55 protein-coding genes (2 of these 55 running past the window's edge) are annotated in these 57,671 nt (G+C 50.8%); 20 read left to right on the top strand and 35 right to left on the bottom strand.

The genetic code is table 11. The features are described 5' to 3' along the window. On the bottom strand, positions 1-614 hold the 5' portion of the coding sequence (locus H8L47_RS15265; RefSeq protein ID WP_186954448.1) for a murein L,D-transpeptidase. It extends 223 nt beyond the left edge of the window; only the first 614 of its 837 coding nucleotides appear in the window; the start codon lies at positions 612-614; its stop codon lies off the left edge, out of view. Positions 615-813: 199 nt separating this feature from the next. Between H8L47_RS15265 and H8L47_RS15260 the strand changes: the two genes are divergently transcribed. Further along, complete coding sequence (locus tag H8L47_RS15260) at positions 814-1,281, top strand: hypothetical protein (RefSeq protein WP_186954447.1); 468 nt, start codon at positions 814-816, stop codon at positions 1,279-1,281. A 15-nt stretch (positions 1,282-1,296) separates the two neighbouring features. Here H8L47_RS15260 and H8L47_RS15255 read toward each other — a convergent pair whose 3' ends face one another. The 6 genes from H8L47_RS15255 to H8L47_RS15230 form a co-directional block, all read right to left on the bottom strand. After that, positions 1,297-1,737, bottom strand: a complete 441-nt coding sequence (locus H8L47_RS15255; protein WP_186954446.1) for a GNAT family N-acetyltransferase — start codon at positions 1,735-1,737, stop codon at positions 1,297-1,299. An 88-nt stretch (positions 1,738-1,825) separates the two neighbouring features. Then, positions 1,826-2,368: a gamma carbonic anhydrase family protein gene (locus H8L47_RS15250; RefSeq protein WP_186954445.1), complete on the bottom strand. Its 543-nt coding sequence runs from the start codon at positions 2,366-2,368 to the stop codon at positions 1,826-1,828. A gap of 79 nt (positions 2,369-2,447) precedes the next feature. Continuing rightward, a complete protein-coding gene (locus H8L47_RS15245; protein ID WP_186954444.1) occupies positions 2,448-4,484 on the bottom strand; it encodes a primosomal protein N' in 2,037 nt (678 codons plus the stop codon). Positions 4,485-4,986: 502 nt separating this feature from the next. Further along, on the bottom strand, positions 4,987-6,075 hold the full coding sequence (gene hemE, locus H8L47_RS15240) for a uroporphyrinogen decarboxylase (protein WP_186954516.1): 1,089 nt from the start codon (positions 6,073-6,075) through the stop codon (positions 4,987-4,989). 342 nt (positions 6,076-6,417) lie between these two features. Continuing rightward, positions 6,418-7,167, bottom strand: a complete 750-nt coding sequence (locus tag H8L47_RS15235) for an SGNH/GDSL hydrolase family protein (RefSeq protein ID WP_186954443.1) — start codon at positions 7,165-7,167, stop codon at positions 6,418-6,420. Then, on the bottom strand, positions 7,164-7,988 hold the full coding sequence (locus H8L47_RS15230) for a PPK2 family polyphosphate kinase (RefSeq protein ID WP_186954442.1): 825 nt from the start codon (positions 7,986-7,988) through the stop codon (positions 7,164-7,166). The genes H8L47_RS15235 and H8L47_RS15230 overlap by 4 nt, the downstream gene beginning before the upstream one ends. A gap of 208 nt (positions 7,989-8,196) precedes the next feature. On the opposite strand from H8L47_RS15230, the gene H8L47_RS15225 reads away from it, so the two are divergent. Next, on the top strand, positions 8,197-8,595 hold the full coding sequence (locus H8L47_RS15225) for a hypothetical protein (protein WP_186954441.1): 399 nt from the start codon (positions 8,197-8,199) through the stop codon (positions 8,593-8,595). Positions 8,596-8,687: 92 nt separating this feature from the next. On the opposite strand, the gene H8L47_RS15220 is transcribed toward H8L47_RS15225, so the two are convergent. From H8L47_RS15220 to H8L47_RS15145, 16 genes are all read right to left on the bottom strand, one after another. Beyond that, a complete protein-coding gene (locus H8L47_RS15220) occupies positions 8,688-9,104 on the bottom strand; it encodes a CoA-binding protein (protein WP_230413755.1) in 417 nt (138 codons plus the stop codon). Positions 9,105-9,200: 96 nt separating this feature from the next. After that, positions 9,201-9,623, bottom strand: coding sequence for a F0F1 ATP synthase subunit epsilon (locus H8L47_RS15215; protein WP_186954440.1), 423 nt, complete (start codon positions 9,621-9,623; stop codon positions 9,201-9,203). Positions 9,624-9,699: 76 nt separating this feature from the next. Then, on the bottom strand, positions 9,700-11,106 hold the full coding sequence (gene atpD, locus H8L47_RS15210; RefSeq protein WP_186954439.1) for a F0F1 ATP synthase subunit beta: 1,407 nt from the start codon (positions 11,104-11,106) through the stop codon (positions 9,700-9,702). A gap of 30 nt (positions 11,107-11,136) precedes the next feature. Continuing rightward, the gene (gene atpG, locus H8L47_RS15205; RefSeq protein WP_186954438.1) at positions 11,137-12,006 is read right to left on the bottom strand and encodes a F0F1 ATP synthase subunit gamma; all 870 of its coding nucleotides are present in this window, start codon (positions 12,004-12,006) and stop codon (positions 11,137-11,139) included. Between the two features lie 29 nt (positions 12,007-12,035). Further along, positions 12,036-13,577 (bottom strand): F0F1 ATP synthase subunit alpha, encoded by a 1,542-nt coding sequence (gene atpA, locus H8L47_RS15200; RefSeq protein WP_162061384.1) that lies wholly within the window; start codon positions 13,575-13,577, stop codon positions 12,036-12,038. Between the two features lie 26 nt (positions 13,578-13,603). Next, positions 13,604-14,137, bottom strand: coding sequence for a F0F1 ATP synthase subunit delta (locus H8L47_RS15195; protein ID WP_186954437.1), 534 nt, complete (start codon positions 14,135-14,137; stop codon positions 13,604-13,606). A gap of 2 nt (positions 14,138-14,139) precedes the next feature. Next, positions 14,140-14,610, bottom strand: a complete 471-nt coding sequence (locus H8L47_RS15190) for a F0F1 ATP synthase subunit B (RefSeq protein ID WP_186954436.1) — start codon at positions 14,608-14,610, stop codon at positions 14,140-14,142. A 66-nt stretch (positions 14,611-14,676) separates the two neighbouring features. After that, a complete protein-coding gene (atpE, locus tag H8L47_RS15185) occupies positions 14,677-14,916 on the bottom strand; it encodes a F0F1 ATP synthase subunit C (protein ID WP_162019491.1) in 240 nt (79 codons plus the stop codon). Positions 14,917-15,006: 90 nt separating this feature from the next. Further along, a complete protein-coding gene (atpB, locus tag H8L47_RS15180) occupies positions 15,007-15,828 on the bottom strand; it encodes a F0F1 ATP synthase subunit A (protein WP_162061387.1) in 822 nt (273 codons plus the stop codon). Further along, entirely contained in the window at positions 15,825-16,169 is a 345-nt protein-coding gene (locus tag H8L47_RS15175; RefSeq protein ID WP_162061388.1) for an ATP synthase subunit I, read from the bottom strand. Before H8L47_RS15175 ends, atpB begins: the two co-directional genes overlap by 4 nt. A gap of 283 nt (positions 16,170-16,452) precedes the next feature. Next, positions 16,453-17,010: an RBBP9/YdeN family alpha/beta hydrolase gene (locus tag H8L47_RS15170; RefSeq protein ID WP_186954435.1), complete on the bottom strand. Its 558-nt coding sequence runs from the start codon at positions 17,008-17,010 to the stop codon at positions 16,453-16,455. 13 nt (positions 17,011-17,023) lie between these two features. Further along, positions 17,024-17,917, bottom strand: coding sequence for a ParB/RepB/Spo0J family partition protein (locus tag H8L47_RS15165; protein ID WP_186954434.1), 894 nt, complete (start codon positions 17,915-17,917; stop codon positions 17,024-17,026). Between the two features lie 2 nt (positions 17,918-17,919). Continuing rightward, positions 17,920-18,696: a ParA family protein gene (locus H8L47_RS15160; RefSeq protein WP_186954433.1), complete on the bottom strand. Its 777-nt coding sequence runs from the start codon at positions 18,694-18,696 to the stop codon at positions 17,920-17,922. Between the two features lie 16 nt (positions 18,697-18,712). Beyond that, positions 18,713-19,363: a 16S rRNA (guanine(527)-N(7))-methyltransferase RsmG gene (gene rsmG, locus H8L47_RS15155; protein WP_186954432.1), complete on the bottom strand. Its 651-nt coding sequence runs from the start codon at positions 19,361-19,363 to the stop codon at positions 18,713-18,715. A gap of 129 nt (positions 19,364-19,492) precedes the next feature. Next, complete coding sequence (gene mnmG / locus H8L47_RS15150; protein ID WP_186954431.1) at positions 19,493-21,436, bottom strand: tRNA uridine-5-carboxymethylaminomethyl(34) synthesis enzyme MnmG; 1,944 nt, start codon at positions 21,434-21,436, stop codon at positions 19,493-19,495. 185 nt (positions 21,437-21,621) lie between these two features. Further along, a complete protein-coding gene (locus H8L47_RS15145; RefSeq protein WP_186954430.1) occupies positions 21,622-22,380 on the bottom strand; it encodes a TSUP family transporter in 759 nt (252 codons plus the stop codon). Positions 22,381-22,578: 198 nt separating this feature from the next. On the opposite strand from H8L47_RS15145, the gene H8L47_RS15140 reads away from it, so the two are divergent. The 4 genes from H8L47_RS15140 to H8L47_RS15125 all read left to right on the top strand — a co-directional run bounded on the left by H8L47_RS15140 (position 22,579) and on the right by H8L47_RS15125 (position 26,576). Beyond that, entirely contained in the window at positions 22,579-23,736 is a 1,158-nt protein-coding gene (locus H8L47_RS15140; RefSeq protein ID WP_186954429.1) for an iron-containing alcohol dehydrogenase, read from the top strand. Positions 23,737-23,765: 29 nt separating this feature from the next. After that, positions 23,766-24,635: a response regulator transcription factor gene (locus H8L47_RS15135; protein WP_186954428.1), complete on the top strand. Its 870-nt coding sequence runs from the start codon at positions 23,766-23,768 to the stop codon at positions 24,633-24,635. Between the two features lie 121 nt (positions 24,636-24,756). Then, positions 24,757-25,458, top strand: coding sequence for an alpha/beta fold hydrolase (locus H8L47_RS15130; protein ID WP_186954427.1), 702 nt, complete (start codon positions 24,757-24,759; stop codon positions 25,456-25,458). A gap of 122 nt (positions 25,459-25,580) precedes the next feature. Next, the gene (locus H8L47_RS15125) at positions 25,581-26,576 is read left to right on the top strand and encodes a HEAT repeat domain-containing protein (RefSeq protein WP_186954426.1); all 996 of its coding nucleotides are present in this window, start codon (positions 25,581-25,583) and stop codon (positions 26,574-26,576) included. A 71-nt stretch (positions 26,577-26,647) separates the two neighbouring features. Here the strand turns inward: H8L47_RS15125 and H8L47_RS15120 are convergent, their stop codons facing one another. The 8 genes from H8L47_RS15120 to H8L47_RS15085 form a co-directional block, all read right to left on the bottom strand. Beyond that, positions 26,648-27,628, bottom strand: a complete 981-nt coding sequence (locus tag H8L47_RS15120) for a branched-chain amino acid ABC transporter permease (protein WP_186954425.1) — start codon at positions 27,626-27,628, stop codon at positions 26,648-26,650. 11 nt (positions 27,629-27,639) lie between these two features. After that, on the bottom strand, positions 27,640-28,524 hold the full coding sequence (locus H8L47_RS15115; RefSeq protein WP_186954424.1) for a branched-chain amino acid ABC transporter permease: 885 nt from the start codon (positions 28,522-28,524) through the stop codon (positions 27,640-27,642). 311 nt (positions 28,525-28,835) lie between these two features. Next, positions 28,836-30,056 carry an ABC transporter substrate-binding protein gene (locus H8L47_RS15110; protein ID WP_186954423.1) on the bottom strand — a complete coding sequence of 407 codons (1,221 nt, stop codon included), beginning with the start codon at positions 30,054-30,056 and terminating at the stop codon, positions 28,836-28,838. A 76-nt stretch (positions 30,057-30,132) separates the two neighbouring features. After that, positions 30,133-30,840, bottom strand: coding sequence for an ABC transporter ATP-binding protein (locus tag H8L47_RS15105; protein ID WP_186954514.1), 708 nt, complete (start codon positions 30,838-30,840; stop codon positions 30,133-30,135). An 8-nt stretch (positions 30,841-30,848) separates the two neighbouring features. Then, complete coding sequence (locus tag H8L47_RS15100) at positions 30,849-31,622, bottom strand: ABC transporter ATP-binding protein (RefSeq protein WP_186954422.1); 774 nt, start codon at positions 31,620-31,622, stop codon at positions 30,849-30,851. Between the two features lie 189 nt (positions 31,623-31,811). Then, a complete protein-coding gene (locus H8L47_RS15095; protein ID WP_186954421.1) occupies positions 31,812-33,431 on the bottom strand; it encodes a GMC family oxidoreductase in 1,620 nt (539 codons plus the stop codon). Positions 33,432-33,458: 27 nt separating this feature from the next. Next, positions 33,459-34,490: an NAD(P)H-dependent flavin oxidoreductase gene (locus H8L47_RS15090; protein WP_186954420.1), complete on the bottom strand. Its 1,032-nt coding sequence runs from the start codon at positions 34,488-34,490 to the stop codon at positions 33,459-33,461. 748 nt (positions 34,491-35,238) lie between these two features. After that, positions 35,239-36,735, bottom strand: a complete 1,497-nt coding sequence (locus H8L47_RS15085; RefSeq protein WP_186954419.1) for a CoA-acylating methylmalonate-semialdehyde dehydrogenase — start codon at positions 36,733-36,735, stop codon at positions 35,239-35,241. 113 nt (positions 36,736-36,848) lie between these two features. Between H8L47_RS15085 and H8L47_RS15080 the strand changes: the two genes are divergently transcribed. The 4 genes from H8L47_RS15080 (at position 36,849) to H8L47_RS15065 (ending at position 39,302) form a co-directional block, all read left to right on the top strand. Further along, positions 36,849-37,733 carry a LysR family transcriptional regulator gene (locus H8L47_RS15080; RefSeq protein ID WP_186954418.1) on the top strand — a complete coding sequence of 295 codons (885 nt, stop codon included), beginning with the start codon at positions 36,849-36,851 and terminating at the stop codon, positions 37,731-37,733. 95 nt (positions 37,734-37,828) lie between these two features. Then, positions 37,829-38,557: a substrate-binding periplasmic protein gene (locus H8L47_RS15075; RefSeq protein WP_186954417.1), complete on the top strand. Its 729-nt coding sequence runs from the start codon at positions 37,829-37,831 to the stop codon at positions 38,555-38,557. Beyond that, complete coding sequence (locus H8L47_RS15070; protein WP_186954416.1) at positions 38,557-38,829, top strand: hypothetical protein; 273 nt, start codon at positions 38,557-38,559, stop codon at positions 38,827-38,829. The genes H8L47_RS15075 and H8L47_RS15070 overlap by 1 nt, the downstream gene beginning before the upstream one ends. A 26-nt stretch (positions 38,830-38,855) precedes the next feature. Further along, positions 38,856-39,302 carry an FKBP-type peptidyl-prolyl cis-trans isomerase gene (locus H8L47_RS15065; RefSeq protein WP_186954415.1) on the top strand — a complete coding sequence of 149 codons (447 nt, stop codon included), beginning with the start codon at positions 38,856-38,858 and terminating at the stop codon, positions 39,300-39,302. A 283-nt stretch (positions 39,303-39,585) separates the two neighbouring features. Here the strand turns inward: H8L47_RS15065 and H8L47_RS15060 are convergent, their stop codons facing one another. Further along, positions 39,586-39,870, bottom strand: coding sequence for a hypothetical protein (locus H8L47_RS15060; RefSeq protein WP_186954414.1), 285 nt, complete (start codon positions 39,868-39,870; stop codon positions 39,586-39,588). A gap of 162 nt (positions 39,871-40,032) precedes the next feature. Between H8L47_RS15060 and glpK the strand changes: the two genes are divergently transcribed. From glpK to H8L47_RS15020, 8 genes are all read left to right on the top strand, one after another. Then, a complete protein-coding gene (gene glpK / locus H8L47_RS15055) occupies positions 40,033-41,502 on the top strand; it encodes a glycerol kinase GlpK (RefSeq protein ID WP_186954413.1) in 1,470 nt (489 codons plus the stop codon). A 79-nt stretch (positions 41,503-41,581) separates the two neighbouring features. Beyond that, positions 41,582-42,112 (top strand): SRPBCC family protein, encoded by a 531-nt coding sequence (locus tag H8L47_RS15050; protein ID WP_186954412.1) that lies wholly within the window; start codon positions 41,582-41,584, stop codon positions 42,110-42,112. A 68-nt stretch (positions 42,113-42,180) separates the two neighbouring features. Further along, positions 42,181-42,564 (top strand): hypothetical protein, encoded by a 384-nt coding sequence (locus H8L47_RS15045; protein ID WP_186954411.1) that lies wholly within the window; start codon positions 42,181-42,183, stop codon positions 42,562-42,564. Between the two features lie 173 nt (positions 42,565-42,737). Continuing rightward, positions 42,738-43,952: a DUF3419 family protein gene (locus tag H8L47_RS15040; RefSeq protein WP_186954410.1), complete on the top strand. Its 1,215-nt coding sequence runs from the start codon at positions 42,738-42,740 to the stop codon at positions 43,950-43,952. Between the two features lie 8 nt (positions 43,953-43,960). Further along, the gene (locus tag H8L47_RS15035) at positions 43,961-45,085 is read left to right on the top strand and encodes a hypothetical protein (protein ID WP_186954409.1); all 1,125 of its coding nucleotides are present in this window, start codon (positions 43,961-43,963) and stop codon (positions 45,083-45,085) included. Positions 45,086-46,134: 1,049 nt separating this feature from the next. After that, on the top strand, positions 46,135-46,395 hold the full coding sequence (locus tag H8L47_RS15030; protein WP_186954408.1) for a DUF2059 domain-containing protein: 261 nt from the start codon (positions 46,135-46,137) through the stop codon (positions 46,393-46,395). Positions 46,396-46,516: 121 nt separating this feature from the next. Next, on the top strand, positions 46,517-47,791 hold the full coding sequence (locus H8L47_RS15025; RefSeq protein ID WP_186954407.1) for a glycosyltransferase: 1,275 nt from the start codon (positions 46,517-46,519) through the stop codon (positions 47,789-47,791). Positions 47,792-48,073: 282 nt separating this feature from the next. Then, positions 48,074-49,300, top strand: a complete 1,227-nt coding sequence (locus H8L47_RS15020; protein WP_408057700.1) for an arabinose transporter — start codon at positions 48,074-48,076, stop codon at positions 49,298-49,300. A gap of 20 nt (positions 49,301-49,320) precedes the next feature. Here the strand turns inward: H8L47_RS15020 and H8L47_RS15015 are convergent, their stop codons facing one another. The 3 genes from H8L47_RS15015 to putA all read right to left on the bottom strand — a co-directional run bounded on the left by H8L47_RS15015 (position 49,321) and on the right by putA (position 55,344). Then, entirely contained in the window at positions 49,321-49,965 is a 645-nt protein-coding gene (locus H8L47_RS15015; RefSeq protein WP_186954406.1) for a TetR family transcriptional regulator, read from the bottom strand. 95 nt (positions 49,966-50,060) lie between these two features. Next, a complete protein-coding gene (locus tag H8L47_RS15010; RefSeq protein WP_186954405.1) occupies positions 50,061-51,470 on the bottom strand; it encodes an alpha/beta hydrolase in 1,410 nt (469 codons plus the stop codon). Positions 51,471-51,684: 214 nt separating this feature from the next. Next, on the bottom strand, positions 51,685-55,344 hold the full coding sequence (putA, locus tag H8L47_RS15005) for a trifunctional transcriptional regulator/proline dehydrogenase/L-glutamate gamma-semialdehyde dehydrogenase (RefSeq protein ID WP_186954404.1): 3,660 nt from the start codon (positions 55,342-55,344) through the stop codon (positions 51,685-51,687). A 150-nt stretch (positions 55,345-55,494) separates the two neighbouring features. Here putA and H8L47_RS15000 point away from each other — a divergent pair, with 150 nt between their 5' ends. Both H8L47_RS15000 and H8L47_RS14995 read left to right on the top strand, forming a co-directional pair. Then, on the top strand, positions 55,495-55,953 hold the full coding sequence (locus tag H8L47_RS15000) for an Lrp/AsnC ligand binding domain-containing protein (protein WP_110254407.1): 459 nt from the start codon (positions 55,495-55,497) through the stop codon (positions 55,951-55,953). A gap of 33 nt (positions 55,954-55,986) precedes the next feature. After that, positions 55,987-57,671, top strand: partial view of a GAF domain-containing sensor histidine kinase gene (locus H8L47_RS14995; RefSeq protein WP_186954403.1) — the 5' portion only. It continues 286 nt past the right edge of the window; 1,685 of the gene's 1,971 nt are visible here — the first part of the coding sequence; it begins with the start codon at positions 55,987-55,989; its stop codon lies off the right edge, out of view.

Here is a 57,671-nt window from a genome sequence, read left to right as displayed (position 1 = left end):
TTCAAGGTGCCAGGTATGCGTACACACCCCTTGGATTGCACAGTACCTAGGCGCGATTCGAGTAAGCCGGGGTCAGTGGCATGCATTTGCAGACGCATGTCGGCAATGATTTTATCGCCCCAGCCTTTCTTGGCTTTTTGCCAGCCAAAATCGAAGACACGCCTCCCCTTGATGCCATATCCGCGGACACCCTTGCTGTTTTTACTGCCTTCGGCGCGGTAATCCAGGTTGGCCAGGCTATGGGCATACACACCAACTGGAGTCTCAAAATGTTCAAAGCCCAGAGAACGCCCAGTTGACACGGGAGACGCACCAATAAATTGATACTGCCCTTCCTGGTCGAGCCAGAAAAGGATGGAGATCTGAACCTTGGGATTGCGATCAACCAGCAAAATATATTGTGTAGGCAACTTACTGATGTTGTTACTGTTCAAGGTCACGACCATCTGGTCTATATAATTTTGCAAGTCCTCTGGCGGTGGCTGAACTTGCTGTTCAACGGTCCTGGTATAGATATCTTTCAGGCTGAGGGCCGACTCCAGCGCCTGAGCTGGCGCAACAATGGCAACTGCCACCCATATGGCTATCGTCAGTTTTAGTGGAAATGAAAGCATGTTGGATAGAAGGAAGTCTGGTCGAAGCTGAATGTTTTGCGCGTGTGGATAAGTCTACGCTTTCAATATGCCGCAGTTTGCTAGTGACAGACAAGCATAAACAGCATGCTGGTATGCAAGATGTTGCAACTTTGACTCATCTCAAACACTCTACAGTGACAAACACTATGCTGAACACTTTACGCTGGAGGACTATGTCATGAAACATATCAAATTAGCCATATTATTACCCTTATCACTATCCCTTAGCCTGGGCATGCCAGTGCTGGCAGCGGGCAGCAATTGCTCGAACAAGGACATCGCCTGCGTATCAGGTGGCGTAGGCAGTACAGAAAGGGAGGAATTACAACAGCAAGCGGGGCAATACACCTTATGGCTGCGTACTGCCGCGAGTAAGTCAGGCGCTTATCTGGCAGATATCAAAGTCGTCGTGCGCGATGAAAAAACCAAGGCCGTGTTACTGACCACCACCCTGGATGGTCCCTGGCTTTTCCTGGCCCTGCCTGATGGTCGTTATGAAATTGAAGCCCACTATCATGACAAGGCGACACGCTCGGATCAGATCGTCAAGAAAATAAGCGACATCAAAAAAGCCGGGCAGCGTCAGATGATGATGTATTTTGATGCCAGCAATGTTGGTGAGCTAATTTACAAACCGGCTTCATGACAACGCGCAAAATGCTTATTCCAGGTAAATCCTGGGCCTGTACACTTCCATGAAAGACTCTGGCTTGCCAAGAGGGGTAAAACCAAATTTTTCATACAGGCCAGCAGCGGTAGTGGTAGAGAGCGTGAAGCGACGCAACTTTTTGATGACTGGATGTCTCATGACTTCTTCCATGAGTAATCTGGAGATACCCTTGCCGCGCATGTCAGTCACGACAAAGACATCAACTAGGTTACCAAAGGTCGCCATATCGGTGATAACCCGGCAAAACCCCACCATACGCTCTTGCTGGTAGACGCTGAAACAGAGGGAGTTGCGCAGGGATTCTTCGACCACGGCGCGTGAAATACCGGTGGCCCAGCCACTCTCAGCACTCAAAAATTGATGGACGACATTGATGTCTATCTTGTCCTTGTCTGTGGTGATCCAGTACTCGTCATCCTGTGCTGCGTTCATGCTGTCTTGCCTTTCTAAGGTAGGTGGGTCTAAACCTCTCAAAAAATGGTTTTGCCGGATTCTGACTCATAAGCAGCTCGCAAATTCACTATCTACCTGCAGTGTTGGCCAGATAATTATTCTTGATGCGCACATAGTGCTCGGCAGAGTATTTGAAATAGCTGATTTCTTCTGCCGTAAGAGCGCGTACTTTGACTGCCGGGCGGCCTACATAGAGATAGCCGCTTTCCAGTACCTTGCCAGGTGGCACCAGGCTGCCAGCACCAAGCATGACATGCTTGTGGATAACTACATCGTCCATGACAATGCTGCCCATGCCTATCAGGCATTCATCGCCTATGCTGCAGCCATGCAGGATAACGGAATGGGCGATCGTCACATAGTCACCGATTATGAGAGGCGAACCGGCAGGCTTGCTGGCATTCTTGTGTGAGACATGGCCCATGGCCAGATCCTGGATATTGCTGCTATGACCTATGCGTATGTGATTGACATCGCCACGCAAGACGGCATTGCACCAGACCGAACTGTCCGGCCCCAGTTGCACGTCACCAATGAGCTGGGCACTGGGGTGTATATAACAATCTGGGGATATTTCAGGAAAAGTGGTCAGGTAGCGGCTGAGTGGCATGGGCAATCTTTGTGTTCATTGGCAGGTTTGAACAGCAATTTTAACTGATCACCAATCTCAGGCGCATGTGGGTAAGTAATTAGATATCCACAGGATCAATTTCCACCGACCACCTGACCCGGCTTTTCATGGCGCGCAGATCAGCAATCCAGGCTTTGACGAAGGCTTGCAATGCAGGGCGCGAGACTGACTCGACCAGCAACTGTGCCCTGTCCACATTGGCGACCCGTGTCATGGTCATGGGGATGGGGTCATTGATCATGATGCCCTGATGTTCGGTACAGATCGCTGCTTCTTTCAAAAAGCTGATGGCGGTTTCCAGTTCTTTGGCTTCTGCCCGCAATAAAGCCTGGTACATAAAGGGCGGCATATGCGCTTGCTGGCGTTCGTCCAGCAAGTCTTTGGCAAAGTCAGGGTAATTGTGTGCCATCAGCGCATGGTAGAGCGGATGGTCAGGGTAGCGGGTTTGTACCAGCACCTCGGAGGCGTTACCGCCTTCTTTTTGCGCGGCCCGCCCTGCCCGGCCCGCCACCTGCATGAGCTGGGCGAACAGGCGCTCGCTGGCGCGGTAGTCTTGCGAGAACAGGGCAGCATCGGGATTCAAGGCCGCCACCAGAGTCAGGCGTTTGAAATCATGTCCCTTGGCAACCATTTGCGTACCTATCAGGATATCGACTTCACCTGCATGCACGCGCTCAAAGGCGGCAGCCGCACTGCCCTTGAGGCGCGTAGAGTCGGCATCGATACGGAATACCCTGGCCTCCGGGAAAAGCAGGGCCAGGCTTTCTTCCATGCGCTGGGTGCCACGACCCAATGGCTGCAAGTCAATATTGCCGCAAGTTGGGCATGAGCGCGGTATGCGCTGTTCCAGACCGCAGTGATGGCAGCGTAGTCTATGGTCGCCTTTATGCAAAACCAGATGGGCAGTGCAACGGGTGCAATTGCTGATCCAGCCGCAGGCATCGCAAGCCAGCACAGGTGCATAACCGCGCCGGTTCAAGAACAATAGTGATTGCTCACCCTTTTCAAGACGTAGCTTGATCGCACCTATCAGTCTTTGGGTCAGGCCTTCGCTGGGCTTTTCTCTTTCCAGGTTGATGATGCGTATGATGGGCAGGACTGCATGCTGGACAGCGCGTTCGTGCAATTCCAGCAAGCGGTAGCGACCAGTCTGCGCGCCCTGCCAGCTTTCCAGCGAGGGTGTGGCAGAACCCAGCAAGATGGGTATGGACAGCTGGCGCGCCCGCCACACGGCGAGGTCACGGGCAGAATAACGCAGGCCTTCCTGTTGTTTGTAGGAAGGGTCATGCTCTTCATCAATAATCAGCAGTTTCAGCCTGGGCAAGGATGCCAGCATCGCCAGGCGCGTACCGAGCACGATGCGAGCACGCCCGGTATGTGCGGCCAGCCAGTGTAGCAAGCGCTCACCTTCGGCCATACCGCTATGCAGAGTGGACAGCATCAGGCCGGGAAAACGGGCGCGGATATGGGATTCAAGCTGTGGTGTCAGGTTAATCTCTGGCACCAGGATCAGGATCTGGGCATCCGGGGTTTTGGCCAGCACTTTGGCGGCGGTCTGCAAATACACTTCTGTCTTGCCGCTGCCTGTCACTCCGAATAGGAGATGCGGGGCGTAGCCCTCAGCATTGGCAACTGCGTCCACAGCAGCTTGTTGCTCGGGATTTAATTGCGGCTCGCCCAGCGGGCTGACATCAGCCTGCTCAGGCAATTTGGCCAGCTTCTTGATGGCACGCTGCAGGGATACTGTCTTGATGGCCTTCAGGTTTTTGGGCAAGGCGGGTATCGCCACCTCGCCCAAGGGGCGCTGGTAATATTCGGCGGCAAACTGGCAGAGCGCCAGCCATTCCCTGTTCATGGAGGGCAACTCGTGCCGCACGGCAATGACGTCACGCAGCTTGTCAACCGGAACATCCGTCTCGGTGACCACATCCATGATCAGGCCGACGACTTCCTGGCGACCAAAAGGCAGAGCCACCAGTTGCCCAATCTGGGGCAAGTTGACAGCCATCCCGCCCTCTTCTTGTGCTGTCCACCGATAATCGAAGGTTCTGTCAAGAGGGGTATCAAGGGCAACGCGCAGATAAACTTGTTTCACAATCTAGCGCAAACCACAAAAAGCACCGCTAACTATTGATTTCATAAGGCTTTTTTACATATCCACAGTTTCTGTGGATAACTTTGTGGAGAAAGGTCTATTGACATCGGTTTTCGCTAGCGTTTACGTGGGTTTCCACAAAATGCCCTATCTCAGAGCCTAGAATTTAATCGTTTAAAATCAATAACTTGTAAAAAATGCTGGGGAACAAAAAAATAATTTTGAAAATATTTTTTGTCGCCCCGATTTTGTGCATAAGTAACAGAAAGTGTGCATAGAAATGCAAAATTTTTCTGCCGCTAATCCATTGGTTTTCCACAGCCTTCTGGCTGGAAAAGCACGCCAGTGCTATGTTTTGCAGAGCAACATAACGCAATGACAAGCATTTCCAGCAATTGTTGTTTTGCCAGTGGCTAAATATACAGACTTTGCCAGTGAGCTAAACAGCAATGCTGGCTGAAGAGGTCGCTGGCTTCAATAAAATGGCAATAAAAATGCCCCTTTATGCAGAGTGACGTTGCTTGCGGCTGTATTCATGCACCGTTTCGACCAGCACGCTAACTGACTCAACTGGTGTAAATTGCGAAATGCCGTGGCCCAGGTTAAATACATGGCCGTGGCCAGCCGCAGGCTTGCCATAACTATCCAGCGCGGCAATCACTTGCTGGCGGATTTGCTCTGGCTCAGCAAACAATACCGCCGGATCCAGATTACCTTGCAAGGCGACCTTGTTGCCAACTTTGGCGCGCGCCTGGCCCAGGTTCACGGTCCAATCCAGTCCCAGGGCATCGGCACCGATGTCGGCCAACTGTTCCAGCCACAAGCCACCACCTTTGGTAAAGACGATGGCAGGAATACGCTTGCCATCTTTTTCTTTTTGCAGCTGACTGACGATATCGCGCATATAAGACAGCGAGAACTCTTGATAAGCGCCATCTGCCAGCGCCCCACCCCAGCTATCAAATATCATCACGGCCTGAGCACCGGCATCGATTTGCGCATTGAGGTAAGTAGCTACAGCGTCGGCATTGGTGCGCAGGATGTGGTGCATCAGGTCAGGGCGCTTGTACATCATGCCCTTGACGGTATGGAAGTCGCGCGAACCCTGGCCCTCTACCATATAACAGGCCAGTGTCCATGGGCTACCGGAGAAACCGATCAACGGCACACGGCCATCCAGTGCAGTGCGAATTTGCGTTACGGCATCAAATACATATTGCAGGCTGCCTGCTTCTGGCACTTTGAGTGCCATGACATCTTTTTCATCTTTCAACGGGCGCTCAAACTTGGGGCCTTCGCCTTCTTCAAAGTACAGGCCCAGGCCCATCGCATCTGGTACAGTCAAAATATCTGAGAACAGGATGGCAGCATCCAGCCCATAACGGTCGATTGGTTGCAAAGTCACTTCAGTGGCGAAACCGGGATTCTTGGCCAGGCTGAGGAAAGAGCCGGCACCTTTGCGGGTGGCACGGTATTCTGGCAAATAACGACCAGCCTGGCGCATCAGCCATAGCGGTGTGTAATCAGTTTCCTGGCGCAACAGTGCTCTCAGGAAGGTATCATTTTTGAGCGGGGCAAAATTCATGGACATAAGGGCTTTCGGTGACGCTGCGCGCATCTGCTTATCTACTGACATGGTCAAACTACGCAGGCTATTGCTGTATAAGCGACATTATCGCCTATGCGCGCAGTCTCGGCATCTGATCTGCAACAAGTGGTGCAATTTTCAGCAAAATTTCCGGTAATAAACTGTGGATAACTTTGTGGATAGAAATGACAGAATGCCAGTTTACTGATTAGTTTTAAATTCGGTTAACAGGATTATTACGTAAGTCATTGATTCTATTGATAGTGATTACTGATTTCTAATAATTATCGATTTTTGTGCATAAATAGCATGCAAGCTAAATTGTGCATAAGTAGCAGATCTCGATTATTTTTCTTGACGATTTTGCAGAAATGTTTTCGCTAATTCTTCGGCCCAAATACTGACGCCAAGTGCTGACGGATGGTAGCCATCTTCGGCCATCTGGCGCACATCTTGAAGATTTGCGGCAAACGGCAAATGCAAAACTTGCTGCCGGGATGCTGCCATTTCGCTATTTATTTGATCCAGAACCCGCGCCTTCATGTCTAAAACCTGGCGCAAAGGAGAAGGCAAGGCAGGAAAAACCTGCATGGGTGGAACCCCAGCCAGAATGACGATACTTGTTGGTTCCATCATTGTCTGCAATTCATCCAGCAAGCAATGCAATTCTGCCCGGTAGCTATTGACCGAACAAAAGCTGGTTGTATCGTTCACACCAAAAGCGACCAGGATCACATCCCAGGCTGGCATCGAACGTAAATCAGGCAGGGCTGTTCTGGCCCAGGCTAAACGTGCGCCGTTTTGCCCCAGGGCATGCCATTCCACCGTGACATCCAATTTATTTGCCAGGGCCAAAGCCAGTTGAGCAGTAATGGCTTCTTTGTAATTTGCCACGCCAACGCCAGCAACCGGTGATTCACCTATACCCAAGACCCGCAAGTTATCCACAGGATGATTGCTGTGAGTCAACCTCCCATATGCCTGGTCACTGGCTTCAGGCAAGCGTGGCGTCCCCGCGCGGGTACGCTGCCCCTGCCAGGCCAGCAATGGATACAGCGGTGCTGCGACCAGCTCAGGTAAAAAATTGAACTTCATTCCACCTTGAGCTTGCTGAATTCAGAGTTTCCCGGAGGATATTTGAGTTTCAGGTCCAGCATTTTTTCTTGCACTATGCTGGCGATCACCAGATTGCGCTGGGTCTTCGAATCTGATGGCACGGCATACCAAGGCGCGTGATCAGCGTCAGTTGCCAGCAATGCATCTTCATACGCTTCTTGATAAGCGTCCCAGTACTTGCGCTCTTCCAGGTCCTGGGGATCGAATTTCCAGTGCTTGTCAGGATCGGCCAGACGCTCTTCCAGTCTGGCTTTTTGCTCTGCCTTGGAAATATGCAGGAAGAATTTCAGGATCACCGTGCCAGTCTCGGCCAGCATGCGCTCAAAATCACGGATTTGTGCATAGCGGCGTTTGCATTCGGCCTGGTCTATCCACTCATGTACGCGAGTGATCAACACATCTTCATAGTGGCTGCGGTTGAAGATGGTGACCTCACCCTTGCCCGGCACTTCTTTATGGATGCGCCACAGATAGTCGTGATTCTTTTCATCCGTACTGGGAGCCTTGAAAGCCACGGTTCGTGCGCCAAGGGGATTGATTTGTCCGAACACACCTTTGACCGTACCATCTTTGCCGGAGGTATCCATGCCTTGCAGGATGATCAGCAGCTTGCGCTCATGGCCTGCATACAAGACATTTTGCAGGGTAGAAATTTCTTCGGCCAGCTTTAGTGTCGTCAGCTTGTCGGCAGCCTTGTCTGCATTCTTATCAGTGGCTGCCAATCCCAGCAGTTTTTTATTGGCATCCGCATCATTGACCTGAAAACCTTTACCTACCCGAAACAAGTCCGCAACTGTCATTCAAGTCCCCAATCAATATTGTTAGCTTACAAAGGAAGTATCTCAGAATCAGAGATAATGTTTTGATGATAGTATGAAAAGTGCTGCATACCCTAACAACAATACAAATGCATTCAGCAGTAATACACTTTTTGTGTGACATACATTGCAAACTCATTGCACATGATACGGAAGAAAACCTCACCTGGCCGCATTGTTATTGCCCATAGTGCTGAGTTTGCTCAGCCTCGCATGCGCACAATTTGGGGTGCTGCGCGACCTATCGCGCTTTCTGGTTGGCTCTCTGTTTATTGGTGGCATACCGTATTTGTTGGTGCTGCTGATGTTCGGCTTTGCTTTTATTCGCCTGGACGACGACAAGTTTGTTTTCTACTGCCATTTTGCTCCGTTCGTCATGGCGCTGGCTTTTGGTGTTAGTGCTGCGGTCATTATGATGATCAACGACAAGCGCATCGATATCGCTGACCTGTTCAATCTGTTTATGATCGGCGGTTTATATAGCCTGCTTGTAAGTTATTTCTATGTATTGCTGGCAGCTATCATTTACAAACTGCTCAAGTCGATAAAATTGATCTACGTGGAGCCGCACCGGGCTTTTTATGAATGATCATTCATGCTTGAGTACATGACTGAATCGAGCCTGAATACTGCTTAATGCTACTTAAGCGGAAGAATCCGCTGCCACCATAGTCAGCGGTATCATTGATGGTAAAGATGTTCGATCTTGATGCATTTGTCCATGACGACTTTGATACCTGCAGCCTCTGCCCTGGCGGCAGCTTCAGCATTGACGATGCCTGATTGCATCCACAGATAAGGTGCGGCTATTTGTATGGCTTCTACCACGATGGGTGGAATATCAGCCGCATTGCGGAAGCAATCGACGATATCAATACGATGCTCAGCCGCTGCGGTGATCAGGTCTGGATAACAGTATTCGCCCAGTATGATATTCCCTGCTTCGCGCGGATTGACCGGGATGATGCGATAGCCATGCGCCTGCATGTAAGCGGCCACACCATGGCTGGGTCTTGAAGTCTTTGATGACAGACCAACGACGGCAATGGTTTTGCTTTTGCTCAGTATCTCAGCAATCAGGGCTAGTTCCATAGGCATGGGCAGTTCCAGTATCGGATTTTGGAAAAACAAAAAGGCAGCCTGAGCTGCCTTTCCATTGTACTGCTTTCGTCGCGAAAAATTTTCGCAGCGAAATTAACGCTTTTGACGCAATCTTTGTATCGCTGCCAATTGGGCGATCGCGGAAGCCAATTCTGCCTGTGCTTGCGCATAGTCAATTTTGGAATCACGATTAACCAAAGCTTGTTCAGCCAGTTTCTTGGCTTCGCTGGCTTTGGCTTCGTCCAGGTCGTGACCGCGAATCGCTGTATCAGCCAAAACTGTCACTGCATCTGGTTGCACTTCAAGCAGGCCACCGGCGACGAATACGAATTCGTCTTCGGCTTTGCCCGGAATCTTGATGCGCACCGCGCCCGGCTTGATGCGGGTAATCAGTGGTGTATGTTTCGGATAGATACCCAATTCACCAGCCTCACCCGGCAACGCGACGAATTCGGCTTCACCAGAGAAGATCAGCTCCTCTGCGGAAACCACGTCAACGTGAATAGTGTGTGCCATGTTGGACCCTTATTATTCGCTCAAAAAAGCTATGGTGCGACCAGTTCAGCCGCACCGCCAGTGCGCTTAATTATTATTAAGCAGCAGCCAGTTTTTTCGCTTTTTCGATTGCTTCGTCGATAGTACCTACCATGTAGAACGCTTGTTCTGGCAGGTGATCGAGCTCGCCGGAAGCGATCATTTTGAAACCACGGATCGTTTCTTTCAAGGAAACGTATTTACCTGGAGCACCGGTAAACACTTCAGCAACGTGGAAAGGCTGAGACAGGAAACGCTGCATCTTACGTGCACGTGCGACCAGCAGTTTGTCTTCAGGAGCCAATTCATCCATACCCAGAATCGCGATAATGTCACGCAATTCTTTGTAGCGCTGCAAAGTACCTTGAACAGCGCGGGCTGTTTCATAGTGCTCTACACCAACCACTTGTGGGTCCAGCTGACGGGATGTTGAATCCAGTGGATCAACCGCTGGGTAGATACCCAGGGAAGCGATGTCACGGGACAAAACAACGGTGGAATCCAAGTGAGCAAACGTCGTTGCAGGAGATGGATCGGTCAAATCATCCGCTGGAACATACACGGCCTGGATCGATGTGATCGAACCAGTTTTAGTGGATGTAATACGCTCTTGCAGACGGCCCATTTCTTCAGCCAGAGTAGGTTGATAACCCACGGCAGAAGGCATACGACCCAGCAAAGCAGATACTTCAGTACCAGCCAGTGTGTAACGGTAGATGTTATCCACGAAGAACAAAACGTCTTTGCCTTCGTCACGGAAACCTTCAGCGATCGTCAAACCAGTCAGAGCAACACGCAGACGGTTACCTGGTGGTTCATTCATCTGACCGTACACCATCGCAACTTTGGAGTTTTCTGGATTTTCCAGATCAACCACTTTTGCGTCAGCCATTTCGTGGTAGAAGTCATTACCCTCACGAGTACGCTCACCCACACCGGCAAACACGGACAAACCGCTGTGTGCCTTGGCGATGTTGTTAATCAGTTCCATCATGTTAACGGTCTTACCTACACCCGCACCACCGAACAGACCGACCTTACCACCTTTAGCGAATGGGCAAACCAGATCAATAACCTTGATACCGGTTTCCAGCAATTCCTGGGATGGGGACAGTTCGTCGTAGGCAGGGGCTTTACGGTGAATCGAAGCTGTCTGCTCGTGGCTGACAGGACCGCATTCATCGATAGGATTACCCAGTACGTCCATGATACGACCCAGCGTTGCTTTGCCGGTGGGTACCATGATAGGTTTGCCAGTGTTGGTAATAGTCATGCCACGACGCAGACCATCAGAAGTACCCAGAGCAATGGTACGGACAATGCCGTCACCCAATTGCTGCTGAACTTCCAATGTCAGCTCGGAGCCTTCCATTTTCAAGGCGTCATAAATCTTAGGCATCGCGTCGCGTGGAAATTCAACGTCCACAACAGCGCCGATACACTGAACGATTTTGCCATTAGCCATGTTCGTTCCTTCTTAATATTTAAATTCAGTTTAGACCGCTGCCGCGCCGGCGACGATCTCGGAGAGCTCTTTGGTAATGGCGGCTTGACGGGTTTTGTTATAAACCAGTTTCAGTTCGCCAATCACGTTACCTGCGTTATCAGTTGCTGATTTCATCGCCACCATACGGGCCGATTGTTCAGATGCCATGTTTTCCGCTACGGCCTGGAAAATCAGTGCTTCTACATAACGTATCAACAATTCATCAATCACCGTCGCAGCATCTGGCTCATACAGATAATCCCAGGTATGGGCATTCTTCTCTGTCGCGAGTTTGTCCGCTGTCAGGGGCAGCAACTGCTCCATCACCGGCTCTTGCTTCATGGTGTTGATAAACTTTGTATAACTCAGATAAACCGCGTCCAGCTTGCCTTCCTGATACGCATCCAGCAAAACCTTGACTGGACCTATCAGCTTGTCGAGGTGAGGAGTGTCGCCCAATTGTGTGACATGGGAAACCACTTGCGCACCTACGCGATTCAGGAAGCCGAGACCTTTATTACCAATTGCGACCGCTTCTATCTTTGAACCCTTACCTTCGAGTTCACGCATTTTGCTCGTGACCAGACGCAACACGTTCGTGTTGAGACCGCCACACAAACCTTTATCTGTCGTTACAACAATCACGCCAACTTTCTTGGACAGATCTTGTTGCACCATAAAAGGATGCGTGTACTCTGGGTTGGCCTGTGACAAGTTAGCAGTGATCGTACGAATTTTTTCACTGTACGGACGAGCCGCACGCATCCGGTCTTGCGCCTTGCGCATTTTGGATGCGGCGACCATTTCCATCGCCTTAGTGATCTTCTTCGTATTTTCTACGCTTTTGATCTTGCCACGTATCTCTTTGCCTGCAGCCATGAGTATTGACTCCTTCTAGCTACAGTAAATTAATAGGAACCGGTTTTTTTGAAATCAGCAATTGCGGCAGCCATGGCAGCTTCACCATCTTTGTCGAGTTGCTTGGTTTCTTCGATTTTCTGCAGCAATGCTGCATGGTTCGTTTTCATGTAGCCATGTACGCCTGCTTCGAATGCCAGCACTTGCTTGACCGCTACATCATCCAGGAAGCCTTTGTTCACGGAGAACAGAGTAACGGCCATCAGGGAGATAGACAGTGGAGCATATTGAGCTTGCTTCAACAATTCAGTGACGCGGGCACCACGATCAAGCTGCTTGCGTGTTACTTCATCGAGGTCAGAAGCGAACTGGGCAAACGCTGCCAATTCACGGTACTGTGCCAAATCATTACGGATACCGCCGGACAAGTTTTTGATAACTTTAGTCTGCGCAGCACCACCAACGCGGGAAACCGAGATACCAGCGTTAATCGCTGGACGGATACCTGCATTGAACAAGGATGTTTCCAGGAAGATCTGACCGTCAGTAATCGAAATTACGTTGGTAGGAACGAAAGCGGAAACGTCACCAGCCTGAGTTTCAATGATAGGCAATGCTGTCAAAGAACCTGTTTTACCTTTAACTTCACCTTTGGTGAAAGCTTCAACGTAGTCTGGGTTAACGCGCGCTGCACGTTCCAGCAAACGGCTATGCAAATAGAATACGTCACCTGGGTAAGCTTCACGGCCTGGTGGGCGGCGCAGCAACAGGGAAACCTGACGGTAAGCGACAGCTTGTTTGGACAGATCATCATAAATGATCAGTGCATCTTGACCGCGGTCACGGAAGTATTCACCCATCGCGCAACCGGAGTATGCGGATACGTATTGCATCGCTGCAGATTCAGCAGCAGTAGCAGCAACAACGATGGTGTATTCCATGGCGCCGTGGGCTTCGAGAGCGCGCACAACGTTTTTAACGGAAGAAGCTTTTTGACCAATCGCTACATAGATACATGTAACGTTTTGACCTTTTTGATTGATCACGGCATCGATCGCAACAGCTGTTTTACCAGTTTGACGATCGCCAATGATCAATTCGCGCTGACCACGGCCAACCGGTACCATGGAGTCGATAGACTTCAGGCCAGTTTGCATAGGTTCAGAAACGGATTGACGTGCAATAACGCCAGGCGCAATCTTTTCGATAGGCGCGGACAGTTTTGCATTGATAGGACCTTTGCCGTCGATAGGCTGACCCAGCGCGTTAACTACACGACCACGCAGTTCAGGACCGATAGGCACTTCCAGAATACGGCCGGTACATTTAACTGTATCGCCTTCGGAGATGTGTTCGTAGTCACCCAAGATAACGGCACCAACGGAATCACGTTCCAGGTTCAGCGCCAGACCAAATGTGTTGCCTGGGAATTCCAGCATCTCGCCTTGCATCGCGTCAGACAGACCGTGAATGCGGCAGATACCGTCGGTAACGGAGATAACCGTACCTTGATTGCGAATCTCAGCTGTGTCACCAAGGCCTTGAATCCGGCTCTTGATCAGCTCGCTGATTTCAGATGGGTTGAGTTGCATACTAACTCCTAATATTTATTACGTTCTTACGCGGTCAGGGCGACGTGCATTTTCTGCAGCTTCGCGCGAACCGACGTGTCGAGCACCTGATCACCAACCACGATGCGTACACCACCGATCAAAGAGGAATCCACTTTGACTGTAGGGTGCAACTTGCGGCCAAATTTCTTTTCCAATGTCACTGCCAGTTCGCTCAACTGAGCTGCCGACAATTCAAATGCGCTAGTCACTTCTGCATCTGCTGCGCCTTCGAAGGCGTTTTTCAGAGCATGAAACTGGAAAGCGATTTCCGGCAACAGAGTCAGGCGGTCATAGTCAGCAAGTGTGTTGATGAAGTTTTTCGCTTCAGCAGTCACTGGAGATTTGATCGCAGACAAGAAAATCTCAGCTTTTTGATCAGCCGAGACTTTGGGGTTGTGTGCAAGAGCTTGTACATCGGGATGCGCACCTACCTGTGCCATTTCGGTAACCAGTTCCGACCAGGCGGACAGGTTACCGGTTTGGGCAACACGAAACAGCGCTTCTGCGTAAGGACGAGCGATCGTTGCGATTTCGGCCATGATTACAGCTCGGTTTTCAGTTGGTTCAACAGATCAGCGTGAGCAGATGCGTTGACTTCACGTTTCAGAATTTGTTCTGCACCTTTGACTGCCAGCGTAGCAACCTGGTCGCGCAATTCTTCGCGTGCTTTGGTCACTTGATTTTCAGCATCGGCGTTTGCAGCAGCAAGAATGCGTGCAGCTTCAGCAGCGGCTGTGTTTTTGGCTTCGTCAACAATCTTGGCAGCGCGTTGTTCTGCGTTGAGGATCTGTTTTTGGCCTTCTTCACGAGCAGCATTCAATGCGTCTTGAGCCGCTTTGGCACCGTCTTGCAATGTTTTTTGCGCTTTATCGGAGGCAGCCAGTCCGTCTGCGATTTTCTTCGCACGCTCGTCGAGCGCGTTCATCAGTGGCGGCCACACAAATTTCATTGTGAACATTGCCAAGATGAAGAAAACCCCAAACTGAACGAACAATGTTGCGTTTAAGTTCACGGTAATTCCTTATCTAAATGGATCAAGCCGGAAGCAAATGCTCCCGGCAGTAGAAGGAAGAACTGATTATTTAAATGGGTTAGCGAATGCAAACAGCATAGCGATACCAACACCGATCAGGAACGCAGCATCGATCAGACCAGCCAGCAAGAACATCTTAGTTTGCAATGTGTTCATCAATTCTGGTTGACGAGCAGATGCTTCCAGGTATTTACCACCCATGATAGCGATACCGATACAAGCACCGATAGCGCCCAAGCCGATGATCAAACCGCAAGCCAAAGCAACAAAAGATAAATCAGTCATGACATTTCCTTAAAAGTTAAAAATAATAAAAAGCTAAAACCAAAAAACCAAAAAACCAAAACTGTTACTACTACAAAAACTTCGCAAAACTTAGTGAGACTCGTGCGCCTGGCCGATATATACCAGTGTCAGCATCATGAAAATGAAGGCTTGCAAGAATACGATCAAAATGTGGAAGATTGCCCAAATGGAACCTGCAACCAAATGACCAAACACACCAAATACTGTTGCCATCGAACCCAGCAAAGCGATCAACAGGAACAACAATTCACCCGCAAACATGTTACCGAACAGTCGCATACCCAGGGATACAGTTTTTGCAGCAAATTCAATCAATTGCAAGATCAGGTTGAATGGTGCCATCTTGATGCCGAAAGGCGCAGAAACCAATTCATGCAGGAAGCCACCCAGGCCTTTGATCTTGATACTGTAATACAGCATCAGTGCCAGCACGCCCAGAGATATGCCCAGGGTGCCATTCAAATCAGCAGTCGGCACTACGCGATGGTGGGTGAATATATGCTCAACACCCAACAATGCAAACAAACCGGAAAACAGATCCACTGGCAGGAAATCCAGTGAGTTCATCAGGGCAACCCAGACAAATACAGTCAAGGCCAACGGAGCGATAAAGCTACGGTCACCGTGGACAATGCCCTTGGATTGTTCTTCCACCATTTCTACCAGGATTTCTACAGCTGCCTGGAAGCGGCCTGGAACTCCAGAAGTGGCTTTACGTGCAGCCAGGAACAAAATCAGGCTGCCAAGTACACCTGCAAAAATGGACCAAAAAATGGTATCCATATTGAAGATGGAAAAATCAACGATCTTGTCTTGATGTTTGGTCGAAAAATGTCCAAGGTGATGAACAATATATTCTGACGCGGTTGGGGCGTGCTCGGTTGCGCTCATGGTCGTTGTCTAAATAGTAAAATAAAATAACTTTTCAGCACTACGATGAAGGCGATCAGAAAAGCCGGCCAGTTGACATCGCGGTACCAGAAGACAACTGCAGCCATCAGCGCAATTGTCAATGCAATCTTGATAAATTCACCGATGAAAAAACTCACCGGGTTGGCTCCTCCAGGCTTCCGGGCGCTGATACTCAAGCGCAACGCAAAAAAAGCATTTGGAATCGCACAACACAATCCACCTACCAGGGCAGAAAGTGCGAGGGAAAAACCACCTATGATACCGGCCAGCACGGTCACGACCACGGCTGCCAGCATTTGCAGCAGTACGATACGTGCCATGCTTCCCTCACTATTTAGGACTTACGCAAAATTGCCTCTGGGACATTGCGGCTTGTAATGTATAGCAGCGCTATACGTTGCCGGATAATTTTGCGTAAAGCCTATTTTTACGGTCAGGCATTGAATTTGTTTGTCTTGCCACGATATAACCGGGCAGCGCAAATCCTCGCCTATCAAAACCACGGAATTATACGTGGTTGTGCGTAATAACGTCAAACGTTTGATGTATATCGTCAAACGTTTGGTGCATAGCACCAAAATGCAACATTTTGGTGCTTTTTTATTATTGTACTGGCTTTGCCGTTTTTGTGATTAATGTGTTGAGCCAGTCTTGGCCTTGTTTCCAGCTACCCAGTCCAGAGTCGCCATTGATATGGCCTTTCGCACCGATCAGGTGCAGCACCGCCCCCCAGCTTTTTGCCCAGGCTTGTGCAATTGGCAGGTCACACCAGGGGTCGTCGCTGGATGCTACCACGACAACCGGAAACGGAAACCGGATCTGCGGCATGGGATTAAATGTGGGTGCGGGGAAATTTTCCCTGCCCACATTTGGTGGAGCCACCAGGAATGCCGCCCTGACTTTGCTTTTATCCACAACGCCGGGCTTATCTGACGCCAGCCACCAGGCCGTCAGCGCACAACCCATGCTATGCGCAACCAGCACCACTTCGTCAGGCACTGCATTGACAGCAGCTGATAAAGTGGCGACCCACACATCCTTGACTGGATTATCCCAGTCTTGTTGCTCTACTCTTTTTACATTCGGTAATTCGGCTTCCCAGCGTGTTTGCCAGTGGCCGGGACCAGAGCTATAAAGGCCGGGCAAAGTCAGTATCTGCATGGATCAAGTCTTTTTACTGTCCGCGAATTTTCAGGATGATGCCGTCCAGGCTATCAAGGTCGGCAAAGTCTATCAGCATTTGTCCCCTGCCCTTGCTGCCCAGTTTCAAGGCAACCTGGGTTGCCAGCAAATCGGATAGTTCTTCTTCAAGACGGGTGATGTCGCGGGATTTTTCTGCCTTGTCACGCGGCTTGCCGCTGGCATTCATCTCAGCCGTGGTCTTGGCGACCAGCTTTTCTGCTTCACGGACAGACATGCGCTTGGCGACGATCTGGTTAGCCAGTTGTATCTGTGTGGCAGCATCTGTGACCAGTAGGGAACGGGCATGACCCATGTCGATGTCACCAGCCATCAGCATCGTTTGCACGGGTTTGGCCAAGTTCAGCAGACGCAACAGGTTCGATACAGCGCTGCGGGAGCGCCCTACTGCATTGGCCGCCTGCTCATGGGTGAAAGAAAAGTCGGTGATCAACCTATGTATACCCTGGGCTTCTTCCAAGGGATTCAAGTCTTCACGCTGCATGTTCTCGATGAGGGCCATGGCGGCGGCGGCCTGGTCATCCACATCCTTGACCAATACCGGAACTTCATCCATGCCAGCCATTTGCGATGCGCGGAAACGACGTTCACCAGCAATGATTTCGTAGCGGGTCACGCCATTGTTTTGTCCTATGGGGCGAACCAGGATAGGTTGCATCAGACCCTGGGCCTTGATGGAGGCAGCCAGCTCGGCCAGTGCGCCTTCGTCCATGCGGGTACGGGGTTGATACTTGCCAGCCTGCATTTGTGCCACGTTGAGGCTGGTAGGGGCACCAGTGACGGTAGGCACGGCTTCGGCAAAGTCGGCGGCACCGCCGAGCAAGGCGTCCAGGCCACGGCCCAGACCTTTTTGTTTTTTGATCGACATACTTATTTTTCCAGTTGTTTAATTCTTTCCACCATCTCTGCACCAAAGGCAATATAGGCTTGCGCCCCTTTGGATGCAGGATCAAACACCACGCCGGGGATGCCGTAAGATGGTGCTTCTGCCAGACGCACATTGCGCGGGATCAGGGTCTTGAAGACCTTGTCGCCGAAATGCTGTTCCAGCTGGTCGGAGACTTGTTGCGACAGTGTCATCCGTGGGTCAAACATCACACGCAGCAGGCCGACTATCTTCAAGTCTGGGTTGAGATTGGCAGAGACTTTCTTGATGGTATTGGCCAGATCGGACAAACCCTCAAGCGCATAGTATTCACACTGCATGGGGATAATCACTCCATGCGCGGCGCATAGGCCATTCAGGGTCAGCAGCGACAAGGCTGGCGGACAATCGATGAGGATGAAGTCATAGTCAGCATCGACCTTGGCCAGGGCTTCACGCAGGCGCTTGTCACGGTTATCCAGCGAGACCATTTCTACTTCAGCACCTGCCAACTCTCGGTTAGCGGGGAGAACATCAAAGCGGCCAGATTCAGAACGCAGTTTGGCCGTTGTCACATCCGACATACCCAGCAAGACTTCATAGATGGAAGCGGTCAGCTTTGCCTTATTGATACCTGCTCCCATGGTGGCATTACCCTGGGGGTCGAGATCAACCAGTAAGACGCGTTGATCGAGTTTCGCCAGGCCTGCGGCGAGATTGACGGTAGTGGTGGTTTTACCCACACCACCTTTTTGGTTTGCGACACAAAAGATTTTTGCCATAGAGGTTTCCGTGAGATCAGGCCTGGGTTTTCTTGATAAAGACGAGGTGACGTTCTGCCTGCAAACCAGGCACCGTCAAAGCTTGCAACTTGTCCACATGCCAGCCAGCGGGAAGGCTGTCTATTTCCTGCTTAGGTTGTACGCCCTTCATTGCAATGAACTGGCCGCCATCTGCCAGCAGATGACCAGACCAATTGACAAAATTAGCCAGCTCAGAAAATGCGCGTGAAGTGATGACGTCAAATGGCTCTTTGACCTGCAAGGCTTCTACCCTGCCGGTATGGACAGTAACATTCCTCAAACCCAGCTCAGTCTTTGCCTGGGTCAGAAAGGCGGTCTTTTTACTGACCGTATCTATCATGGACACTTTTGCCTGTGGATAAGTAATCGCCAGCATCATACCGGGCAAACCGCCACCTGCCCCTACATCCAGTATATTTTTTGCATCCTTGAATGCCGGCGCTGCAGAGAGCGAATCCAGCAAATGTTGTTTTACCATTTCTTTGGGGTCACGGATAGCCGTCAGGTTATAAACAGAGTTCCATTTTGATAACAATGTCAAATACACAATCATATTGTCAATTTGATCATTATTTAAATCCAGCGATAACTCCTCAACACCGCTCTGTAACATCGATCGTAACTGTGCTTGTTCCACGTGAATCATACGGCCTGGTCCTCGATTAATTTCTTGTTTTTCATTTCAATTTTTGTTTTCGTTTTTTTTCATCGCCTGAATACGTGCAGATGCCAAAGCACTTGCAAGACACGGGCGTAGTTTGATGTTCCACGTGAATCACTCAGCCTGGCCCTCGACGACAACATCTGCATTTGCCATGAACTCTTTAAAACCGCGCTTCTTCAAATGGACTAATAGCAAGGAAATTGCCGCAGGCGTCACGCCGGAAATACGACCACATTGACCCAGGCTCTCAGGCTGGTGCTTATTCAGCTTTTGCCGGACTTCGATGGAAAGCCCGTTCACTTCCATGTAATCAAAATTGGCCGGCATTTTGAGGTTTTCAAAATGCGCATGGCGCTCAACCTCTTTGGCCTGCCTGTCTATGTAACCGGCGTATTTGACCTGTATCTCAACCTGCTCGCGCACATGTGGATCGAGCACACCTGGCCCGGCCAGCTCCTGCCCTTCCACACCTTGCAAACTCATCAGGCTGTCATAAGTCACTTGCGGGCGACGCAGTAAATCAGCCAGGGAATACTCACGCTCCAAAGCCTTGCCAACAACGCGCTCGGCTTCGACGTCGGCCAGGATGCGCGGATTGACCCAGGTAGAGCGCAGTCTTTCCATTTCACGCGAAACACTTTCACGCTTTTCTTCAAACTGCTGCCATTGGGCATCGCTGACACAACCCAGTTGGCGGCCTATCTCAGTCAGGCGCATATCGGCATTATCTTCACGCAAACTCAGGCGGAATTCAGCACGGCTGGTAAACATGCGGTAGGGTTCTTGCACACCCTTGGTAATCAGATCATCTACCAGCACACCCAGATAAGCTTCATCACGACGTGGCACCCAGGCTTCTTTACCCTGAGTTTTCAGGGCAGCATTCAGGCCAGCCAACATGCCCTGGGCTGCTGCTTCTTCGTAACCGGTCGTGCCATTGATCTGTCCGGCAAAGAACAGACCTTCAATCTGGCGGGTTTCCAGCGATGATTTCAAACCACGCGGATCAAAATAATCATATTCAATCGCATAGCCAGGGCGCAGGATGTAAGCGCTTTCCATACCGCGCATGGAACGTACGAGATCCAGCTGCACATCAAAAGGCAGGCTGGTAGAGATCCCGTTAGGGTAAAACTCATTCGTGGTCAGGCCTTCAGGCTCCAGGAAAATCTGGTGCGATTCCTTGCTGGCGAAGCGATGTATTTTGTCTTCTATCGATGGACAATAGCGTGGACCTACCCCTTCAATAACACCCGTGTACATCGGGCTGCGATCCAGACCAGCACGGATAATGTCATGGGTTTTTTCATTAGTATGAGTAATCCAGCATGGCAACTGCCTTGGATGCATGCTGGCATTACCCATGTACGAGAACACCGGCACAGGATCAAGATCACCTGGCTGCTCTTGCATGAGCGAAAAATCGATGCTGCGACCGTCTATGCGTGGCGGCGTACCAGTCTTCAAACGGCCTTGTGGTAGCGCCAGCTCTTTCAAACGAGCAGACAAAGAGATCGCTGGTGGGTCACCCGCTCGGCCTGCGGAGTAGTTATTCAAGCCCACGTGTATCTTCCCATCAAGGAAAGTACCTGCTGTTAGCACGACTGCACGGGCGCGGAAACGGATGCCAACCTGGGTCACGGCACCGACAACGCGATTTCCTTCGACCAGCAAATCATCTACTGCCTGCTGGAATAACCACAAATTAGGCTGATTTTCCAGGCGACTACGGATGGCTTGCTTGTACAAGATACGGTCAGCCTGAGCACGGGTAGCACGCACAGCAGGGCCTTTGGATGAATTCAGGATACGGAATTGTATGCCTGCCTCATCAGTGGCTATCGCCATGACACCCCCCATGGCATCGACCTCTTTAACCAGATGCCCCTTACCTATCCCACCTATGGATGGGTTGCAGGACATCTGACCCAGGGTCTCGATATTATGGGTCAACAACAGTGTGGACTGCCCCATACGGGCAGCAGCGAGTGCAGCTTCAGTACCGGCGTGACCGCCGCCGACGACGATGACATCGAATTCTTTAGGATAAAACATGGTGGATTTCTGAGAATCTAGGAGATGAGGCTCGATTATAGTTTGTTTTGCAGTGCAAACTTTGACGAGCTAAAGATTCTCTTTTTATTTAGATCTATGTTTCACGTGAAACATGAGTATCAAGACATAAAAAATGGGGCCGAAGCCCCGTTTTTCACCTTCCGACTGTTTCACGTGAAACACAGCTATTTGAGAAAACCATCATAGCTAGTCTTACATATCAATGCCATCACCACGCCGAGGAACATCCTGCGAACAAATGATGTGCCGTGTTTTATTGCCAAATGACTACCTAAAATTGATCCACCAACACCACATACGGCCATTGTTAAACCCAGCATCCAGAGCACATGACCACTGTAACCAAACCAGATGAGCGCTGCGGTATTGCATGCGACATTTAATACTTTGGCAGCCGCAGAGGCTCGGAGAAAGTCATAGCCGAAGATACGAACGAACAAAAACATGAAGAAACTGCCCGTACCTGGCCCAAAGAAGCCATCGTAAAACCCGATGCCTGCTCCTATCAGCATAGCCATATAAGTCTCCTTGCTCCCCACAAACACTGGCTTATTGTCAGCCCCGAACTCTTTTTTCTTGAAGGTATAGATAGCTACGGCCAACAAAATGAAAGGTAATGCCTTACGCAAATAGGTAGGCGGGATGTGTGTTACCAGGAAAGCGCCAGCAAAAGAAAATACAAAAGCCATCATGGCGGCTGGTACCACCATGCTCCAGCGCAAACTCACTGTCCTCATATAGCGAGCAGCCGCTACTGTCGTACCCCAGATACCAGCCATCTTGTTGGTACCCAAGAGCGTTGCGGGGGCCGTTCCCGGCAAGAAAGAAAACAAGGCCGGCACCTGAACTAGCCCACCACCGCCAACGATGGAATCAACAAATCCGGCAAAGAAAGCCGCAAACCCAAGCAAAACTATATCCATAGGTAACCAGAAATCATCGTAAATTAAAGATACAAACAAAGGACACAAGTGAGGAACAAGCAAGATGCAAGCAACTGCTTACCGGATATAGTACGATGAAGACCAGGTATTAAATCGGAACAGAAACGCACTAACAGATTGGAATCACACCTTGCTTCACTACCTTTAAACATCTAGCCACAATCGGAAAATGTAAATATGAATGACTTTGAATTTAGAACCGTCCCCAGCTTGATCAGCCAAACCGGTGCAGCAACGCGCCTGGGTAAAATCATACGCCAGGAATTTCCAGCGATTAGCCATGTACTGCTGGTGACCGATGCCGGTTTCCTGCGTACTGGCCTGGTACAGCCAGTGATAGCCAGCCTGGAAACGGAACAACTCAAAGTCAGTATTTTCTCCGACGTGATTGCCGACCCGCCAGAAGCGGTGGTCTTGCAGGCAGTAGCCAATGCACGCAGCCTGCAAGTTGAAATGGTCGTCGGCCTGGGCGGTGGCAGTTCCATGGACGTGGCAAAACTCATCGCCATCCTGGCTGGCAGCGATCAAAGCCTGTCCACCATGTATGGCATAGGCAATGTCAAAGGCAAGCGCCTGCCGTTGATACAAATCCCGACCACGGCTGGAACAGGTTCTGAAGTTACCCCTATCTCCATCGTCACCACGGGTGCCACCACCAAGATGGGCGTGGTCGCGCCACAGCTATATGCTGACATCGCCATCCTCGATGCGCACCTGACAACAGGCTTGCCACCCAAGGTCACCGCCGCCACCGGCATTGATGCCATGGTGCATGCGATAGAAGCCTATACCACCAAGCATAAAAAGAACCCGCTGTCCGACATGCTGGCGGTACAGGCTTTAAAATTACTCTGGAACAATATTGACGAAGCCTGTACCAATGGCAACAACCTGGCGGCAAGGCAGGCCATGCTGCTCGGTGCCATGCTGGCCGGGCAGTCTTTTGCCAATGCGCCCTGCGCGGCAGTGCATGCGCTGGCCTACCCGGTAGGTGGCATCTTCCATGTGCCACATGGTTTGTCGAATTCCCTGGTCTTGCCCCATGTACTGCGCTTCAATGCCAGCCATGCAGCTGAACTGTACGCTGAGCTGGCCACCATCATCGCACCAGAAGCCACAGGAACGGCTGAGCAGCGTTGCCACGCCATGATCAAGGCCATGGAAGACCTGGCAACCCGAGTAGGCATAGAAACCCGCCTGAGCCAGGTTGGTGTCACTGAGCAAGATCTCGATCAACTCGCCAGCGACGCCATGCTGCAAACGCGCCTGCTCGGAAATAATCCACGTGAAGTGACGAAGGAAGATGCCAGGGCGATCTACGCAGCAGCCTTGTAAGTACGAAGGTGGCGCATGAGCAAGCATCCATGCGCCATCCACCCTATATCAGCGCCAGCATTCGTAGCATCTCCCACCCATCACGCAAATTTAAAGTAGCCAGAAGGACGAATACAGACATGGTGAACTTTGCAGAGCAACTCTCCAGGACATCCATACTGCCCATCATCATGGCTTGTGCAGAAACCCGCAATGCAAATGACTTCAGCATGATCGCACAAGGCATATTGCGCGAAATCTTGCCGCATGAAATGATGGTCTGCGGCGTAGGTGGCGTCAGCCCGCAGGGCAACTATGTACATAAATTATTGCAGTTCAATTGCCCGGCAGAGAGCTACCACTATTATCAATCCCTGCTCGACAGCAAAGGCCGGGCAAATAGTCCCTTGATGCAAAAATGGCGGGAAACACAGGAACCGGTTTTCTTCCAGACGGGGCGTGATGATCATGCAGTCCCCGCTGAATGGCTGGCTTCATTCAAGAAGCAGAAAATGCATAACACCGTTGCCCATGGCATGCTGGACCTGAGCGGGCATTTTTCCAGCTATTTCATCTTCACAAATCTGCCCTTTGAAGTCAGTCATCAGCACGCTTATCTGCTGGCCTTGTTGACACCTCATCTGCACCTGGCACTTGCACACGCCCTAACTAAGGTAGAAGAATTTCCCGTCAGACCCGGTATCAATAATAAAACCCTCAGTGAGCGGCAAAGAGAAATCCTGCACTGGATGCATGAAGGAAAAACCAACTGGGAAATAGCCACCATCCTTGAACTCACCGAAGTCAACGTCAAATATCACATCGACCAGATCTTCGCCAAACTGGATGTACGCAGCCGCGTGCATGCCGTGTCCAAAGCCTATGAACTGGGCTTGCTGTTAGCAACGCATAAAAACTGAACAGCACACCCCTGCCACTATCTGAATAGATAGTGGTGATCATACCGACTTGCTCCTACCCTGTTTTTTCCAGCGCACCCATGCGCGGGATTACATAAAAAACACCACAGGAGACATCATCATGCAACACCATACACTCACCCGGGTGCTCATTGCCATGGGCCTCGGTTTTATCGCCTGCGCCAGCAACGCAGCCTGCCTCGACAATGTGGTACTGGTACACGGCAATGCCGGTTCACCTTCAGACTGGAATGCCACCGTCACCACCTTGAAAAACCAGGGTTATGCCGATGCCCAGCTATATCGCCCCAACTGGGGATCGAAAACCAATCCCGCCATCAATGACCATGGTGCCGCCAATACCAATCCAGTGAAAGCATCCTTGCAGGCTGCCAAGGCAGCATCCTGCACTGGCAGGATAGATGTCATCGGCCATTCCATGGGTGTGACCCTGGCGATGAAAGCCATCAATGAACTGGCGTATGCAACATCAGTCAATTCCTTCATCGGCATCGCCGGTGCCCAGCACGGCCTGGGATCATGCGGAGTCTACCCTTTCAATGTCATGACGCCGACTTGCGGCAGCAATGGCCTGGCGATCGACAGCCCCCTGATCCTGTCAGTCAAGAACAAACGCTATGGCAGCAAAATGTATTCCATCAAAAGCTATATCGATGAAGTCGTATGTTTTGGCAGTTGCTATGTCTATGGCTCGCATACCAGCAATATCGATGGGCAGAATGCGACCTACGATTTCTGGCTGGGGCATTTTGGTTTGAAGGACTACACCACCAATACCCAGGCCAGCCTGGTGCTTCAATAATCACTCTCACCACAATAATCAAAATGGAAAAAGTCCCCATGTACAATAAAACGGTGTTGTCCATATCATCCATGCAAAATGCTATTGCAAGGGCTTTTTCCAAATTAGGACAGCTTCAAACCATGAAAAAAATCCTGCTCTTGCTGAGCCTGCTTGCCCTGGCCAGCCTGATATCAATGAACTGGATGACGCTGCCTTCAGACACAGCCAGCCCAGCACCAGTAGTCGCCAAGCATGGGCGCAGTAACAAAGCACCGGCAGAAAGTCAGGCAGCACATACACTGGGTCAATTCACCGGGCTGTGGGGAAATACAAACAGCACTTCAGCACCCGCAGATAAAGCAGATCCATTTGACTTGCTGTGGGCACGAACCTTGTCACCTGCCGACCAGCTTGAAGGAAAAGAAGATGCCCAGGATCAGTTACGAAAACTCGCGCAAGAAAATCCGCACTACGTGAAAAAACTGGTGGCGCTGTATGACAGTGAGACATACGCCGCCAGCAGGGAGCTCATCATCAACCTGCTCGCCAGCATACCCAGTGCTGAGACTTTGGCTTTATCAAGACGGCTTGCCAGCAGCCCGGATTCCGGACAACGCAAAGCAGCTTTATCCATGCTGGGCAACCTGAATATCAATCTGCAGGAAGAGCGTGAACTCATACTGCTATCGCTGAATAATCAACAAGTACCGGCCGTCGCCCTGCAGGCATTGGCAGCACTGAAAGCACCTGCACCAGCAGGAATTGACGGGCCACCCAAGCCCGCTAACAATATGCTGGACAGCGCCGATACCAAAACAACTGCAGCCGTGATCAGGCAACTACAAAGCCTGACTGAAAATCCAGATGCCACAGTCAGAAGCCGCAGCATTTCACAGCTCGCGCAATGGGATAAAAACGACAGCAGCCTCAATTACTTTTCTACTGCCCTGAATGATCAAATACCAGAAGTACGCCAGGCAGCCATCTTTGCCATTGCGCAGTCGGGCACGAATGCTGAAACCGTGAAACAGCTGCTGACCAGCCTCGTCAACAATGCCAGCGAAACTACGATAATCAAAACAAGTGCACGACAAGTCTTGGAAAGGCTGGCAGATAACAAGCACGTCGCCAACTAAGTCTTCAAGAAAAGAAAAAGCCCCGGGAATTTTCTTCACGGGGCTTTTTTGCTACTGGCAATTCAAAGCATTCAACCGGCCTTGGCCTTGCCATTGCGTTCAACATAGGCCATCAATTCACCCACAATACCACGCCTGAAAGCCAGTACGCAGACGATGAAAATCAGGCCAGTAACGATGGTGACTGAGTCACCTATGGTGCGGAACCATTCTATCGTCGTGACGTTTGCCAGCATGTTACCAAGATCACCGAGTTTGTTTTCCAGTGCGATGATGATAATGGCACCCACTATCGGGCCCACCAGCGTGCCCAGACCACCCACCAGCGTCATCAATACTACCAGGCCAGACATGGACCAGTGTACGTCCGTCAGCGTCTCAAAACCGAGTACCAGGGTTTTGGTGGCACCTGCCAGGCCTGCCAGTGCTGCCGACAGCACGAAAGCCATGAGTTTATAGCGGTCTACGTCATAACCTAGCGAGATCGCACGTGGTTCGTTTTCCTTGACGGCTTTCAAGACCTGACCAAAAGGTGAATGCACGGTACGCATGACGATGGCAAAGCCGGCAATGGCAATTGCCAGCACAAAGTAATACAGCGTCAGATCAGAACTCAAATCCACTGCGCCCAGCAGTTTGCCGCGCGGCACACCTTGCAGACCATCTTCACCACCAGTGAACTTGGCTTGCAGGAAAACGAAGTACAACATCTGCGCCAGCGCTAGCGTGATCATAGTGAAGTAAATACCCTGGCGGCGTATCGCCAGTGCGCCCATCAACAGGCCTATCAGGGCTGCAGCCCCTACTCCAAGCAAGATACCCAGCTCGGTCGGCAAGCCTGCATCCCGCAAGGCCCAGCCAGCTATATAACCGGCAGCACCAAAGAAGGCAGCGTGACCAAAAGACAGCAAGCCAGTGAAACCAATCAGCAAATTAAAAGCACAGGCAAACAGGGCGAAGCACAAGAGCTTCATCAGGAACACCGGATAGACTATAAACGGTGCCGCCAGTAACAGGGCAAAAGCAATGCCGTAACTGATTTTCTTATTCATGGTGGCTCCGTTCATTTTTCTTTACCGAACAAACCGGCAGGGCGGATCATCAGGACGATAGCCATGACGATGAACACGACAGTTGCCGACAGCTCAGGATAAAACACCCGCGTCAGACCTTCGATGATACCCAGGCCCAGACCTGTCAAAATCGAACCCAGGATAGAGCCCATGCCACCAATCACCACCACCGCAAATACCGTGATAATCAGATTGGAACCCATCAAAGGCGATACTTGTATGACTGGCGCTGCCAGCACACCGGCAAATGCAGCAAGAGCCACACCGAAGCCGTAAGTGAGGGTGACCATCAGCGGGACATTGACACCAAAGGCTTCCACCAGTTTGGGGTTCTCGGTACCGGCACGCAGGTAGGCACCGAGCTTGGTCTTTTCAATGACGAACCAGGTCGCAAAGCACACCACCAGCGAGGCCACCACGACCCAGGCACGGTAGTTAGGCAGGATCATGAAACCCAGGTTGGTCGCCCCAGTCAGCGCATCCGGCACCTGATAGGGCTGGCCAGATACGCCATACACCGAGCGGAACACACCTTCCAACATCAGGGTGATACCAAAGGTCAGCAACAAGCCATAAAGATGATCGAGCTTGTACAGCCAGCGCAGCATGGTCTTTTCTATGATGATGCCAAACAGCCCCACCAGCAAAGGCGCAGCAATCAGCATGACCCAGTAATTGATACCAAAATAATTCATGCCCATCCATGCGAGGAAGGCACCCATCATATACAGGGCGCCATGGGCAAAGTTAATCACATTGAGCAAGCCAAAAATCACAGCCAGCCCCAGAGACAGCATCGCGTAAAACGAGCCGTTGACCAAGCCCAGCAAAAGCTGGCTTAGCATCGCTTGCAGCGGAATACCAAATATTTCCATGGCACGCTAAATAAAAATGGATGGAAAGGCGAAGACCTCTCAACACAGAGGCACGGAGACACAGAGAAAATCAGGAGAAAAGCCGCATCTTTCTGGCTGATCAGTAAACAATTTTTCTGTGAAAGACTCTGAGAGAAACGGTTTCGTTTTTTAACATTGGAAGCATCGCGACGAAGTCCGCGACGCCTCCATTTCAAATTACAAACACAGCATAAAATTCAATTACCGGGATGCAGAGCAAGGCGCAAAACACAGCAATACTTTAGTATTGCGAGGCTTTGCAACGCCGCTATGCGCCCGGAAATTGGATTTTATTTCCAGAGGGCACACTTGGATTCGGATTTGGTGGTAAATGCTTGTTCACCCGGAATAGTCTGCGCCACTTTGTAGTAATCCCAAGGCTCTTTTGATTCAGCGCTGGTTTTCACTTGCATGAGGTACATGTCATGGATCATGCTGCCATCGCCACGGATGTAACCGTTTTTGGCATACATGTCATTGACCTTGGCGCTCTTCAGTTTTTCCATGACTTTTGCAGTGTCATCGGTACCGGCAGCCTTGACGGCATTCAGGTAAGTCATCGTTGCAGAGTAATCAGCCGCTTGCAGGCTGGACGGCATTTTTTTCATTTTTTCGAAATAGCGACGTGACCATTTACGCGCTTCATCGTTTTGATTCCAGTACCAGCTGTCGGTCAGGTACATGCCGTTAGTGGCATTCAGACCCAGGGAATGGATGTCATTGATAAACATCAGCAGGCCTGCCAGTTTCATGGTCTTGGTGACGCCAAATTCGTTGGCCGCTTTAATCGCATTGATGGTGTCGCCGCCAGCATTTGCCAGACCCAGGATTTGTGCCTTGGAAGCTTGTGCCTGCAACAGGAAAGAAGAAAAGTCAGATGCTGACAAAGGATGTTTGACTGAACCTGCGACTGTGCCGCCATTGGCTTTGACCACATTGGCGGTATCACCTTCCAGCGAGGCACCAAAGGCATAATCAGCCGTCAGGAAATACCAGCTTTTGCCACCTTGTTTGACAACGGCAGAACCCGTGCCTTTTGCCAGGGCTACTGTGTCGTAAGCATAGTGAATTGTGTTTGCTGTGCATTCTTCATTGGTCAGGCGGGCAGTACCAGCACCGATAGAGATGAAGATGCGTTTCTTTTCAGCAGACACTTTGGACATGGACAAGGCTGTACCTGAATTGGTACCACCGATCAACATATCGACGCCATCGCGGTCAAACCATTCACGTGCGCGGCTGGCTGCGATATCGGCCTTGTTTTGATGATCGGCTGTGACCAGTTCAATTTTCTTGCCCAGAACCGTGCCGCCAAAATCGGCAATCGCCATCTTGATGGCTTCTGCGCCACCCTGGCCATCGATATCAGAGTACAGGCCAGAAATATCGGTGATGAAACCGATCTTGACCGTATCACCCGACACTTGCGCATTTGCATTCAGCGCAAAACCAGCGAGTGCGGCGGAAACAGCGAGACTTGCTACTTTTAATTTCGTGAATGTTGCTTTCATGCGTCTTCTCCAATCATATTTTTATTCAAACCTGCTTCACCAAGACAGCGAGGCAGTTACCTTACAGATGTACATCCTAAACACCCAACAACTCATTCAAGACCGGCATTTTTTCTTGCAATTGTGCAGACGCAAAGCTCTCAACAATCTGCCCATGCTCCATGACATAAAACCTGTCCGCCAGCGGAGCAGCAAAGCGGAAATTCTGTTCCACCATGACGATGGTATAACCCTTGGATTTCAGCATCGTGATCATGCGCGCCAGAGCCTGCACGATGACCGGCGCCAGACCTTCGGAAATTTCATCAAGCAATAGCAGGCGAGCGCCTGTCCGCAAGATACGTGCGACTGCCAGCATCTGTTGTTCACCGCCGGACAGGCGTGTTCCCTGGCTGTTTTTACGTTCTGCCAGATTCGGGAACATGTCGTAAATCTCTGCCACCGACATACCCTGGTTATCTTTCGATACTGAGGGCGGCAACATCAGGTTTTCTTCTGTGGACAAGGATGAAAATATCCCTCGCTCTTCCGGGCAATAACCTACGCCCAGATGAGCCACCTTATAGGTCGGCAGGTGGATGGCTTCTTGTCCATTGATTTTGATTGACCCTTTGCGTGCACCTGTCAGGCCCATGATGGCGCGCATGGTGGTAGTACGCCCGGCACCATTGCGGCCAAGTATGGTGACTACTTCACCCTGGTTCACTTTCAGGTTCACATCGTGCAGGATGTGCGATTCACCATACCAGGCTTGCAGGCCGGTAATTTCCAATGCGGGACTCATATTGTTACTCATGCATGCGCCCCTTCCAGCTCACCACTGGTACTGCCCATATACGCTTCCATGACTTTGGGATTGGTGGACACTTCCTGATAAGTGCCCTCGGCCAGCATTGCACCGCGTTGCAAGACCGAAATCTTGTCGCAAATGCCTGACACCACACTCATATTGTGTTCCACCATGAGGATGGTACGGCCAGCCGATACCTTCTTGATCAACTCGGTCACGCGATGCACATCTTCATGACCCATGCCTTGCGTGGGCTCATCGAGCAGCATCATTTCAGGTTCCATGGCCAGTGTCGTAGCGATTTCGAGGGCCCGCTTGCGGCCATAGGGCAAATCAACCGTCACCGTGTCGGCAAATGAAGTCAGGTCAACTTCGGCCAGCAATTCCATGGCACGGGCATTGAGCTGGTTCAGCGATTGCTCGCTTTTCCAGAAATGAAAGGATGTGCCCAGTTTTCTTTGCAAACCTATGCGCACATTTTCCATGACAGTCAGGTGCGGGAAAACCGCCGAGATCTGGAAAGAACGTATGATGCCCTGACGCGCAATCTGGGCCGGTTTGGCCGAGGTGATATCGCTGCCATTGAACAGAATTTGCCCCGAAGTCGGGACAAGAAATTTGGTCAGCAAATTGAAACAGGTGGTCTTGCCAGCACCGTTAGGGCCGATCAGGGCATGGATATGCCCACGTTGCACCTGCAAATTTACCTCACTTACAGCTGTGAAGCCCTTGAACTCTTTGGTCAAGCGCTTAGTCTCCAGGATGACGTCGGTCATCTCTTCTCCTTATTGTCTGGCTTATGGTTACTACTCCAACGCGACAACACTTCCTTTATTTTTTGGAAGTTTTTTATATTAGCTTTTTATAGTACCCAGCAAATGGATTTCTAAACAATACGGTATAACTACTGTAAGTAATTCCACGCAGAAAAATTACTTCCTCTTTTTGATTCAATTTCCGTCCGCTCAGCTTGCCAATATACTCGTGGCTGCCTTCTCTGCAATCATCACAGTAGGTGAGTTGGTATTACCTGAGGTTATAGTCGGCATAATAGAAGCATCAGCCACACGCAGGCCGTTTATGCCTATGACGCGCAGGTTGCTATCAACCACCGCCGCAGTATCGTCCACCCGTCCCATCTTGCAAGTGCCTACCGGGTGGAAAATCGTCGTACCTATATCCCCCGCCGCCCTCGCCAGTTCTTCTTCTGTCTGGAACTGTACGCCAGGCTTCATTTCTTCAGGGCTGTATTTTTGCAAGGAGGGAGTAGCGATGATCTTGCGTGTCAGGGTCAGGGAGGCTGCTGCAATTTTGCGGTCTTCTGCCGTCGTCAGATAATTGGGGACGATTTTTGGTGCGGCAGCGGCATCATTGCTGGCGATGCGGACGTAGCCGCGTGAAGTAGGGCGCAGATTGCAGACACTGGCAGTGAACGCCGGGAAATCATGCAAAGGGTCGCCAAATTTTTCCAGCGACAAAGGCTGTACGTGGTATTGCAGGTTAGGTGTCGCCTGGCTGGCATCCGAGCGGGTAAATGCACCCAGTTGCGAAGGTGCCATCGACATCGGCCCGGTCTGGAACATCGCATATTCCAGCCCTATGCGCGCCTTGCCTATCAGACTATTGGCCATCTTGTTGAGCGTGCGTGCGCCGGTAATCTTGAAGGCAGAACGTATCTGCAAGTGGTCTTGCAAGTTACCACCTACACCAGGCAATTCATGCACAACATCAACTCCAGCCTGTTGCAAATGTGCTGCATCACCAATGCCGGACAATTGCAAAATCTGCGGTGAACCTATGGCTCCTGCGGCCAGCACAGTTTCTTTCATGGACTCGGCAAACCAGCTGCGGCCACCACCTATGAATTCCACACCCGTACATCGCTTGCCTTTCTCATCACTCTTGATGACCAGTTTTTGCACCTGGCAACCAGTCATGATGGTCAGGTTAGGCCTGCTTGCTGCCGGTTTTAAAAATGCCTTGGAGGCATTCCAGCGCACGCCACGTTTTTGATTGACATCGAAATAGCCGCAACCTTCATTATTGCCACGATTAAAATCATCACTTTTAGGGATGCCGACTTCGGCTGCTGCATTCCGGAAAGCATCCAGGATTTCCCATGACAGCCTTTGTTTTTCCACCCGCCATTCGCCGCCCTTGCCATGGAATTCTGCATCACCGCCGTGGTGGTCTTCGCTCTTCTTGAACAAGGGCAAGACATGTTCCCAGCGCCAACTATCATCCCCTGTCAGCTCTGCCCATTGCTGGTAATCCCTTTCCTGGCCACGCATGTAAATCATGCCATTGATGGAGGAACTGCCGCCCAGCACCTTGCCACGCGGATAAATCAGGCTACGGCCATTCAGGCCAGCTTCTTCCTCAGTGCGGAACATCCAGTCTGTACGTGGATTATTGATGCAGTACAGGTAGCCAACCGGGATGTGTATCCACACATAATCATCCTTGCCACCCGCTTCTATCAGCAAGACCCGGTTATCAGGATTCTTGCTGAGGCGGTTTGCCAGTACGCAACCTGCAGTACCGGCACCGACGACGATGTAATCAAACTGTCCTGCTGCTTCCATACTGTTTTCCCTTGTACCTGATTAATTTTACATTTCCGCGATCAGTGCAGCCATCAACTCCGCCACACTCAAATCCCTGGTGGCGGCCATACCCTGCCCGGCCCACATCGACATCAACTCGGTATTCGCTGCCTTGCCCGCCGCTGCACGTATGGAACCCGTCAGTGCATTTTGTATCGGATAGGCGGGCACTTTGTCAGCGACTGCCTCCAAGGTTTGCATGAAATGATTGTCGAGGCCACGCGCAATACGACCAGAAAAAGCACGGGTCTGGCGTGTGGTGTCACTGCTGCTCTCCAGCAGCCGTTGCTTGTAGGCTGGGTGTATCGCAGATTCCTTGGTTGTCAGGAATGCCGTACCCATCTGCACCATTTGCGCGCCAGCCTGTAAAGCCTGTTTGATCTGCCTGCCATCCATGATGCCGCCAGCGGCGATGATGGGCGCCTGCATATGCGGTTTGCAGGCTTCCAGCAAGGCGAACAGGCCGAGGGTCGAATCTTTTTGCGCACCAATGAAAGTCCCGCGGTGACCACCCGCCTCCACTCCTTGCAGGCAGACCGCATCTGCGCCCATGGCTTGCCAGACGATGGCTTCCTGCAGGTTGGTGGCGGTACCTACCACTTTTATTCCGGCATCATGCAGGCGCTGCAACTGGCTACCGTGCAAGACATCGAAAGTAAAACTTGCCACTGCAGGGCGTGCCGTGATCAGGGCATCGAGCTGTGCTTCAAAGTCTTCACACCAGCGTGTCGGGGTCGGCAAGTTGTCCCAGCCCAGCTCTTCGCAAACTGGTTGCAGCAATAACTTGGCGGCTTCCAGTGCGGCAAAGTCGACTTGTGGCCGGGTTTGGACGAAGAGGTTGATGGCGAAGGGTTTGTCCGTCAGTCTTCTGATGTGCTCAGCCTGCTCTATGATGGCGAGTGGAGTCAGCAAGGGGGCTGCCAGGGAGCCCAGGCCGCCTGCATTTGACACTGCGGCCACCAGCTCTGGGGTGGTGGCACCACCGGCCATGGGGGCCTGGATGATGGGGTGGGGGCAGAGGGTTTGCAGACTGGACATTTGGGGCTCCGGGTTTATTTAAGTGAGTTGTTGGAAACAGGTAAATCAGGCTTTCATCAATTTTCGTGTTTGTACGCTAACTCATTTACTCACTTCTGTCACTGTATTGCGATTGCAGGTCGGGGGTAGCCCGACAGCTACTCACTTTTCTTGTCTCGCCAAGAAAAGTAAGCCAAAGAAGGCGACCCAGGCGTAGTCGCCCCCTAAAGGGGGTTCCCGTTTGTGCGGTACAAAAAATGGGAAGGCCCGAAACTCGCTCCGCTCAAACAGCGGTCCTTCTTAATCCATTTTCTGTACCGCACAAACGGCGACTACACATGGGAACTGCAAAAGTCAAAAACAACAGCAAACCCAAAACCCCGGTTGATTGACGACACTCAATGCATTTTAAATTTCGGTTACATTGGTGTTGATGTTGCAGTTGCTTTTGACTCTGTTCTTGACTTTCGTCCGCTTGGGACGAAGCCGTTTGTGTGATGCAGAAAATGGAAAAAGAAGTGTCCGTTGTTTGAGCGCAGCGAGTTTCGGACACTTCCCATTTTTTGCTTCGCACAAACGGGCACTCCCGAAGGGAGCGAGTCTGCGGTCGCCTTTCTTTGAATACTTTCTTTGGCGAAGCAAAGAAAGTATTTCGGTCGCCGGGCCGAGACCCGGCTTGTGTCTACGGAGGGCAATCGTTTTAATAAAGACTCAAGCATGCAATGAACGCCACCAGGCTTCTGCCTGCGCAGGAGCGACGTTAATACCGCTACTTCGCCACTGGCATCGTAAACTCCGCCCCTTTATCTATGCTATCCGGCCACCTCTGCATGATCGATTTATAGCGCGTATAAAAGCGTATGCCCTCTTCCCCATAGGCATGCACATCGCCAAACAAAGACCGCTTCCAGCCACCAAAAGAATGCCAGGCCATGGGGACAGGGATAGGCACATTGATGCCCACCATGCCAACCTGTATGCGGCGGGAAAACTCGCGAGCCGTGTTGCCGTCCGAGGTAAACAAAGACACACCGTTACCAAATTCATGACGGTTGATGAGTTCAACAGCAGAGGCAAAATCAGGCACGCGGACTACGCACAGAACCGGGCCAAAAATTTCTTCACGATGTATCTTCATACCCTCTTTGACATGGTCAAACAGGCAGCCCCCAAGAAAGAAACCGGACTCATGACCAGGCACTTTGAGGCCACGGCCATCGACCAGCAGTTGCGCACCTTCGGATATGCCTTCAGCGATATAAGACTCGATTTTTGCCTTGTGCTGAGCGGTTACTACCGGGCCCATTTCGGCATCAGACTCCATGCCGTTTTTAATCTTCAAGGCTTCAACCCTCGGTACTAAAGCCTCGACAAGTTTATCAGCCACATTGCCAACGGCAACAGCAACCGAGATCGCCATGCAGCGTTCACCGGCAGAACCATAGGCTGCCCCCATCAGGGCATCAACGGCTTGTTCGAGGTTGGCGTCGGGCATGACGACCAGGTGGTTTTTTGCGCCACCCAAAGCCTGCACGCGCTTGCCCATGCGAGTGCCTTCGCTGTAGATGTATTCAGCGATGGGAGTTGAACCAACGAAGGAAATGGCAGAGACATCAGGATGCTGGAGCAAAGCATCGACAGCCACTTTATCGCCCTGCACGACATTGAATACCCCATCCGGCAAACCGGCTTTTTTGAGCAAGTCAGCTATCAGCAAAGAGCAGGATGGATCACGTTCAGATGGTTTCAAAATGAAGGTATTACCAGTCGCAATCGCCAGCGGTGCCATCCACATAGGCACCATGAAGGGGAAGTTGAAAGGCGTGATGCCTGCCGTCACACCCAGCGGTTGGCGCAGGTTGTAATTGTCTATGCCGCCACCGATATTGTCCGAGAATTGTGATTTCAACAGTTGCGGCATGCCGCAGGCGAATTCGACGATTTCTATGCCGCGTGTGACTTCACCCATGGCATCCGACAATACCTTGCCGTGCTCGCGGGTAATCAGGGTGGCCATTTCTTTGTGATGCTGGTCCAGTAATTCCTTGAACTTGAACATCACACGGGCGCGCTTCAGCGGAGCGGTTTCTGCCCAGGCCGGTGCGGCAGCCTTGGCGGCGGCGATGACGGCATGTACTTCCTCTATGCTGGCGAGGGCAACACTGCCCGTCACTTCGCCAGTGGCAGGATTAAACACATCTTGCTGTCGACCACTGCTGGATACATAGGTCTGGCCATTCATATAATGCGCAATTGTGGATGTCATAAGTAAACCTTGTGGATAAGTTTCGTTATACGGAAAGATGTGCACCACAATAATCGACTACCCGCTGTAAATCCAATGAGTTATTATCAAGAGCAATATAAGGATTGCTAATAATGGATTTGACACAACTACGTGCTTTTGTCGCTGTCGCCAGGGAAGCCAACCTGACCCGGGCGGCAGCGCAACTGCATGTGACACAACCCGCAGTCAGTCTGCAAATCAAGTCCCTGCAAGAGAGCTTGCAACTCACTTTATTCACGCGCAGTGCCAGTGGCATGCGTCTCACCAACGATGGTGCCAGGCTTTTGCCTTTTGCTGAGAAAGTCATCGCCAGCATGGGCGAGTTCCGCCAAACCGCGCATGCCTTGCACAGCACTGTTTCTGGCGAGCTGGCAATAGGGACGATCCTGGACCCCGAATTCACCCGCCTTGGGGTATTCTTAAAGCGACTGGTCGAGACTTATCCACAGTTATCCACAAAATTGCAGCAGGGCATGTCGGGTACGGTCTTGCAACAAGTGCGTGCGGGTAGCCTGGATGTGGGGTTTTACCTGGGCCAGCCACCAGATGATGGCAAAACGCCCTGTCATAGCCTGGTGCTGACAGCATTCACCTATCGGGTGGTAGCGCCGAATGGCTGGAGAAGCCGGGTCGCTGGTCAGGGCTGGGCCAGCCTGGCAAAGTTGCCCTGGCTGTGGACCCCGCCAGAATCTGCCCATCATCGTCTATTAAACAAAATCTTCGCCGAACATGATGCCATTCCCAACAAAGTTGCCCTGGTGGACCAAGAACCGACCATGCTGGATCTGGTCAAGTCCGGCGTGGGCCTGAGCCTGATACGGGACTCCATCGCCATACGCGAAGCCCACGCCCATGGCCTGGTGATTGCCGATGCAGTCAGCATCACCACTGAACTAAGCTTCATCTGCCAGGAGAAACGCCAACATGAAGCCATGATCGCCGCCAGTTTTGCCTTATTGAAAACAATCTGGTCATAAACACCACTTTGCTTGTACAGCAATCAGAAATAGCTGCCCTAATTGGAAATTCAGCGGTATATTTCCACAAATTATCTCTATCGGAAACCTGAGTCGTGAACTCCCTGAAATCCAGTTTGCTTTGTTGCCTGGTCGTCGTTCCTGCCATCAGCCATGCAGAAACGATCAAACTGCTCATCCAGGAATTTGCACCATTTACCCATACGGATATCAAGACTGGAGAAATTCAGGGGGCACTGACGGAGAAGGTGCAAGAAATCCTGAAACGTGCCGGAGATAACTACAACATCGGCAGTACCTCGCTGGCTCGTGGGCTGCAATCCACTCTCAACGATGATAATACTTGCCTGTTTGGCTTTCGCAGGACGCCTGAGCGCGAAAACTCTTTTAAGTGGGTGGGGCCACTAGTTACCGATAATTGGGTTTTGTATGGCCGCAAAACGGATAGCCGGCTATTGAAAAATTTTGAAGATGCCAAACCCTATTCCATAGGCTCCTATAAAAATGCGGCGACAGGCTTGCAACTCCACGAACAAGGATACAAGATAGAATTTTCCAACCAGGACGAGGATAATCCACGTTTGCTGGTCAACGGCAGGCTGGATTACTGGATAGTTTCAGAATCGCATGGCATGGTCATTGCCCAGCAACAAGGATTTGGCCACGAGATTGCGCGCGCCATCAAGTGGAAAAGCATAGAGCTCAATATGTTATGCAATGTCCGCATGGATAAGCAGCGTATGGAGCTGTACAACAAAATAAATAAAGAGCTGGATAACGACGGCACTATGGAAAAAATCATGCGCAAATACGGGATCAAATAATGGCCAGATCAACCAAGGCCGCCTATGCTGTCAACCGCCTGCGCGAGCGTAGCAATGCAGCCTATTCCATGGTCAGCCTGGCCGATGGCCGTTTTTCCCTGACTCTGGCCAATCTGGAACAGCCAGATGAATTACCAGCCAGTGTCAGTGAAGCCATGGAAATGGATGAATTTGTCGCTTATGTGAATAACTTGCAAAAGCTGGCTCCAAAAAAAGCCAGCAAACTGGATATCGCCTTTGAGAAAAAACTCGCGGCAGCCAAGCAAAAATAATCTGCCTTACCAATAAGGAAAACCGAATGAAATACAAATGTCTTACCGCCCTGCTCGCCAGCGCTTTGTTCACTGGCATCTTTTCCGTCTCACTGGCCCAGGCACAAGCACCTGATAGTGTGGTCATCAGCAGGCTCACTAAAATCGATGAAAAAATTGGTAATGGCAAGCTGGCAAATGTAGGCAATACCGTCAATGTCCACTATACGGGCTGGCTGCATGATCCCTTTGCCCACAAGGAACGCGGCACCAAGTTTGATAGCTCGGTAGGTCAGCAAGCTTTCTCATTCACCATTGGAGCAGGTCGTGTCATCAAGGGTTGGGAGCAAGGTGTGGCTGGCATGAAGGTAGGCGGCAAACGCACCCTGATCATCCCGCCAGAACTGGCTTATGGTGCATCAGGGGCTGGCAATGGATTGATACCGCCTAATTCTTATCTAATTTTTGATATTGAATTGCTGGACGTCAAATAAGAGAACGCTGCTAGGGCGTGTTGACATATCTTTTAGTCAAGCGAATGGGTGAGAAACCTTGTCTGGCTAGGCGTGCGGAGCGCTGCTTGGCGAGCCAAGTGAGCGACGAACAACAACGCCAGGCGAGGTTTCTGGCCCATTCCCTCCGGGTTCCCGCCATATCGCACGCTGGACAGCGTTGCACGTCTTGTCAGGGGCACCAGCCCTGACTGCACCGCACGCCTTGCCAGCCCGCGATATGGCGGGAACGCTTTGTCTAAAAGATATGTCAACACGCCCTAGCTCAAGGCTGATTTTTGGCTTTGCTTTCCTGTGTCCCCATCCAGGCGGCATCATAGGAATACATGGCATAAAAGAAAACCGAAATCGCCAGCACAGTCGCCAGGGTCCCTGCAAAAAACAGGGGACTCAGGCCCGTCGGGAAAACATATTGATACCAGCTCAGCAGGCTGGCGGCGACCATGGCAAAAAAAGCCAGGATGATCAAACTGCGGCTTTTGCGCATGGTGCCAAAAGCCATTAACAGCAGTACCAGTAAAGATAAAGAAAAATTGATTAATCCTGGCACAGGTTACCTTTCTTGCATAGTAGTCAATATTAATTAATAATCTACTATAACAAATTCAACTTTAATTACCAGCACGTTGCTGGCTTATTTTGTAACCAGACGTCAGCATCAGGCTGAATGTTTTTCACTCTGCATCTTTTCCCGGACGCATCAGGAATTTTTATGACATATCTGCTTGCACTAGACCAGGGTACTTCCAGTTCGCGCAGTATCATCTTTAATGAGCGGGGAGAATTGATCGCCACAGCCCAGCAAGAGTTTCGTCAGATATTCCCGCAACCAGGATGGGTGGAACATGATGCCATGGAAATCTGGCAAGGCCAGTTCTCCACCTGCCAGCAAGTCTTGAGCAAGGCAGGACTGAAAGCGACAGATATTGCTGCCCTCGGTATCACCAACCAGCGTGAAACCACAGTATTGTGGGACAGAAAAACAGGTCAACCGCTTTACCATGCCATCGTCTGGCAAGACCGCCGGACAGAAACTTATTGCGATGAATTGCGCCAGCAAGGCTATGCCGGGCGCATCCAGGCCAAAACCGGCCTGATACTCGACCCCTATTTTTCTGCTACCAAACTCAAGTGGCTGCTGGACAACATTCCCGAAGCCCGCCGTCGCGCCCAGGCTGGTGAACTGGCCTTTGGTACTATCGATAGCTGGCTGGCCTGGCAACTTAGTGAAGGCAGCTTGCATGTCACTGATGTCAGCAATGCTTCTCGCACCATGTTGTACAACATCCACGATAACAAATGGGATGAAGAATTACTGAGCTGGTTTGATATCCCCAGGGCTTTGCTGCCTGAGGTTTTACCATCCAGCCACCAGTTTGGACATAGCAAGCTGCTGGGTGCTGCCATCCCCATCGCCGGTATCGCCGGTGACCAGCAAGCTGCCTTGTTTGGCCAGGCTTGCTTTACACCGGGCATGGCAAAAAATACTTACGGCACCGGTTGCTTCATGCTCATGCATACAGGTGATCAATGTCCAAGTTCGCATAATGGCCTGATCAGTACGGCAGCCTGCCAGACCGACAGCCGTGCCCAGTATGCCGTTGAGGGTAGTGTCTTCATTGGTGGGGCTGTGGTGCAGTGGCTCAGGGATGGTTTGAAAGCCATACAGCATTCCACTGATGTAGAACAACTGGCGGCCAGCGTGCCAGATTCTGGCGGAGTAGTATTTGTCCCTTCGTTTACTGGTCTCGGTGCACCTTACTGGGTACCTGCCGCCAAGGGTGCCATCCTGGGCCTGAGCCGGGGCAGCACGGTAGCCCACATCGCCCGCGCTGCGCTGGAGTCGATCGCCTTCCAAAGTACCGCCTTGCTGCAAGCCATGGTCAGGGATGCAGTTTTCCCTATCAAGGAATTACGTGTCGATGGCGGTGCAGCAGCCAATAATATGTTGCTACAATTCCAGGCTGATTTGCTGGGCATACCCGTGATACGTCCCAAAGTGACGGAAACCACGGCCCTGGGTGCAGCCTATCTGGCCGGCCTGGGTGTCGGTGTGTACAAAAATATGGAAGAATGCGCAGCACAGTGGCAAATGGACAGGCAGTTCACGCCAGCCATGAGTCGCGATGAAGCAAATAATCTTATGAAAAACTGGGAAGTCGCCATAGGAAAAGTAAGATAACCCGCAGCAGATATCCATAGCCTGGGTATCTGCTGTATTGATAGATCTATAGATAAATGAAAAAACAGGAGAATAAAAAATGAAGATCATCAAATGGTCGGCTGGCATACTGATTACCGCAATAGCATTGATACTGGCGATTGCCTATTCACTCCCCAATGAATATAAAGTCAGCCGCAGTGTCCTGATACGTTCTACTCCAGCTGTACTTTACCCCTTGATCGCCACCCCTAAGGAATGGAAGAACTGGTCAGTCTGGAATCAGCGCGATTCAAATATGAAGATGGAATTTTCCGGCCCTGAATCAGGCTCGAATGCCGCCTGGGAGTGGAAAAGTGAATCACAAGGCAATGGTGGCATGAAACTCACCCATGCAGGCCCAAACCGCTTGGTTGAATACGAATTGCATTTTGAAGGCATGGGCAAACCATCCACAGGCAATTTCACCCTGGAAGCCGAACCAAATGGCACGAAAGTGACCTGGAACATGCAGGGCAGCACTGAGGGCAATTTTATGATGAAGCTATTTGCCCCATTTATGGATAAAATGGTGGGTCCTGATTTTGAAGCTGGTTTAAGTAATTTGAAAAAGCTGGCTGAAAAAAAATAATTGCCTTGGTATCAGGCTGGTCTCACCTGATACATCGCTGATACCTGGCATCTCACCCGATTGCATTAATGAAACTCAAGTATGCCCTGATCCTGGCTTTGCAGATGCTGACGGCATTGCCAGCTTCCTCTGTTTTTGCTGCAGCGAGTAGCAATGCTGCCGCGCCCGCTGCTCCGGCCCAGGGTTCGCAAGCCGTATTTGTGGTCGCACCACAAGACCTGCCAAAACAAAACGCCGGTGTGCAAATTGACACGCCCAGGCAAGTCCCAATTGAAAAAAGCGATAAGCCTGAAGTCCGTATACAAATCTGGTCAGGGCCAGTCCCCCTGGCGGGCGGCTTGTGGATACTGGTTGCCTCCATGCCCGTGCTGGCTTCCCTGTATTTTGCATATCAGTTATTCATGTTCATCAAGGCCAGACGCCGTCGCTTATCCATAAAGCACGGTAGCTGAGCCTAGCTGCAATGAAAACAAGAAAAGCATGAATCATCTAGATTCATGCTTTTTTTTAGTTTTTTTTTGACTTTCTTATGTGCTTTTCACATAATCTTCATCAATCTGTCACTAGCCTGTCACCTCTGCATCCTAAAGTCTTCCTTATCCTAAAAACATAAGCGGAGACCAGCATGTCCAGCAAAGCCCTGATAGACAGCGCCGTTTTCAATTCCACCACGTCTGGCCGCAAGGGCCTGGCTGACAAATTGTTCGCCCACTGGTTCAGCCGCCTGGTGTATGCCCAGATCTGGGAAGACCCTAAATCCGATCTGGATGCCCTGCAACTCAAACCAGGCGCGAATATCCTGACCATTTCTTCGGGGGGCTGCAATGCACTGGCTTATTTATCTGCTGAACCGGCCGCCGTCCATGCGGTGGATTTGAATGCGGCCCACCTGGCCATGCTTAACATCAAGCAAACTGCCATCAGGCATTTGCCCGACTATGATGCGGTGCTGGCATTTCTGGGCAATGCCGACAAGCCCGATAACCTGAAGCGCTATAAGCGTCATATACGGACGCAGTTGTCAGACGATGCCAGCAACTTCTGGGAAAGTCGCTCTTTGTCCGGCAAACCACGCTACCATTATTTTACTAGCCAGGCTTATCAACATGGCTTACTGGGCAATTTCATCGGCTTCGCGCATTTCTTTGTGCGCCTTATGGGTGGTGACATGAGCAAACTCATGCAGGCTAAAAATCTGCAGGAACAGGCGCAGTTATTTGAGCAATATGTCGCACCGGTATTTGAAACCCGCTTGTTCCGCCTCATCGCCAGCCAGCCTCTGGCCCTGTATAGTCTGGGAATACCGCCGTCACAATTTGCTGAATTAAAACACGATGCCAAAGATGGCCTGCATTTGCTGTTCAAAGAGAGAATGCGTCACCTGGCCTGTGATTTTCCGCTGGAAGAAAACTGTTTTGCCCAACAGGCTTTTGGCCGCCGTTATGACACCAAAAAGCAGGCCGCCTTGCCCATGTATCTGCAACAAGAACATTTCCACACCCTGCGCCGCAATATAGACAGGCTGCATCCTCACCATCAAACCCTGACAGACTTTTTGCTGGGCCAGCCACGGGCTTCCATGGATGCCTATCTCTTCCTCGATGCCCAGGACTGGATGGATAAACAACAATTGACCGAGCTCTGGCAAGAAGTAAGCCGTACAGCCGCACCTGGCGCCAAGGTAGTATTCCGCACTGGTGGCAGCGAGTCGCCACTGGAAGCCAAATTACCATCAGAGTTACTGGCCACCTGGCATACCGATGTTGCGCATAACCGCGCCCTGTATGCCACTGACCGCTCTGCCATTTATGGCGGCATGCACCTGTACACCAAGATTTAAACTCTAAATTGCATACTTCATTACCGCCACGCGTGGTGGCAGATGCCCTGTGGCTAATGACTGCCCGTTCTCGCGGTGGCCAGCACTGGCTTAATAATGCCACTTGCGATGTCAATGCGATAGAAATCGCAGGACAAAGTCAGCCCGTCACTTTGCTGGATAACAGCACCTGGCAGGAAAGCTATGTTGCCAGCCCGCGTTCAACCTGGTTACGCTATCCGCGTCAGGAAATATTGCGCGATGCCAGTGCTGCCAAGGCACAAGCCATCAAGCTGGGCAGTTGCGCCATCCTTGGTCCCCTCTCCGCCCTGTTTAAGGCAAGTAAACTGGATCAGGCCGCAATCATTGCCAATCATCTGGTCTCCACAAATTTGTACTCTGACTGGACGGCGAGCGAAATCAGCAAAGTCACCGATAAGTTATTAGAAACTTATCCACAGCGCCCGTTGATGATGCGAAACATCTGTCCACAGGTCAACCCTGAACTGACTGAAAGCTTGCTTGCCAAAGGCTGGCAGCTATTCCCAAGCCGCATGATTTACCTCTGCGACCCACGACAGGCCAGCGTCTGGAAACACAATCATGTCAAACAGGATGCCCGCTTGCTTGACCATCCTGTAGTGGAAGTGCTTGGCCATGAAACACTACAGATGAATGACATCGCCGTATTGCAACAGCTTTATCGCCAACTCTTCATCGATAAGCATTCATACCTGAACCCTGACTTCAGCGCAGCCTTCTTTGAGCTTTGCCTGGAAACCGAATTTCTGGAAATGCATGCTTTGCGCTGGCAAGGTAAGCTGGTCGGCGTACTTGGTATTTACACGCATCCAGAACAGGGCTGGCTGACCACGCCACTGATAGGGTATGACACCAGCCTGCCAAAAGAACTGGGTTTATACAGACGCTTGATGGCTTTACTACTCAAAACAGCCAAAGACAAGAAGCTGAAACTGCACTACAGCTCAGGTGCCAGCCAGTTCAAACGCGCCCGTGGAGGCATCCCACAACTTGAATATACCGCCATCTACAACCGCCACTTATCCACAACTGCGGTACAAAGTGCAGCGATATTTGGTCGTTTGCTCACTACTTTTGCGCCTTCAATCCTGAAAAAAGCCGACGGTATTTAAAATCTGACAACACAATTTCCCCTGTTTTATCTGTGGATAAGCCTATGCATATCCACAGGATGAACTGTGCAAAACCAGTGAAAGCTGTCTCGCAAGATTTTTTATCCCAAAACCGTCCTTTTTTCATACAGGACTTATAAGCACTTCTATACATGAACTAAGTACTTGTTTCTGTGAACAAATAAAGACTTATCCACAAAAAATCGCGACGTTAACTACTATTACTATGTATATATAAACTAAGTTATTTAATTAAACCGTTTTTGGAAAACCCTTGATACTTTTCCTGAAAGAGCTGTTTTCAAAAGAAATACAAAAGTTTGAAGATAGCCTGCCCGAAAAAAAAATTTAAAACGCAGCCAGGAATATCTAAAAAAAATTGCACTCTTTTTTTTCAAGCTGTTTTTTTATTTGGACGACTGCATTCAGCTTAAGAAACTTCCTGCAGGTCTTAAAAGTAAACCTGGCCCCTTCTTTCCCCAAAAAACTTGTTTGCAAAGCTAAAAACAGGTTTTTTGGAAAATTTTTCCTTGAAAAACAACATTTTTAAATAAATCTTTGTGGATAAGTCTGCTGATATCCACTGTATCTATTGTGCGTAACCCAAAAATTACTTACTACAGCGTTTACTGTTCAGAATCTATCCTGTGGATATACAGACTTTTATCACCGCCTTATCATTTGCCTAAACTCTTGATCCTGTGGATGTTTACCGACTTATCCACAGCAACATGCCTGAGTTAACTACTACTACTATTTATATATAAACTTATTCAATCTAAAGGTATCCACAGCTCAAAAAAAGCAAAAAAACAAAAGCAAAAAACTGTCGTAGAATCCGTAACTCGTACAAACCTGAGAGGAAATACCGATGAAGCCATGGTCAAATTTGTTGTTTGTGACCGTGCTTTGATGTGGTTCAACACATCCCGAAAAACCAACCACAGTCGCGGTTTAAGAATTACTGAGATTAACGAATAATCAGCAAATGCTGAAAAATAGAGAAGTCCAAATGGAACGAGTCCATCAAAGAAATGATGAAAACGGCCATGAAAGACCAAGCTGTTCGTGCAGAACAGCAAAAAATAATGAATAACTTCCGGGATAAGTTCATAGATATCCACAGATCAGAATTTTGCTTGGAAATACTCGAACCAATTCTTGTTAAGGTTTATAGCTGTACCCTGAGTCAGGAAGATAAAGATGGCATGAGCGCTTTCTACAGACCACCAGTTGGCAGGTCTTATGTCAGCAAAATGCCTGTTGTCATTAAAAAAACTGACAAATGTGCCGCAAAAAAAACGGGGTGAAGAGCAGCGCGACCTAACCCCAAAAAAAACCGACGACGTCACCTGGTGCCATCATGAATATTGGCATCAGCAAATGTGGATAAATTTTGACGATATTGTATTTACAAGAGAACAAAGCACCATGACTAAAGCCAGGCATTTCATTTTTCTAGGCATGGGTACACTGGGAGACATATTTCCTTTCCTCAGTCTGGCAGTAGAAATGCAGCGGCGCGGGCAAGAAGTCACCATCTTGCTGGCCCCAGTTCATGCAAGTCATGCAGAAAAAGCTGGTGTTTCTTATAAGGTTTTTGGAACCCAGGCTGATTATGATGCGGCGCTGCGTCATCCGGATATGTGGGAAATACGCAAGGGCATGGGCATCGTGCTTGAATCAAGTAAGTCAGTGCATACTGAGCTCCCAGGCTATATCGCTTCATTATCAGCAGAACAAGATTGCGTCCTGGTTGTCCATCCACTGGGTTTGCCCGCAGCTGATATTGCGCGCAGTTTCCGGCCTGACATTCCTGTCGTCGCGGCTTATCTCGCACCCTCGAATTTACGAACTGTCCATAATCCTCTGGTGATGGGTGATTTATTCATACCGCAATGGTTGCCGGTATGGATGCGCAGGTTGCTATGGACTTATGCAGACAAGAATTTTATTGATCCAGTCGCTGTACCCATCATCAATCAAGCCAGGCAGGCCAGGAATTTATCGACTATCAGCAGCCTGGCACCGCATATGTATGCAGTACCAGATTTAAGTATCAGTTTTTTCCCTGACTGGTTTGCACCAGTCCAGCCAGACTGGCCAGCTCCTTTGGCCATGGGCGAATTTCAGCTATATGACAGCAACCTTGTTACAGACTTATCCACAGAACTGGAAGAATTTCTTGCTGCAGGCCCTGCGCCACTGGTTTTTACGCCCGGATCTGGAAATATACAAGCCAGTCATTATTTTCTATGTGCGCAGCAGGCTGTACAAAAACTGGGTTTGCGGGCAATTTTCCTTACCAGCCATCGTGAGCAGATCACTACAGCTTTACCTGACAACATACTCTGGCAAAGTTATTTACCCCTGCGCAGTATTTTGCCGCGCGCATCTGCACTTATTCACCACGGTGGTATAGGGACAACGGCAGAAGCACTGAGGGCAGGCACACCACAACTGGTAACGCCACTGGCGTTTGACCAGTTTGATAATGCTGCACGTGTTAAAAAACTAGGTACAGGCGATTTCATACGCATGTCGCGCCTGACTGGCAGCAAACTGACGCGCAGTCTGCAACAATTGCTGGCTTCTGAGGTTATAAAAACCAGTTGCGCGCAAGTTTCCAATAAATTCAAGAAAACCGGCTATGCAGATTCTTTATGTGATTCTATAGAAGCACTGCAGTCAAAACAAAAAGGCTGAGTGATCAACTCAGGCTGTAGAGCACTAATCAAAATAAAAAGAACTTATCCACAGCTTATTATTGTCTGCACGTTTTTGCATGCCAGACCATCTGCAGACTTCAGTTGAAACGCGAATATTTTGCGTGCCCAGTCAAAAAAATAACAGAGAAAATCCAGCAAATCCCCGTCCTGTATAGCTTTGCAGTCTGTCTTGCATAGTCGGTATTACGCGACTATTCGATGTCAATGAAGACTTTTATCATATCCAGCATCAATTAATTTTTTATGTCTGGAGTCACCTGTGTCTTTATCTTCCCAATCTTCAGCGTCATTGCAGGCTGAAAATGCAAAAAATGCTACAACGGGCGCTAATGTTATTCTCAAGCTGCTGCCACTTTCGCTGGTGGTTTTCATAGGCTTTCTGACCATGGGCATGCAGTTGCCGGTGCTGCCTCTTTACCTGCATGACAACCTGGGCATGAGTACCCTGGTTATTGGTACGGTCATCGGTGCACAGTTTGTTGTAGCTTTGCTTTCACGTGCATGGGCTGGCAATTTTGCGGACAGCCGTGGTGCCAAACGGGCCGTAGTGATTGGCCTGGTCATCATCGCGAGCTCAGGCCTGGCTTATATTGCCTCACTGCCTTTTGTCTCTGTACCAGTCACTTCAGTCTGGATATTGCTGAGCGGACGTGTTTTGCTGGCGATAGGTGAAAGCCTGGTCGTCACAGGTGCCTTGGGCTGGGGCATCGGGCTGGTGGGGCCGCAAAATGCGGGCAAGGTAATGGTCTGGGTGGGCATCGCCCTTTACGGCGCCATGGCGCTGGGTGCACCAGCAGGTGTTGCCCTGAATGCGCACTGGGGTTTTGCCGGTATTGCAGTCAGCACCATATGCATACCATTCCTGGCCTTGCTGATCGCTTTGACTATCACCGCAATACCACCCATGGGTAGTAGCCGCATGCCTTTTTATAAAGTGCTGGGCATGGTTGTGATACCTGGCATGGGTCTGGCACTGGCCAGCATAGGATTTGGTGTGATCACGGCTTTCGTCGCCTTGTTGTTTGCTGCCAGAGGCTGGGGTAATTCTTCCATGGCATTCACCTCCTTTGGTCTGGCTTTCATCGCTGCGCGCATTTTCTTTGGGCATTTGCCAGACAAGCTGGGTGGGGCCAGGGTGGCGCTCGTCAGTGTCATCATAGAAGCTGCCGGATTGCTGCTGATCTGGTGGGCTGATACAGCGACGATGACCTATCTCGGCATTGCCTGCACAGGTTTTGGCTATTCGCTGGCTTTCCCTGGTTTTGGCGTCGAAGCCACCAGACGTGCACCGCCGCAAAGTCGTAGCGTTGCCATGGGGGCTTACGTGGCTTTCCTGGATATCTCGCTGGGCATTGCCAGCCCGCTGGCAGGTGTCATCGCCGGGCGCTGGGGAGTGAATATGGTATTTCTTGCCGGTGGCGTGGCCGTAGGTTTATCCATGTTGGTGGCTATGCGTTTGCTGGGTAAAACTTCTGGAACTGCATAAAGTTTTGAACAGGCTTGTCATCAAGCCTGTTCACTACTGCTTTTCAGGCTGTTCAGATAAGCACAAAACATATCCGCCATGGCATTCGCATAATCATCTATTCTCGCCGCAGGATAAGTACTTGCCGAGACATGTTCTCCTGCATTGCTGAGCGTAGTAGACAGCAGTTCTTCCACGATGGAACGGTTTGCTGCAGAGGCCGCAGGCAGCAACTCTGCGATGAATACCTTGACGGTGTGATCCCAGTATAGCCATGCCTCCTGTGCCTGCGGGTCATCGTTATACAGCGGGGCAATATCTGTCAGGGCGCTACGCATTTGCGCCTCTTCACATTCTGAGCGGATGAAGGCATGCACAAGGGTGCGCAAACGTTCCAGCGGTGCTTGCTGGGCGTCCTGCAGTATCTCGCGCAACATTCCGCCCGTCTGCCGCCATTCATCGCTCTGCAGGCGGAACAGGATGGCCGCCTTGTTCGGGAAATACTGATACACAGAGCCTACGCTGACACCTGCCCTTTCTGCGACTCGCGCCGTAGTAAATTTTTGTGCGCCTTCCCTTTGCAAAACCTGCAATGCAGCTTCCAGTATGATGGCCACCAGTTCTGCCGAACGGCTTTGCTGAGGCTGCTTTCTTGAAGAAATACTGGGATTCTGGCGTTTGCTCATGAGCGTGAAAAAGGGTGGTGAAAAAGGGCAATGAAAATAAGCACAAGCAAAAAAAATGAAATGGCAGGTGCTCTTGCAAGTATTTTAACCCGACCTTATTTTTCCAGGCATTCCTTCATGAGCACCTGGCCCGCAAGAAATGCACGGCTGGCTTTTGCGAAACAGCCAGGTGCTGTCCATAGTATAAAATGCGGGGCTTCTTTTACAGTGACGAGTGTCAGCTTGCCGGTTTTTTCCAGGCCGGCGATATGCTCTACTGCGCCCTCATAATGAGTTTTCGGGTCCCATGTGCCTTGCAGTACCAGGCTGGGTGGCAAACTTGCAGGCACTTTTCCAAAGTACTGGTCTGGCTCATAGGCAGGCAAACCGGTATTGATGAGCAAGCCTGGCAAGGGGCTGGTAAACAATAGGCTGGCGTTTTCCTGCTGTATAGCCTCATGCGTCAAGCCCGGGCGCAAATTGTTTTCTGACTGGCTGATGATGCTCACCAAAGGTATCGATGGATGCAATTGTGGATAAGTACCAAATTCCGCATATTTCTCACCCAGTATGCCTAGCACCTTTTGCAATTCACCTGCCTGCGTACCTTGTTCCATCTCTCTGATCAGGGCTGGCAAATGCTGTCGTGCTGCTGGTACATCCAGCAATCTGCCAAAAAACTGCCTGACTTCCCTGCCGGGGATATCTTTTGTCAAAGCAGGGTTTCCTGCCAGTCTGGCCAGCAGATTTTTATAGGAGGTTTCGGCAGGACCAGCCAGCACTTTGCGGCCTATATCATCAAGCACAAAAGAACGCTGACTAAGATCCCATTTACCTGCTGTCTGCAAGGGCACCAGAGAATCAAGGATAAGACCATCCAGTGGCAATTCGGCGATCTGCAGAGCACGCAGTATTAATTGCGTGCCATACGATACCGCATATACATAAACAGGTTTGCCATCCTGGTTTTGTAGGATCAACTGGCGCAAATCATGTGCCGCATTTGTCAGGCTGAACTGGCGCGCATAGCCAGGATGTCGCTGAAGATAGCTGAAGCAGTTTTGCCATTCCTGAGCCACCAGTGTCGTGCCACCTGGGCTGTCCACGGCTTCTTCCTGCGGACACAGGCGGCTGGAAAAACCAGTACCGCGATGATCGGGTACCAGCAAATCGAAACCTGGAAAGCTATCCCGGAAGCGCTCAACAAAAGAATATAGGGAAGCACCTGATTCTCCAGGTCCACCGGCGATCAGCCATAGCTGGCCTTTTGCTATGCCTGCTGCTGGAAACTTCCGGACAAACAGCCTAATCGCCGTATCTGGCTGCTCATTGACGGGCTTGCCATGCAACAGTGGCATATTCACGCGTGCACACATGCTGCCTTTCAAATGTTCATCACTCCAGGCATCGCTACAAAGAGAAAACTCTGGCTGGTAATTGTTACCGTCTTGTCCTGAAATCACGGCAGCAAAACAACTGTCGTTGAAGGTGGTGGTGAACAGAAATAATGTAAGCAGAAAACGCATTTTTTCCCCTTGATGAAATCCATGACATGCAAAAAAATGCCAGCATATCCACAGCAGGCACGAAGCTGTGGGGTGACGCGCCAGACTGAGAAAATAAGGGTGTGAAATGAGGATATGCGCACATCAAACCTGCTAGCTGCGGACGAACAAAAACAAAAAAAGCTCCTCCGTTTCCGGAGGAGCTGATTCTGGTGCAGCTTACAGATAATGGGTTTTAGTTAGCCAGTGTCATCAAACTCGCATTGCCACCCGCAGCCGTGGTATTCACACAGAGTGCACGTTCAGCCATCAAACGCCACAAAGGTATTTCTGCATGGTCATGGGTTTCAACGACAGAGACGATGGCTTCATTCAGACCGGCAAACAAGAGTTTGTAATGGGACAGCAAACCACCTTCCACCAGGGCCAACTGGGCACCGCAGTCTTCTGCTTCCGCAGTAATCAGCAGCTTGTTGACTTCGGCCGGCAACCCGGCAGGCAGGATAGCCATGGTTTGCGCAGACAAAACCGGCTGGTTGCCCGTCGCCAGCGTTGCCGCCAGTTGATTGACGAGGCAGTTGACGGTGGTCGCCGCACAGAAGATACGGCCACGTGGGGCAAATGACAGGGTATTGCGTTCGCCCGTTGGGCCGGGCAAGACCTGGGTCACTTTATAAGGGCTGTTATGGGCATAGTGTTCACCCAGCTCGGCGATTTTTTGATGACCCTGTTTTTGTGCCCATACCAGCAAGGCTTCCAGTGCTGGCGGTGACTGGCGTTCATACACGGTATGCCCACCCAGGCCAGTCACAGGCGTGCGTTGCAGGCGTTTCAGGTACAGCGGGCCACCAGCTTTGGGGCCGGTACCGGATTTGCCTTCACCGCCAAAGGGCTGCACACCTACGACTGCACCTACAATATTGCGGTTCACATAGATATTGCCGACATGGGCGCGGGAGATGATGAAGTCGATGGTTTCATCAATGCGGGTATGGATGCCCAGCGTCAGGCCAAAACCGGTGCCATTGATTTGGTCTATCAATGCTGGCAAGTCGCTGCGCTTGTAGCGCAAGACATGCAGTACCGGGCCGAATACTTCTTTTTTCAGGTCAGCCAGATTGGCGATTTCCATGACAGTTGGCGCAACAAAAGTACCGGCACGGCAAGTAGTTGCCAGGTCCAGTGTATAGAAGGACTTGGCCTTGCTGCGCATGCCATTGATATGGTTCATCAAATTGTTTTGTGCTTCAGCATCGATGACAGGACCAATATCGATGGCCAGGCGGTCTGGCTGGCCTATGCGCAATTCCTGCATGGCACCGTGCAGCATTTCTAAGGTCTTGTCGGCGATATCTTCTTGCAGGCAGAGTACGCGCAGTGCCGAGCAACGCTGGCCGGCACTGTCAAAAGCTGAGGACATCACATCATTGACGACTTGTTCAGGCAGGGCACTGCTGTCAACGATCATGGCATTCTGGCCACCGGTTTCTGCAATCAGCGGGATATCGATACCCTCAGCCACCGCACGTTTTGCCAGAGTGCGATTGATGATTTGTGCTACTTCGGTAGAGCCTGTGAAAATCACGCCCTTGACGCGGTGATCAGCCACCAATTGTGCACCAACGACTTCACCCGTGCCTGGCAAGAATTGCAGGGCACCACGTGGCACACCAGCTTCATGCATCAGTTGTATGGCGCGATAGGCAATCAATGGGGTTTGCTCTGCGGGTTTGGCCAGTACTACATTACCTGCTGCAAGCGCGGCGCTGACTTCACCTATGAAGATGGCCAGTGGGAAATTCCATGGGCTGATACAGACAACCGGACCCAATGCCTGGGTATTCGGCAAGCTTTCAACCTGGGCTGCATAATAGCGCAAAAAGTCTACTGCTTCGCGTACTTCTGCCAAGGCATTTGGCAGGGATTTACCAGCTTCACGTATCGCCAGCGCCATGAAATCCAGGGTTTGTGCTTCCAGCAAATCAGCGGTTTTTTTCAGGGCGGCGGCACGTTCTACTGGTGCTGTAGTTTGCCAGTCCATCGCATATTGTTCTGCCGCATGCAGGGCAGTTTGTACGTCCTGGGCATCAGCTTCTATGACTTCACCAACGACATCCAGCTGATTTGCCGGGTTATTCACAGGGCGTGTTTGTGTAGCAGATACCTGGCCATGCAGGATAGGCGCCGCTATCAAACTTTGCTGGCTGCTTTCGGCAAAATGGGCGCTGATTTTTTGCAACTCCAGTTCATTCGAAAAATCCAGGCCAGAAGAATTTTTTCTTTCCTTGCCAAATAAGTCCTTGGGCAAGGCAATGGCGGCATGCGGTGCACCACCCAGTTCGCGCGAGACGGCTATCGGGTCAGCCAGCATGGATTCTATCGATACATTTTCATCAACGATCTGGTTGACGAAGGAGGAGTTCGCACCGTTTTCCAGCAGGCGGCGTACCAGGTAAGCCAGCAAGGTCTGGTGTGAGCCTACCGGGGCGTAGATGCGGCAAGGCTTGTCCAGCTTGTCTTTACCTACCACCTGGTCATACAAGGTCTCGCCCATGCCATGCAGGCACTGGAATTCATAATCAGTGATACCGGCTTTTTGTGCCCAGGTATAAATGGTGGATAAGGTCAGGGCGTTATGCGTGGCAAATTGTGGATAAATCACATCAGTCGCTGCCAGCAGTTTTTGTGCACAAGTCAGGTAAGACAAATCGGTGTAGACCTTGCGGGTATAGACCGGGAAACCACTCATGCCATCAACTTGCGAACGCTTGATTTCTGCATCCCAGTATGCGCCCTTGACCAGACGTATCATGAACTTGCTGCCACTGCGGCGCGCCAGGTCAACCAGGTAGTCGATCACAAACGGGCAACGCTTTTGATAGCCTTGGACGACAAAACCTATGCCTTCAAAACCTTTGAGGTCGGCATCAAAGGCCAGTGCTTCCATCAAGTCCAGCGACAATTCCAGCCTGTCGGTTTCTTCTGCATCGATGTTCAGGCCGATGTTGTATTGCTTCGCCAATACCAGCAATTTTTTCAGCAGGGGCAGCAATTCATTCATCGTGCGCTCACGCTGGGCGCGTGAATAACGCGGGTGCAGGGCAGACAGTTTGACGGAAATACCGGGGCCATTCTTGATACCGCGGCCATTCGAGGCCTTGCCTATCGCATGGATGGCAGTTTCATAGGCTTTGTAATAGAAAGCCGCATCCTTGGCAGTCAGCGCTGCTTCACCCAGCATGTCATACGAATAACGGTAGCCGCGTTTTTCATTATCCTGACTGTTTTTCAGAGCTTCTTCTATAGTCTGGCCAGTGACGAACTGGTTGCCCAGCATGCGCATGGCCATATCGACGCCCCTGCGTATCAAAGGCTCACCTCCCTTGGCGATTAAACGCGTCAGGGCGGAACCCAGGCCCTGTTCGCTATTCGTGCTGACCAGCTTGCCAGTCACCAGCAAGCCCCAGGTGGCGGCATTCACAAACAGGGAAGGTGATTCACCCAGATGCTTGCGCCAGTCACCCTTGCTGATCTTGTCAGCGATCAGGCGGTCAGCGGTTTGATGGTCGGGAATGCGCAACAGGGCTTCGGCCAGGCACATCAGGGCTACGCCCTCTTCCGAAGACAGTGAGAATTCATGCATTAGGGCATCAACACCAGAAGCGCGGGTGCGTTGCTGGCGTACATTGCTGACCAGACGGTGTGCCAGTTCTGCAACACTCTTTTGCTGATCTTCCTGCGGATTGATATTGCCTAAGAGCCATTGCACAGCATCTGGCTCTGATCGGCGGTATGCTTCTGTAATGGCAGTCCTGAGAGGGCTGGCAGGGGCGAGCAGCTCTGCCTTAAGGGCAGAAAAAGGTGGGTTATTGGTTGGCACGGTGGTCGCAATCATATAAAAATAATCAAAACAAATATGATTTCATTGTATAGATGCTCTTCGAGGATTAATTCTGGAAATCAGAACATATATCGAAATTTTCTATTTTGTGAGAAAATTATGCCGAATATTATTAACCACTACACTGACGATTTTTGACTTCTTATGCTCGACAAAATCAGTAAAAGAATTCTGGCCGAATTGCAAAACGATGGCCGTATCAGTAATGTAGAACTGGCAACCAGGGTAAATCTCTCTCCTGCTGCCTGTCTGGAACGCGTGCGCAAGCTGCAAGAATCCGGCTACATACTAGGATACACAGCCCAGCTCAATCCCCATCTGCTCGATGTGGCTTTGCTGGTTTTCATAGAAGTTGTGCTCGACCGCACGACGCCTGACGTGTTCGACGCTTTTCGGCGTGGCGTACAAGCCATCCCTGAAGTGCTGGAATGCCATATGGTGGCGGGTGGTTTTGACTACCTCGTCAAGGCGCGTGTCAAAGACATGAATGCCTACCGCGATTTCCTCGGCAAATCGCTGCTGCAATTGAATGGTGTGCGTGAAACGCATACCTATGCAGTGATGGAAGAAGTCAAGAATACTAGTTGTTTGCCTATCAAATAAACCTGCTGTCGATATCTCCTTGGGGAGTTTGTCATGGAAGCGCGCCTGGAACGCCTTGAAGCCGTTCAATCCATGGTGCTGGAAATCAGCCAGATTTCTGCTTCCTCCAGCGACGTTACAGGATTCCTGCAAGCAGTGCATCAGGCACTGGGCCGCCTCATGTATGCGGCCAATTTCTATGTCGCCCTCTACGATAAACAGCAGCACGCCATACGCTATGCCTATAGGGTTGATGAAATTGACGCGCCCGTGGACCCGGCTGCCTGGTTTGTGCTGGCCTCTCCCGACCAGTCACCGACCGCCTGGATCATACTGAATCGAAAGCCCTTGCTGATGACAGCGGAAGAGGATGCGGCCAGGGAAAACGCCGTCATCGCCGCTGGTGGCGAAGCCTGGGGCACTGGCGCCCGTGCTGAACACTGGATGGGTTGCCCGCTGCTGGATCAGCAAAAGCAGCCACTGGGGGCGATGGTCATACAAAGCTATGATGCATCGCATACCTACAGCGAAGAAGATCAGGCCCTGTTTGCCCTCATCGCCAACCATATTTCCACCTCCTTGCAAGCGGTACAAAGCCTGGACCGCCTCGAACAGGCAGTGGCAGACAGGACTGCCCTGCTGGAACATGAGGTACAGGAAAGACGCCGCGCCGAAACTCTGCAAAGAGTCTTGTATGAAATCGCCGAGCTGTCCATTACCGTTACCGAAACCGAGCTGAAATTCTCGCGCCTGCATGACATTGTCAGCCAGTTATTGCAGGTGCCAAATTTCATGGTGGCCCTGTATCTGCCGGATAGCGATGAATTCAGCATACAGTATATGCGGGATGAAAAAGACGCGGACCTCAAGGGGCAACGCTTTCCCATGGGCGCAGGCATGACCTCTTATGTGGTCCATCAACGCCACGCACAACTGATAGATCAGCAGCGTTTGCAAAAGCTGGTCAGCGATGGTGAAATACAGGTATTGGGCAGTAGCGACCTGGTCAGCTGGATGGGCGCACCCATGCTGGCAGATGATTACATTCATGGCGTCATCATCGTGCAGAGTTATAACGCCGATATCATCTATACCGAGGCCGATCTTGATTTGCTGGCATTTGTGGCCAACCATGTTGCATCTGCCCTGGCGCGTATCAAGGCAGATAGTGATATACGCGAGGCCTATACCAGGCTGGCACAACAGAACGATACCCTGAACCACACCCTGGCCGCCTTGCAAGCCGCGCAGGCAGAACTCATCAGCCAGGAAAAACTGGCCTCGCTGGGTCGCCTGGTGGCCGGCGTCGCCCACGAAATCAATACCCCGGTAGGCATCTGTGTGACGGCCACCAGTCATATGGTGGAAGAGCTGGCACTGATACGCAAGGACTTTGAGGCAGGCCATCTCAGCAAGGACAGCTTGCAGCAATTCTTCGACATCATGGACCAGTCCCTGCGCATCATGACCAGCAATTGCCAGCGCAGCGCTACACTGATACGTAGCTTCAAACAAGTGGCGGTAGACCAGTCTTCAGAAAGCATGCGCGAGTTTGACCTGCGTGCCTATCTCGAAGAAATCCTGTTGTCTTTGCATCCCAAGATCAAGAATAAAAACATCAGTGTCAAACTGGAATGCGACAAGGGTGTACTTGTCAGGAATTACCCCGGCGCGCTATCCCAAATCATCACCAATATGCTGATGAACTCCATCCATCATGGCTTTGATGGACGTGAGCA

Origin of the sequence: Undibacterium umbellatum, from assembly GCF_014284125.1 — a bacterium.
GTDB classification, from domain to species: Bacteria; Pseudomonadota; Gammaproteobacteria; order Burkholderiales; family Burkholderiaceae_D; genus Undibacterium; species Undibacterium umbellatum.
The sequence above is the reverse complement of the archived record's forward strand: the minus strand, read 5'-3'. Positions and strand labels throughout refer to the sequence as shown.

Coding starts and splice junctions, on each gene's coding strand:
- H8L47_RS15260 (WP_186954447.1), top strand. CDS start 814: ATGAAACATATCAAATTAGCCATATTATTACCCTTATCACTATCCCTT.
- H8L47_RS15255 (WP_186954446.1), bottom strand. CDS start 1,737: ATGAACGCAGCACAGGATGACGAGTACTGGATCACCACAGACAAGGAC.
- H8L47_RS15250 (WP_186954445.1), bottom strand. CDS start 2,368: ATGCCACTCAGCCGCTACCTGACCACTTTTCCTGAAATATCCCCAGAT.
- hemE (WP_186954516.1), bottom strand. CDS start 6,075: ATGTCCATGAATTTTGCCCCGCTCAAAAATGATACCTTCCTGAGAGCA.
- H8L47_RS15235 (WP_186954443.1), bottom strand. CDS start 7,167: ATGAAGTTCAATTTTTTACCTGAGCTGGTCGCAGCACCGCTGTATCCA.
- H8L47_RS15230 (WP_186954442.1), bottom strand. CDS start 7,988: ATGACAGTTGCGGACTTGTTTCGGGTAGGTAAAGGTTTTCAGGTCAAT.
- H8L47_RS15220 (WP_230413755.1), bottom strand. CDS start 9,104: ATGCCTATGGAACTAGCCCTGATTGCTGAGATACTGAGCAAAAGCAAA.
- H8L47_RS15215 (WP_186954440.1), bottom strand. CDS start 9,623: ATGGCACACACTATTCACGTTGACGTGGTTTCCGCAGAGGAGCTGATC.
- atpD (WP_186954439.1), bottom strand. CDS start 11,106: ATGGCTAATGGCAAAATCGTTCAGTGTATCGGCGCTGTTGTGGACGTT.
- atpG (WP_186954438.1), bottom strand. CDS start 12,006: ATGGCTGCAGGCAAAGAGATACGTGGCAAGATCAAAAGCGTAGAAAAT.
- atpA (WP_162061384.1), bottom strand. CDS start 13,577: ATGCAACTCAACCCATCTGAAATCAGCGAGCTGATCAAGAGCCGGATT.
- H8L47_RS15195 (WP_186954437.1), bottom strand. CDS start 14,137: ATGGCCGAAATCGCAACGATCGCTCGTCCTTACGCAGAAGCGCTGTTT.
- atpE (WP_162019491.1), bottom strand. CDS start 14,916: ATGACTGATTTATCTTTTGTTGCTTTGGCTTGCGGTTTGATCATCGGC.
- atpB (WP_162061387.1), bottom strand. CDS start 15,828: ATGAGCGCAACCGAGCACGCCCCAACCGCGTCAGAATATATTGTTCAT.
- H8L47_RS15175 (WP_162061388.1), bottom strand. CDS start 16,169: ATGGCACGTATCGTACTGCTGCAAATGCTGGCAGCCGTGGTCGTGACC.
- H8L47_RS15170 (WP_186954435.1), bottom strand. CDS start 17,010: ATGCAGATACTGACTTTGCCCGGCCTTTATAGCTCTGGTCCCGGCCAC.
- H8L47_RS15165 (WP_186954434.1), bottom strand. CDS start 17,917: ATGTCGATCAAAAAACAAAAAGGTCTGGGCCGTGGCCTGGACGCCTTG.
- H8L47_RS15160 (WP_186954433.1), bottom strand. CDS start 18,696: ATGGCAAAAATCTTTTGTGTCGCAAACCAAAAAGGTGGTGTGGGTAAA.
- rsmG (WP_186954432.1), bottom strand. CDS start 19,363: ATGATTCACGTGGAACAAGCACAGTTACGATCGATGTTACAGAGCGGT.
- mnmG (WP_186954431.1), bottom strand. CDS start 21,436: ATGTTTTATCCTAAAGAATTCGATGTCATCGTCGTCGGCGGCGGTCAC.
- H8L47_RS15145 (WP_186954430.1), bottom strand. CDS start 22,380: ATGGATATAGTTTTGCTTGGGTTTGCGGCTTTCTTTGCCGGATTTGTT.
- H8L47_RS15140 (WP_186954429.1), top strand. CDS start 22,579: ATGAATGACTTTGAATTTAGAACCGTCCCCAGCTTGATCAGCCAAACC.
- H8L47_RS15135 (WP_186954428.1), top strand. CDS start 23,766: ATGCGCCATCCACCCTATATCAGCGCCAGCATTCGTAGCATCTCCCAC.
- H8L47_RS15130 (WP_186954427.1), top strand. CDS start 24,757: ATGCAACACCATACACTCACCCGGGTGCTCATTGCCATGGGCCTCGGT.
- H8L47_RS15125 (WP_186954426.1), top strand. CDS start 25,581: ATGAAAAAAATCCTGCTCTTGCTGAGCCTGCTTGCCCTGGCCAGCCTG.
- H8L47_RS15120 (WP_186954425.1), bottom strand. CDS start 27,628: ATGAATAAGAAAATCAGTTACGGCATTGCTTTTGCCCTGTTACTGGCG.
- H8L47_RS15115 (WP_186954424.1), bottom strand. CDS start 28,524: ATGGAAATATTTGGTATTCCGCTGCAAGCGATGCTAAGCCAGCTTTTG.
- H8L47_RS15110 (WP_186954423.1), bottom strand. CDS start 30,056: ATGAAAGCAACATTCACGAAATTAAAAGTAGCAAGTCTCGCTGTTTCC.
- H8L47_RS15105 (WP_186954514.1), bottom strand. CDS start 30,840: ATGAGTCCCGCATTGGAAATTACCGGCCTGCAAGCCTGGTATGGTGAA.
- H8L47_RS15100 (WP_186954422.1), bottom strand. CDS start 31,622: ATGACCGACGTCATCCTGGAGACTAAGCGCTTGACCAAAGAGTTCAAG.
- H8L47_RS15095 (WP_186954421.1), bottom strand. CDS start 33,431: ATGGAAGCAGCAGGACAGTTTGATTACATCGTCGTCGGTGCCGGTACT.
- H8L47_RS15090 (WP_186954420.1), bottom strand. CDS start 34,490: ATGTCCAGTCTGCAAACCCTCTGCCCCCACCCCATCATCCAGGCCCCC.
- H8L47_RS15085 (WP_186954419.1), bottom strand. CDS start 36,735: ATGACATCCACAATTGCGCATTATATGAATGGCCAGACCTATGTATCC.
- H8L47_RS15080 (WP_186954418.1), top strand. CDS start 36,849: ATGGATTTGACACAACTACGTGCTTTTGTCGCTGTCGCCAGGGAAGCC.
- H8L47_RS15070 (WP_186954416.1), top strand. CDS start 38,557: ATGGCCAGATCAACCAAGGCCGCCTATGCTGTCAACCGCCTGCGCGAG.
- H8L47_RS15065 (WP_186954415.1), top strand. CDS start 38,856: ATGAAATACAAATGTCTTACCGCCCTGCTCGCCAGCGCTTTGTTCACT.
- glpK (WP_186954413.1), top strand. CDS start 40,033: ATGACATATCTGCTTGCACTAGACCAGGGTACTTCCAGTTCGCGCAGT.
- H8L47_RS15050 (WP_186954412.1), top strand. CDS start 41,582: ATGAAGATCATCAAATGGTCGGCTGGCATACTGATTACCGCAATAGCA.
- H8L47_RS15045 (WP_186954411.1), top strand. CDS start 42,181: ATGAAACTCAAGTATGCCCTGATCCTGGCTTTGCAGATGCTGACGGCA.
- H8L47_RS15040 (WP_186954410.1), top strand. CDS start 42,738: ATGTCCAGCAAAGCCCTGATAGACAGCGCCGTTTTCAATTCCACCACG.
- H8L47_RS15030 (WP_186954408.1), top strand. CDS start 46,135: ATGAAAGACCAAGCTGTTCGTGCAGAACAGCAAAAAATAATGAATAAC.
- H8L47_RS15025 (WP_186954407.1), top strand. CDS start 46,517: ATGACTAAAGCCAGGCATTTCATTTTTCTAGGCATGGGTACACTGGGA.
- H8L47_RS15015 (WP_186954406.1), bottom strand. CDS start 49,965: ATGAGCAAACGCCAGAATCCCAGTATTTCTTCAAGAAAGCAGCCTCAG.
- H8L47_RS15010 (WP_186954405.1), bottom strand. CDS start 51,470: ATGCGTTTTCTGCTTACATTATTTCTGTTCACCACCACCTTCAACGAC.
- putA (WP_186954404.1), bottom strand. CDS start 55,344: ATGATTGCGACCACCGTGCCAACCAATAACCCACCTTTTTCTGCCCTT.
- H8L47_RS15000 (WP_110254407.1), top strand. CDS start 55,495: ATGCTCGACAAAATCAGTAAAAGAATTCTGGCCGAATTGCAAAACGAT.